General features: G+C 70.8%; 36 protein-coding genes, 1 rRNA gene, 5 pseudogenes and 1 riboswitch. Of the genes and pseudogenes, 27 read left to right on the top strand and 15 right to left on the bottom strand.

Annotated elements, in window-relative coordinates; genetic code table 11:
• The 11 genes from rrf to AB0L59_RS40690 all read left to right on the top strand — a co-directional run.
• Positions 1-95, top strand: a 5S ribosomal RNA gene (rrf, locus tag AB0L59_RS40740); the annotation flags it as partial.
• Positions 96-202: 107 nt separating this feature from the next.
• Positions 203-811 (top strand): CDP-alcohol phosphatidyltransferase family protein, encoded by a 609-nt coding sequence (locus tag AB0L59_RS40735; protein WP_365592838.1) that lies wholly within the window; start codon positions 203-205, stop codon positions 809-811.
• A gap of 116 nt (positions 812-927) precedes the next feature.
• The gene (locus AB0L59_RS40730) at positions 928-3,423 is read left to right on the top strand and encodes a mannose-1-phosphate guanyltransferase (protein WP_365592835.1); all 2,496 of its coding nucleotides are present in this window, start codon (positions 928-930) and stop codon (positions 3,421-3,423) included.
• Positions 3,424-3,545: 122 nt separating this feature from the next.
• Complete coding sequence (locus AB0L59_RS40725; RefSeq protein ID WP_365592832.1) at positions 3,546-4,466, top strand: DUF881 domain-containing protein; 921 nt, start codon at positions 3,546-3,548, stop codon at positions 4,464-4,466.
• The gene (locus AB0L59_RS40720; RefSeq protein WP_003988855.1) at positions 4,463-4,795 is read left to right on the top strand and encodes a small basic family protein; all 333 of its coding nucleotides are present in this window, start codon (positions 4,463-4,465) and stop codon (positions 4,793-4,795) included. Before AB0L59_RS40725 ends, AB0L59_RS40720 begins: the two co-directional genes overlap by 4 nt.
• A 5-nt stretch (positions 4,796-4,800) precedes the next feature.
• Entirely contained in the window at positions 4,801-5,631 is an 831-nt protein-coding gene (locus AB0L59_RS40715) for a DUF881 domain-containing protein (RefSeq protein ID WP_365592829.1), read from the top strand.
• Positions 5,632-5,821: 190 nt separating this feature from the next.
• Complete coding sequence (locus AB0L59_RS40710) at positions 5,822-6,652, top strand: FHA domain-containing protein (RefSeq protein WP_365592826.1); 831 nt, start codon at positions 5,822-5,824, stop codon at positions 6,650-6,652.
• A 42-nt stretch (positions 6,653-6,694) separates the two neighbouring features.
• Positions 6,695-7,432: a MerR family transcriptional regulator gene (locus AB0L59_RS40705; protein WP_365592823.1), complete on the top strand. Its 738-nt coding sequence runs from the start codon at positions 6,695-6,697 to the stop codon at positions 7,430-7,432.
• Positions 7,433-7,518: 86 nt separating this feature from the next.
• The gene (locus AB0L59_RS40700) at positions 7,519-7,992 is read left to right on the top strand and encodes a bifunctional nuclease family protein (protein ID WP_004934251.1); all 474 of its coding nucleotides are present in this window, start codon (positions 7,519-7,521) and stop codon (positions 7,990-7,992) included.
• 228 nt (positions 7,993-8,220) lie between these two features.
• Entirely contained in the window at positions 8,221-8,904 is a 684-nt protein-coding gene (locus tag AB0L59_RS40695) for a MerR family transcriptional regulator (RefSeq protein WP_365592820.1), read from the top strand.
• A 71-nt stretch (positions 8,905-8,975) separates the two neighbouring features.
• Positions 8,976-10,466 carry a DNA polymerase IV gene (locus AB0L59_RS40690; protein WP_365592817.1) on the top strand — a complete coding sequence of 497 codons (1,491 nt, stop codon included), beginning with the start codon at positions 8,976-8,978 and terminating at the stop codon, positions 10,464-10,466.
• On the opposite strand, the gene AB0L59_RS40685 is transcribed toward AB0L59_RS40690, so the two are convergent.
• The gene (locus tag AB0L59_RS40685; protein WP_365592814.1) at positions 10,388-10,759 is read right to left on the bottom strand and encodes a PRC-barrel domain-containing protein; all 372 of its coding nucleotides are present in this window, start codon (positions 10,757-10,759) and stop codon (positions 10,388-10,390) included. The genes AB0L59_RS40690 and AB0L59_RS40685 overlap by 79 nt on opposite strands.
• Before the next feature lie 119 nt (positions 10,760-10,878).
• A riboswitch (glycine riboswitch) is annotated at positions 10,879-10,973 on the top strand.
• A gap of 173 nt (positions 10,974-11,146) precedes the next feature.
• Here AB0L59_RS40685 and gcvP point away from each other — a divergent pair.
• Positions 11,147-14,032, top strand: a complete 2,886-nt coding sequence (gcvP, locus tag AB0L59_RS40680) for an aminomethyl-transferring glycine dehydrogenase (protein ID WP_365592811.1) — start codon at positions 11,147-11,149, stop codon at positions 14,030-14,032.
• A 53-nt stretch (positions 14,033-14,085) separates the two neighbouring features.
• Here gcvP and AB0L59_RS40675 read toward each other — a convergent pair whose 3' ends face one another.
• From AB0L59_RS40675 to modA, 4 genes are read right to left on the bottom strand one after another with little or no spacing between them, the layout of a single operon-like run.
• Positions 14,086-14,505: a TOBE domain-containing protein gene (locus AB0L59_RS40675; protein WP_365592808.1), complete on the bottom strand. Its 420-nt coding sequence runs from the start codon at positions 14,503-14,505 to the stop codon at positions 14,086-14,088.
• A 28-nt stretch (positions 14,506-14,533) separates the two neighbouring features.
• Positions 14,534-15,619, bottom strand: a complete 1,086-nt coding sequence (locus tag AB0L59_RS40670) for an ABC transporter ATP-binding protein (protein ID WP_365592805.1) — start codon at positions 15,617-15,619, stop codon at positions 14,534-14,536.
• A 41-nt stretch (positions 15,620-15,660) separates the two neighbouring features.
• Positions 15,661-16,521, bottom strand: coding sequence for a molybdate ABC transporter permease subunit (modB, locus tag AB0L59_RS40665; protein WP_365592802.1), 861 nt, complete (start codon positions 16,519-16,521; stop codon positions 15,661-15,663).
• On the bottom strand, positions 16,518-17,348 hold the full coding sequence (gene modA / locus AB0L59_RS40660; RefSeq protein ID WP_365592799.1) for a molybdate ABC transporter substrate-binding protein: 831 nt from the start codon (positions 17,346-17,348) through the stop codon (positions 16,518-16,520). Before modA ends, modB begins: the two co-directional genes overlap by 4 nt.
• Before the next feature lie 206 nt (positions 17,349-17,554).
• On the opposite strand from modA, the gene AB0L59_RS40655 reads away from it, so the two are divergent.
• The gene (locus AB0L59_RS40655) at positions 17,555-18,043 is read left to right on the top strand and encodes a molybdopterin-dependent oxidoreductase (RefSeq protein ID WP_365592796.1); all 489 of its coding nucleotides are present in this window, start codon (positions 17,555-17,557) and stop codon (positions 18,041-18,043) included.
• Here AB0L59_RS40655 and AB0L59_RS40650 read toward each other — a convergent pair.
• On the bottom strand, positions 17,958-20,696 hold the full coding sequence (locus tag AB0L59_RS40650) for a molybdopterin-dependent oxidoreductase (RefSeq protein WP_365592793.1): 2,739 nt from the start codon (positions 20,694-20,696) through the stop codon (positions 17,958-17,960). The two genes, AB0L59_RS40655 and AB0L59_RS40650, sit on opposite strands and share 86 nt — an antisense overlap.
• Positions 20,693-21,517, bottom strand: a complete 825-nt coding sequence (locus AB0L59_RS40645; RefSeq protein WP_365592790.1) for an FAD binding domain-containing protein — start codon at positions 21,515-21,517, stop codon at positions 20,693-20,695. The genes AB0L59_RS40650 and AB0L59_RS40645 overlap by 4 nt, the downstream gene beginning before the upstream one ends.
• Positions 21,518-21,728: 211 nt before the next feature.
• On the opposite strand from AB0L59_RS40645, the gene AB0L59_RS40640 reads away from it, so the two are divergent.
• Positions 21,729-23,279, top strand: coding sequence for a helix-turn-helix domain-containing protein (locus AB0L59_RS40640; RefSeq protein ID WP_365592788.1), 1,551 nt, complete (start codon positions 21,729-21,731; stop codon positions 23,277-23,279).
• 18 nt (positions 23,280-23,297) lie between these two features.
• Here the strand turns inward: AB0L59_RS40640 and AB0L59_RS40635 are convergent, their stop codons facing one another.
• The gene (locus AB0L59_RS40635; protein ID WP_365592785.1) at positions 23,298-23,693 is read right to left on the bottom strand and encodes a helix-turn-helix transcriptional regulator; all 396 of its coding nucleotides are present in this window, start codon (positions 23,691-23,693) and stop codon (positions 23,298-23,300) included.
• 123 nt (positions 23,694-23,816) lie between these two features.
• Between AB0L59_RS40635 and AB0L59_RS40630 the strand changes: the two genes are divergently transcribed.
• The gene (locus AB0L59_RS40630; RefSeq protein ID WP_365592782.1) at positions 23,817-24,398 is read left to right on the top strand and encodes a DUF1707 domain-containing protein; all 582 of its coding nucleotides are present in this window, start codon (positions 23,817-23,819) and stop codon (positions 24,396-24,398) included.
• Positions 24,399-24,442: 44 nt separating this feature from the next.
• On the opposite strand, the gene AB0L59_RS40625 is transcribed toward AB0L59_RS40630, so the two are convergent.
• The 3 genes from AB0L59_RS40625 to AB0L59_RS40615 form a co-directional block, all read right to left on the bottom strand.
• On the bottom strand, positions 24,443-26,398 hold the full coding sequence (locus tag AB0L59_RS40625; protein ID WP_365592780.1) for an amino acid transporter: 1,956 nt from the start codon (positions 26,396-26,398) through the stop codon (positions 24,443-24,445).
• A gap of 269 nt (positions 26,399-26,667) precedes the next feature.
• Positions 26,668-27,225, bottom strand: coding sequence for a hypothetical protein (locus AB0L59_RS40620; RefSeq protein WP_365592777.1), 558 nt, complete (start codon positions 27,223-27,225; stop codon positions 26,668-26,670).
• 255 nt (positions 27,226-27,480) lie between these two features.
• Positions 27,481-28,011, bottom strand: coding sequence for a universal stress protein (locus AB0L59_RS40615; RefSeq protein WP_365592774.1), 531 nt, complete (start codon positions 28,009-28,011; stop codon positions 27,481-27,483).
• Between the two features lie 361 nt (positions 28,012-28,372).
• Between AB0L59_RS40615 and AB0L59_RS40610 the strand changes: the two are divergent.
• The 9 genes and pseudogenes from AB0L59_RS40610 to AB0L59_RS40570 form a co-directional block, all read left to right on the top strand.
• Positions 28,373-28,950 (top strand): annotated as a pseudogene (locus tag AB0L59_RS40610) (family 43 glycosylhydrolase); the annotation flags it as partial.
• A 36-nt stretch (positions 28,951-28,986) separates the two neighbouring features.
• Positions 28,987-29,691 carry a hypothetical protein gene (locus tag AB0L59_RS40605; RefSeq protein ID WP_365592847.1) on the top strand — a complete coding sequence of 235 codons (705 nt, stop codon included), beginning with the start codon at positions 28,987-28,989 and terminating at the stop codon, positions 29,689-29,691.
• Between the two features lie 90 nt (positions 29,692-29,781).
• Complete coding sequence (locus AB0L59_RS40600) at positions 29,782-31,077, top strand: extracellular solute-binding protein (RefSeq protein WP_365592771.1); 1,296 nt, start codon at positions 29,782-29,784, stop codon at positions 31,075-31,077.
• Positions 31,078-31,084: 7 nt separating this feature from the next.
• Positions 31,085-32,092, top strand: coding sequence for a sugar ABC transporter permease (locus AB0L59_RS40595; protein ID WP_365592768.1), 1,008 nt, complete (start codon positions 31,085-31,087; stop codon positions 32,090-32,092).
• Entirely contained in the window at positions 32,089-32,919 is an 831-nt protein-coding gene (locus AB0L59_RS40590) for a carbohydrate ABC transporter permease (protein WP_365592765.1), read from the top strand. Before AB0L59_RS40595 ends, AB0L59_RS40590 begins: the two co-directional genes overlap by 4 nt.
• A gap of 69 nt (positions 32,920-32,988) precedes the next feature.
• Positions 32,989-33,366, top strand: a pseudogene (locus AB0L59_RS40585) (site-specific integrase); the annotation flags it as partial.
• Positions 33,367-33,776: 410 nt separating this feature from the next.
• A complete protein-coding gene (locus AB0L59_RS40580; RefSeq protein ID WP_365592844.1) occupies positions 33,777-35,228 on the top strand; it encodes an amidase in 1,452 nt (483 codons plus the stop codon).
• Positions 35,229-35,266: 38 nt separating this feature from the next.
• Positions 35,267-35,604: pseudogene (locus AB0L59_RS40575) on the top strand (XRE family transcriptional regulator).
• Between the two features lie 347 nt (positions 35,605-35,951).
• A pseudogene (locus tag AB0L59_RS40570) lies at positions 35,952-36,189 on the top strand (1,4-beta-xylanase); the annotation flags it as partial.
• Between the two features lie 93 nt (positions 36,190-36,282).
• Here the strand turns inward: AB0L59_RS40570 and AB0L59_RS40565 are convergent.
• Together AB0L59_RS40565 and AB0L59_RS40560 are read right to left on the bottom strand one after the other, a co-directional pair.
• Entirely contained in the window at positions 36,283-36,489 is a 207-nt protein-coding gene (locus tag AB0L59_RS40565; protein WP_030603474.1) for a DUF5999 family protein, read from the bottom strand.
• A 287-nt stretch (positions 36,490-36,776) separates the two neighbouring features.
• Entirely contained in the window at positions 36,777-37,376 is a 600-nt protein-coding gene (locus tag AB0L59_RS40560) for a hypothetical protein (RefSeq protein WP_365592762.1), read from the bottom strand.
• A 569-nt stretch (positions 37,377-37,945) separates the two neighbouring features.
• Between AB0L59_RS40560 and AB0L59_RS40555 the strand changes: the two genes are divergently transcribed.
• Together AB0L59_RS40555 and AB0L59_RS40550 are read left to right on the top strand one after the other, a co-directional pair.
• Positions 37,946-39,463 carry a glutamate--cysteine ligase gene (locus AB0L59_RS40555; protein WP_365592760.1) on the top strand — a complete coding sequence of 506 codons (1,518 nt, stop codon included), beginning with the start codon at positions 37,946-37,948 and terminating at the stop codon, positions 39,461-39,463.
• 554 nt (positions 39,464-40,017) lie between these two features.
• Entirely contained in the window at positions 40,018-40,782 is a 765-nt protein-coding gene (locus tag AB0L59_RS40550; RefSeq protein ID WP_365592841.1) for a type II CAAX endopeptidase family protein, read from the top strand.
• An 18-nt stretch (positions 40,783-40,800) separates the two neighbouring features.
• On the opposite strand, the gene AB0L59_RS40545 is transcribed toward AB0L59_RS40550, so the two are convergent.
• A complete protein-coding gene (locus AB0L59_RS40545) occupies positions 40,801-41,613 on the bottom strand; it encodes a PhzF family phenazine biosynthesis protein (protein WP_365592757.1) in 813 nt (270 codons plus the stop codon).
• A 45-nt stretch (positions 41,614-41,658) separates the two neighbouring features.
• Positions 41,659-41,871, bottom strand: a complete 213-nt coding sequence (locus AB0L59_RS40540; protein WP_365592849.1) for a hypothetical protein — start codon at positions 41,869-41,871, stop codon at positions 41,659-41,661.
• Between AB0L59_RS40540 and AB0L59_RS40535 the strand changes: the two are divergent.
• A pseudogene (locus AB0L59_RS40535) lies at positions 41,861-42,225 on the top strand (MerR family DNA-binding protein); the annotation flags it as partial. The gene AB0L59_RS40540 and the pseudogene AB0L59_RS40535 sit on opposite strands and share 11 nt — an antisense overlap.
• Between the last annotated feature and the right edge of the window lie 133 nt (positions 42,226-42,358).

The following is a 42,358-nucleotide window of genomic DNA, read 5'->3' as shown; positions in this document are numbered from 1 at the left end:
AAACGCCCGGTTACATTCCGAACCCGGAAGCTAAGCCTCACAGCGCCGATGGTACTGCAGGGGGGACCCTGTGGGAGAGTAGGACGCCGCCGAACTCCTTTTACAGCTCCGGCTCTTGGGCACTGCCCAAGAGCCGGAGCTTTTTTGCGTTGAGGTAAGGTCAGGAGGCATCGTTGGCTCGTTTCGCACAGGAGGCCCCCGGGTGGAGGTCCAGGAGACCCGCGTCCAGACAGACCGGGTCCTCACCATCCCCAACATCCTCAGCATGGCACGGCTCGTCGGCGTCCCCGTCTTCCTGTGGTTGATCCTCAGGCCTGAGTTCGGGGGCCCCAAGAGTGACGGCTGGGCTCTCCTCGTGCTGGCCTTCAGCGGGGTCAGCGACTATCTCGACGGCAAGCTCGCCCGGCGCTGGAACCAGATCAGCAACCTCGGCCGGCTCCTCGACCCCGCCGCCGACCGGCTCTATGTCCTTTCCACGCTGGTCGGTCTCACCTGGCGGGAGATCCTGCCGCTCTGGCTGACCGCTCTCCTGCTCGCGCGAGAGCTGATGCTTCTGGTGATGGTGGGCATCCTCCGCCGGCACGGGTATCCGCCGCCGCAGGTGAACTTCCTCGGGAAGGCGGCCACCTTCAACCTGATGTACGCCTTCCCGCTGCTGCTCCTTAGCGACGGGAGCGGTTGGATCGCGTCACTCGCTGCAATTTTCGGATGGGCGTTCGCCGGATGGGGTACAACGCTCTACTGGTGGGCAGGAGTGCTCTACGTGGTACAAGTCCGCCGTCTCGTCAGTGCGGACGCCACGGCCGATTGAGCTCGGCGATTGTCCGGACGTTTACGCCACGATGGCCCGCGGTGGAAAAGTGCGGGACAATCTGGACGGGTGAAGTCGGCTAGACCGTCGTCTCTTGTGAGGAGGACGCTTCCGACATGAAGGCCGTCGTGATGGCCGGGGGCGAAGGCACCCGCCTGCGCCCCATGACCTCGAGCATGCCCAAGCCGCTCCTGCCCGTGGCCAACCGCCCGATCATGGAGCACGTGCTACGGCTGCTCAAAAGGCACGGGCTCACCGAGACCGTTGTCACCGTCCAGTTCCTGGCATCGCTCGTCAAGAACTACTTCGGCGACGGTGAAGAGCTCGGAATGGAGCTCACCTATGCCAATGAGGAGAAGCCACTCGGTACCGCCGGAAGCGTCAAGAACGCCGAAGAGGCGTTGAAGGACGATGCCTTCCTCGTCATCTCCGGTGATGCCCTGACCGACTTCGACCTCACGGAGCTGATCAATTTTCACAAGGAGAAGGGCGCACTGGTCACGGTCTGTCTGACGCGCGTGCCCAATCCGCTGGAGTTCGGCATCACCATCGTGGACGAGGAAGGCAAGGTCGAGCGGTTCCTCGAGAAGCCGACCTGGGGGCAGGTCTTCTCCGACACGGTCAACACGGGCATCTACGTCATGGAGCCCGAGGTATTCAACTACGTCGAACCCGATGTTCCGGTCGACTGGTCCGGTGACGTCTTCCCGCAGCTGATGAAGGAGGGCAAGCCGATCTACGGCTATGTCGCCGAGGGCTACTGGGAGGACGTCGGCACCCACGAGAGCTATGTGAAGGCGCAGGCCGACGTGCTCGAGGGCAAGGTCAACGTCGACATCGACGGCTTCGAGATCTCGCCTGGTGTGTGGGTGGCGGAAGGCGCCGAGGTGCATCCCGACGCCGTACTGCGAGGGCCGTTGTACATCGGCGACTACGCGAAGGTGGAGGCCGGCGCGGAGATCCGCGAGCACACGGTTGTCGGCTCGAACGTCGTCGTGAAGAGCGGTGCCTTTCTGCACAAGGCCGTCGTGCACGACAACGTGTACGTCGGGCAGCACAGCAATCTGCGCGGCTGTGTCGTCGGCAAGAACACCGACATCATGCGCGCCGCGCGGATCGAGGACGGCGCGGTCATCGGCGACGAGTGCCTGATCGGTGAGGAATCGATCGTTCAGGGCAATGTCCGGGTCTATCCGTTCAAGACCATCGAGGCCGGTGCCTTCGTCAACACCTCCGTCATCTGGGAGTCGCGGGGGCAGGCCCATCTCTTCGGTGCCCGTGGTGTGTCCGGCATCCTGAATGTGGAGATCACGCCGGAGCTGGCCGTGCGGCTGGCCGGTGCCTACGCGACGACGCTCAAGAAGGGCTCGACCGTCACCACGGCCCGCGACCACTCCCGAGGCGCCCGTGCGCTGAAGCGGGCGGTCATCTCGGCGTTGCAGGCCAGCGCGATCGACGTACGCGACCTGGAGAACGTACCGCTGCCCGTGGCCCGGCAGCAGACCGCGCGCGGCAGTGCCGGCGGCATCATGATCCGGACCTCGCCGGGGGTGCCGGACTCGGTCGACATCATGTTCTTCGACGGCAACGGCGCCGACCTGTCGCAGGGCAGCCAGCGCAAGCTGGACCGGGTGTTCGCGCGGCAGGAGTACCGGCGGGCGTTCCCCGGCGAGATCGGCGACCTGTACTTCCCGGCGAGCGTGTTCGACTCGTACACCGGGTCGCTGCTGCGGAATGTCGACACGACCGGGATCGCCGAATCCGGTCTCAAGGTCGTCGTCGACGCCTCCAACGGCAGTGCCGGGCTCGTGCTGCCCAGCCTGCTCGGGAAGCTGGGCGTGGACTCCCTGACCATCAATCCCGGTCTCGACGAGTCCCGGCCCACCGAGACGGGCGAGATGCGGCGCAACGGTCTGGTGCGGCTGGGCGAGATAGTGGCCTCCTCGGGGGCGGCGTTCGGTGTCCGGTTCGACCCCGTCGGCGAGCGGCTTTCGCTCGTGGACGAGAAGGGCCGGATCATCGAGGACGACCGCGCCCTGCTGGTGATGCTGGACCTGGTGGCGGCGGAGCGGCGCAGCGGCCGGGTGGCGCTGCCCGTGACCACGACCCGGATCGCCGAGCAGGTGGCCGCCTACCACGGCACCCAGGTCGAGTGGACGACGACCTCGCCGGACGACCTCACGCGCGTGGGCGGCGAGGAGGGCACCATCTTCGGCGGTGACGGCAAGGGCGGGTTCATCGTGCCCGAGTTCAGCAGCGTGTACGACGGCACCGCGGCCTTCGTACGGCTGATCGGGCTGGTGGCGCGTACCCAGCTCACGCTGAGCCAGATCGACGCGAGGATTCCGCGGGCGCACGTCCTCAAGCGGGACCTGGCCACGCCGTGGGCCGTCAAGGGCCTGGTCATGCGGCGGGTCGTCGAGGCCGCCGGGGATCGCTTCGTCGACACGACCGACGGTGTGCGGGTCGTGGAGACGGACGGGCGCTGGGTGATGGTGCTGCCCGACCCGGCCGAGGCCGTCACCCATCTGTGGGCCGAGGGACCGGACGACGCCTCGGCGCAGGCCCTGCTGGACGAGTGGTCGGCCGTCGTGGACAGTGCCGGGCGGTAAGAGAGGACACCCGACCGCACGGTAGAACCCGTGCACGCGCGCGTGCCGGACAAGTGTCCCCGAGGGGGCCTGTCCGGCACGCCGGTGGGGCCGTTCGGAGTAATCGGTCGCGACATGCGACGATGTGCGGCATGCCGCAGCAACCCCCCGTTCGGAGCAGCCCCGCGCGGCCGCAGCGCCCGGACGCCTCCATGTCGTTGATCACCAACGTCATGGACCACAGCCTCGACGACGGATACGCCGAGGCCGCCGCCCGGAAGAAGTCCGAGGGCGGCGAGGGCGGGCTGCCCAAGACGGTGAGGGCGAAGCTGGGCCTGGCGGCCGGTCTCGTCCTCGCGGCACTGGTCGTCACGGTCGGGGCGGCCCAGACGCGGGCGGCGGCGCCGGTGGTGGCCAAGGAGCACCAGGAGCTGATCGACCGCATCGACAGCGAGACCGCGAGCGCGGACAAGCTGGAGGGCTCGGTCGACAAGCTCAGGGACGACGTCAGCGCGCGTCAGCGGGCGGCGCTGAAGTCGAGCGGCGGCAGCGCGCAGGCGGATCTGGTGGGCGTTCTGTCGGGGGCCACCGCGGTCCACGGTCCGGGCGTCAAGCTCGTCGTGAACGACGCCAAGGAGGCCAGTTCCGGGGGCGACGGCACCAATCCGCGGGAGACCTCGGGGTTCTCCGACACGGGCCGGGTGCGTGACCGGGACATGCAGCGCGTGGTCAACGGGCTGTGGGAGTCCGGTGCGGAGGCGATCTCCGTCAACGGGGAGCGGCTGACCTCCTTGTCCGCGATCAGGGCCGCGGGAGACGCGATACTGGTCGACAACAGGCCGCTGGTACCGCCGTACACAGTGCTGGCGGTGGGGGACGGGGAACGGTTGAGCACCGGGTTCCAGAACAGTGCCGACGGCCTGTATCTGCATGCCCTGGAGCAGAACTTCGGTATCCGCGCCACCATCTCCACCGAGGGCGACGTACGGTTGCCCGCCGCACCGAGTGTGATCGTACGTACAGCACAGCCGAGCACCGAGAAGATGGAGAAGGGCACATCGTGATCGCCGTACTGGGCCTCGTCGTGGGAGTCGTGGCCGGCCTGTTGGTCCGGCCCGAGGTTCCGGCGGTCGTGGAGCCTTATCTGCCGATCGCCGTCGTCGCGGCGCTGGACGCCGTCTTCGGCGGCCTTCGGGCCATGCTCGACGGGATCTTCGACGACAAGGTCTTCGTGGTGTCGTTCCTGTCGAACGTGGTCGTCGCCGCCCTGATCGTGTTCCTGGGTGACAAGTTGGGCGTGGGCGCGCAGCTGTCCACGGGTGTCGTGGTGGTCCTCGGCATCCGGATCTTCTCCAACGCCGCTGCGATCCGGCGGCACGTGTTCCGGGCGTGACACTGATGAGCGAGCAGAACGAGCAGCCCGAGAACCGGCTGCGCAAGGAACTCCCCGAGGAGGTGCCCGCGCGGGCACCGGAGCCGGCGCCGCAGGAGAAGACGGACGCGCCGCTGACCGGGCGGCAGCGGCTGTTCCAGGGGCTGTGGCCGCCGCGGCTCACCCGGGCCCAACTCATCGTCGCCCTGTTGCTGTTCGGCCTCGGCTTCGGTCTGGCGGTGCAGGTGGCGTCCAACAGCGACAGCGACAGCGCGCTGCGGGGCGCACGACAGGAAGATCTTGTTCGCATCCTCGATGAACTGGATTCGCGTACCCAGCGTCTTGAGGACGAGAAGCAGGGACTCGAAAAGCAGCGCCAGGAACTGCAGAGCAGTTCCGACCAGGCGGCGGAGGCTCGCAGGCAGACGGCCGAGAAGGAGAGGCAACTCGGCATTCTGGCGGGCACCGTGGCGGCGCAGGGGCCCGGCATCACGATGACGGTCGAGGACACGAAGGGGACGGTCAAGGCGGACATGCTGCTCGACGCGATCCAGGAGTTGCGCGCGGCCGGTGCCGAGGCGATCCAGGTCAACGGGGTGCGGGTGGTCGCGGGCACCTACTTCGCCGATTCCGGGAACGGAGTCAGCGTCGACGGGAACAAGATCAACGCCCCCTATCGTTTCAAGGTCATCGGCAAGCCGCAGGACCTGGAGCCGGCCCTTAACATCCCGGGAGGCGTGGTGCAGACGCTGGAGAAGGAGCAGGCCACGGTGACGGTCGACCAGTCGGACAAGATCGTCGTGGACGCCTTGCGACAGGCGAAGCGGCCTGACTACGCTCGGTCGTCCTCCCAGTGAACCGGCGGTGCATGGGGGACGTCCGGCAGGGGCATGAGGTTGCGGGGGGTCGACGCACCGAAGGGGTGGTGCGTGGTGGAAACTGTCTGATGGATACGGACGTTGTGAGAATGTCCGGCTCGGCCGGTGTAGGCAATCAGGGTTCGTCCTGCCCCACGGGCGGGTCTGTTTCGGTCAAGGGGAATCGCCCGTGAAGTTGTTTGCGAAGTTGTTCGGCAAGAGCGCGCGAGAGGGCAGCGACAACGCGACCGCTCGGCACCGCGCGCAGCCCGACGCGGAGGGCCGGCGCCCGCTGTTCCGGGATCAGGTCGCTGGTCCGGGCGGTGACATTTCCGGAGGTCAGGGCGGGGCGTCGGTTGACCCTGCCCAGGCCGGCGGCATAGGTTTCGGGCAACCGTCGACCTCAGGTGCGGGAGGAGGGTTCGCCTCCGGCCCGTACGCGTCCAACGCCCCGGCGGGGCAGCCGCAGCAGGAGGGTCCGTCCATGTCGGTCCTGGTGTGTACGAGGTGCGGTAACCGCAACGCGGAGAACGCCCGCTTCTGCTCCAACTGTGGCGCGCCGCTGCGCCCCGGAGTGACGCCGGAGCGTGCCGCGGAGACGACGTCCACGATCTCGATCTCCGGGCTCGAGGCCTACGACGCCGAGGTCACCGGTCAGACCCAGATGCCGATGCTGTCTCCGGAGGCGCAGGCCGCGGTGGACGCGCTGCCGATGGGATCGGCGCTGCTGGTGGTGCGCCGGGGACCGAACTCGGGCAGCCGCTTCCTCCTCGACAGCGACCTGACCACGGCCGGCCGTCACCCGCAGAGCGACATCTTCCTGGACGACGTCACGGTCTCGCGTCGCCACGTGGAGTTCCGGCGCTCTCCTGACGGGTCGTTCACGGTGGCCGACGTCGGCAGTCTGAACGGCACGTACGTCAACCGCGAGCGGATCGACCAGGTGGCTCTGTCGAACGGCGACGAGGTGCAGATCGGCAAGTACCGGCTGGTGTTCTACGCGAGCCGGCAGGGCATCTGACCCGCACCCGGACCGGTGTCCGGGGGACCCCAGGGAAGGTCCATGCTTCAAACACCGAGCGGCGGTGCCGGAAGCGGTACCGCCGCCAGGGACAGCGGGCTGATGAGCATCGGCTCGGTGCTGAACGCGCTGCGTGAGGAATTCCCCGAAGTCACCATCTCCAAGATCCGTTTCCTGGAGTCCGAGGGGCTGATCGAACCGCAGCGGACCCCGTCGGGGTACCGCAAGTTCAGCGCGGGAGATGTCGAGCGCCTGGCCCAGGTGCTGAGAATGCAGCGGGACCACTATCTGCCGCTCAAGGTGATCCGTGAGCATCTGGACGCCATGGAGCGGGGTGAGGCCGTCCAGCTGCCCGTCGTGGGCCGCCAGCGCACCGCTGAGGACGCTCCGGAGCAGCCCCTGGCGCCCATGGTGGCCCGGGTCGGCAGGGCCGAGCTGCTGGCGGCCGCGGAGATCGAAGAGGGCGAGCTCAAGGAGTGGGAGTCGTACGGGCTCATCGCTCCCCTGGAGGACGGGGCGTACGACGCCGAGGCGGTCACCGTGGCCTCGCTCGTGGCAGAGCTGGGCCGGTTCGGGATCGAGCCACGCCACCTTCGGGTGATGAAGGCCGCCGCCGACCGCGAGGCGGGACTCGTCGACCAGGTGGTGGCCCCGCTCAGGCTCCACCGCAACCCGCAGACCAGGGCGCATGCCGAGGCCCGTACGAAGGAGCTGGCGGGGCTCACGGTGAAGTTGCACGCGGCACTGGTGCAGACCGCTCTCGGCGTACGGCTGCCGTGACCTCCGAGGGGCCGCAGGCGGCCGGATCGGGCACCTGTTCCCGGCCCGACTACCCAAACGTCCCGGGCACGGCCTAGGGTTGCTGTGTGAACGAGCTCGATGTCGTAGGTGTCCGGGTCGAAATGCCCTCCAACCAACCGATCGTGCTCCTGCGCGAAGTGGGAGGCGACCGTTACCTCCCCATCTGGATCGGGCCGGGGGAGGCGACAGCGATCGCATTCGCCCAGCAGGGCATGGCCCCCGCCAGGCCGCTGACCCACGACCTGTTCAAGGACGTGCTGGAGGCCGTAGGCCAGGAGCTGACCGAAGTACGCATCACCGATCTGCGGGAAGGCGTCTTCTACGCGGAGCTGGTCTTCGCCAGCGGGGTCGAGGTCAGCGCTCGTCCCTCCGATGCCATAGCGCTGGCCCTGCGCACGGGGACGCCGATCTACGGCAGCGACACGGTGCTGGACGACGCCGGCATCGCCATCCCGGACGAGCAGGAGGACGAGGTGGAGAAGTTCCGCGAGTTCCTCGACCAGATCTCGCCCGAGGACTTCGGTACCAGCAACCAGTGACGGCGGACGGCCGGTGGGTCTCCGCGCCCGGCGTACGGGCAATTGCCACCGGTCTGTGAGAGCGTCCTACGGCTTCCCGTCAGAGCATTCGGCTAGCCTTTCCCCGCGGTGGGGCACGGGAAACCACTCCTAGGGTGATTATCACTCGGCGTGCCGAGTGTGGCGATCGTTGACGCACCCCTGGTGACTGCCTACCGTCGTGAAGGCAGGTCAAGGACGGAGGTCGGCGTGAGAACCAGCGGCGACGGTACGGCTGGGGGTGCCCCCGGACGCGGGTTCGGGGAGAGCGGTCCGTACCCTCCCCCGAGTTCTCAGCCGCGTTCGAACAGGGCGTACCCCCAATCGAGCAGCGCGGTCGATCACGCTCCGCAGCGGCCGACGGTGGTGCCGAACGGCGGAGGGGCGGCGTCCATGGCGTCGGAAGAGATCGGCTATCGCGGGCCGACGGCCTGCGCGGCCGCGGGCATCACCTACCGGCAGCTCGACTACTGGGCGCGCACCGGGCTGGTGGAGCCGAGTGTGCGGCCCGCCTACGGGTCGGGCACACAACGGCTGTACAGCTTCCGGGACGTGGTCGTCCTGAAGATCGTGAAGCGGTTCCTGGACACCGGGGTCTCGCTGCAGAACATCCGCACGGCCGTGCAGCACCTCAGGGAACGCGGTTTCCGCGACCTGGAGCGCATGACCCTGATGAGCGACGGCGCCACGGTGTACGAGTGCACCTCGCCGGACGAGGTCCACGCCCTGCTCCAGGGGGGCCAGGGCATTTTCGGGATCGCCGTCGGCGTTGTGTGGCGGGACGTGGAGAGCGCCCTCTCCCAGCTCCACGGGGAGCGCATCGACACGGGCGAGACCCTGGTCGGGCACAACCCGGCGGACGAGCTGGCGCGGCGGCGCAACCGGGCGGTCTGACGGTCCCTGCCGTCTGACCCCGGCCCGTCGGGGGCCGGGCATTGTCAGTGCCGTGGTGCAGCATCGGAGATGTGAGAAACGCGCCCACGATCCTGCATCTCGACATGGATGCCTTCTACGCCTCGGTGGAGCAGGCATCCAAGCCGAGCCTGCGCGGGAAAGCGGTCGTCGTGGGCGGTCTCGGACCGCGCGGGGTGGTGGCCACGGCGTCGTACGAGGCGAGGGTCTTCGGGGTGCACTCGGCGATGCCCATGGCCCAGGCGCGCCGGCTGGCGCCCAATGCCGCGTATCTGGTGCCGCGCTTCCCGCTGTACCGGGACATCAGCGAACAGGTGATGGCGCTGCTGCGGGAGTTGTCGCCGCTGGTGGAGCCGCTCAGCCTGGACGAGGCGTTCGTGGACCTGGAGGCCGGCGGTACGGCCTGGGACGAGGACTCGGCGCGGCTGGCAGGGACCAGGCTGCGCGCGGACATCCGGGCGGCCACGGGGCTCACCGGATCGGTCGGACTCGCCGCGTCCAAGATGCTCGCCAAGATCGCCTCGGAGGAGGCCAAGCCCGACGGCCTGGTGGTCATCGAGCCGGGGACCGAGCGGGCGCTGCTGGGGCCGATGCCGGTGCGGACGCTGCCGGGGGTGGGGCCGGCCACCGGGGACCATCTGCGCAGAGCCGGGATCACCACCGTCGAGGAGTTGGCGGAGGCGGGTGAGGACGAGCTGGTGCGGCTGCTCGGAAAGGCCCACGGGCACGCGCTGTACGCCATGGCCCTGGCCCAGGACGAGCGGCCCGTGGTGGCCGAGCGCGAGGCGAAGTCGGTGTCGGTCGAGGACACCTACGACGTGGACATACACGACCGGCCGCGGATCGGACTGGAGGTGCAGCGGCTCGCCGATCGGTGCGTGGGGCGGCTGCGCGGGGCCGGGCTGTCGGGGCGGACCATCGTGCTGAAGGTACGCAGGTACGACTTCTCGACCCTGACCCGCTCCGAGACGCTCAGAGGACCCACCGACGATCCGGCGGTCGTACGGGAGGCGGCCGCGCGGCTGCTGGACTCGGTGGACACCACGGGCGGGGTACGGCTGCTCGGGGTCGGTGTCTCCGGGCTCGCCGACTACACACAGGAGGACCTCTTCGCGCAGGCCATGCCCTCGCAGGCGGCGGAGACGTCGGAGGAGTCCGTGTCCGAGCCCGTCGTCGAGCGGCCGCAGCTCGTCGAACGCCACTGGCGAGCAGGACAGGATGTACGGCACTCGGAGTACGGGCACGGGTGGGTCCAGGGGAGTGGGCTGGGGCGGGTCACCGTGCGGTTCGAGACACCGCAGTCCCTGCCGGGGAGGGTACGGACGTTTTCCGTCGCCGATCCTGCGCTGGAGGCCGCCGACCCGTTGCCGTTGGTTTCGATTCCCACCCACCCACCCGACCGACTCGGTCCGCCGAGCAGCGGCCGACGCGGGGCCCCGCCCCCGACCCCGAAAGGGATCCGGGATCAGGCCTCTTCCGAGCCCGCCAGCTTCCCGAAGTCGTGGTCCGGTACGGACGGAGGTGGGGCCACGTCCAGGCCGTAGTGGTGGTAGAGCTGGAGTTCCTGTTCGGGGGAGAGATGGCGGCCCACGCCGAAGTCGGGGGCGTCCTTGATCAGGGCGCGGTCGAAGGGGACGTGGAGGGCGCCCTCGACGAGCTCGCTCGGCTCCAGGGGGACGAAGGCGTCGCGGGAGAAGAGGCCGGTGCGTATCGCGGCCCACTCGGGCACGCCGGTCGCGTCGTCGAGGTAGACCTCGTCGATGGTGCCGATCTTGGTGCCGTTGCGGTCGAACGCCTTGCGGCCGATCAGGTTGCGCGGATCGATCTCGGTCTGCACGGTCCCTCTCCCTCCACGTGGTCGCGACTCATCCGTAAGCACTACAAAAGAGCACATTCAGTGCGGCGGCCACTCGAAAGTTCGGGCGTTGACCTCGCTGGTAGGCTGACAGCGGCTGCTGACCCCGTGCGGGAGAGTCCTCCGACCACCTCGGAGGCGCCGAAGGAGCAAATCCTCCCCGGAATCTCTCAGGCTCACGTACCGCACGGACGAGGTCACTCTGGAAAGCAGGGCGGGCGTCGACGGCTCCCGCTCTCACCGACGGTGAAAGCCGGGCCTTCGGGAACCCGGTGAAGCTCTCAGGTTGAGATGACAGAGGGGGAGGCCGTCGGGGCACCCGTGCCGTGGTGCCCTTCGAAGGTCGCGTCAGACCAGGAGGCCTCCGCAATGACCGCCCACCGCATGCCGCTCTCGGAGCTCGAAGCGGGCATCCCCTTCGAGCAGCGCCACATCGGGCCCGACCAGGAGGCGCGGGCCAAGATGCTCGCGCAGGTCGGCTACGGCTCGCTGGACGAGCTGACCGCCGCCGCGGTCCCGGATGTGATCAAGAACGCCGACGCCCTCGACCTGCCGGGCGCCCGCACCGAGTCGGAGGTGCTCGCCGAGCTGCGCTCGCTCGCCGACCGCAACCAGGTCCTCGACTCCATGATCGGTCTGGGGTACTACGGGACCTTCACGCCGCCCGTCATTCTGCGGAACGTCATGGAGAACCCGGCCTGGTACACGGCGTACACGCCGTACCAGCCGGAGATCTCGCAGGGCCGGCTCGAGGCGCTGCTGAACTTCCAGACCGTCGTCGCGGACCTCACCGGTCTGCCCACCTCCGGCGCCTCCCTGCTGGACGAGGGCACGGCCGCCGCCGAGGCCATGGCGCTGTCGCGGCGCATGGGCAAGAACAAGAAGGGCCTGTTCCTGATCGACGCGGACGCGCTGCCGCAGACCATCGCCGTCATCCAGACCCGCGCCGAGCCGACCGGCGTCGAGGTCGTCGTCGCCGATCTCAGCGAGGGCATTCCGGCCGAGATCGCCGAGCGCGAGATCAACGGCGTGCTGATCCAGTACCCGGGCGCCTCCGGTGCCGTACGGGACATCAAGCCGGTCATCGACCGGGCGCACGAGCTGGGAGCCCTGGTCACCGTCGCCGCCGACCTGCTGGCGCTGACCCTGCTGACCTCGCCGGGCGAGCTGGGCGCGGACATCGCGGTCGGCACCACCCAGCGCTTCGGCGTGCCGATGGGCTTCGGTGGTCCGCACGCCGGCTACATGGCCGTACACGAGAAGTTCGCCCGCAGCCTGCCCGGCCGGCTGGTCGGTGTCTCCGTCGACGCGGACGGGAACAAGGCCTACCGGCTCGCGCTGCAGACCCGTGAGCAGCACATCCGCCGGGAGAAGGCGACCAGCAACATCTGCACCGCGCAGGTTCTGCTCGCCGTGATGGCCGGCATGTACGCGGTCTACCACGGTCCCGAGGGGCTCCAGACCATCGCCCGGCGCACCCACCGCTACGCCACGATCATCGCCGCGGGCCTGAAGGCCGGCGGTGTCGAGATCGTCCACGGCGCCTACTTCGACACCCTCACCGCGCGGGTGCCCGGCAAGGCCGCCGAGGTCGTCGCGGCCGCCCGGCAGAACGGGGTGAACCTCCACCTGGTGGACGCCGACCAGGTCTCCCTGGCCTGCGACGAGACCACCAAGCGGGCCCAGGTCGCCGCAGTGTGGTCCGCGTTCGGTGTCGAGGGCGACATCGAGGCGCTGGACGCGACGGCCGAGGACACCCTCCCCGAGTCGCTGCTGCGCACCGACGCCTACCTCACCCACCCGGTCTTCCACCAGCACCGCTCCGAGACCGCGATGCTGCGCTACCTGCGCAAGCTGGCCGACCGCGACTACGCGCTCGACCGCGGCATGATCCCGCTGGGCTCCTGCACCATGAAGCTCAACGCGACCACGGAGATGGAGCCGGTCACCTGGCCGGAGTTCGGCCAGCTGCACCCCTTCGTGCCGGCCGAGCAGGCGCAGGGCTACCTCACGCTCATCCGCGAGCTGGAGGAACGTCTCGCCGAGGTCACCGGCTACGACAGGGTCTCCCTCCAGCCGAACGCCGGATCGCAGGGCGAGCTGGCCGGTCTGCTGGCCGTGCGCGGCTACCACCGCGCCAACGGCGACGAGCAGCGCACCGTCTGCCTGATCCCGTCCTCCGCGCACGGCACCAACGCGGCCAGCGCCGTGATGGCCGGCATGAAGGTCGTCGTCGTCAAGACCGCCGGGGACGGCGAGATCGACGTCGAGGACCTGCGGGCGAAGATCGAGCAGTACCGCGACGAGCTGGCCGTGCTGATGATCACCTACCCGTCGACGCACGGTGTGTTCGAGGAGCACGTCGCCGACATCTGCGCGCAGGTGCACGAGGCGGGCGGCCAGGTGTACGTCGACGGCGCCAACCTCAACGCCCTGGTCGGTCTCGCCAAGCCGGGCCACTTCGGCGGTGACGTCTCGCACCTGAACCTGCACAAGACCTTCTGCATCCCGCACGGTGGCGGTGGCCCCGGCGTCGGCCCCGTGGCGGTCCGCGAGCACCTCGCGCCGCACCTGCCGAACCACCCGCTGCAGCCGGCCGCGGGCCCGGAGACCGGCGTCGGTCCGATCTCGGCCGCTCCCTGGGGCTCCGCGGGCATTCTGCCGATCTCCTGGGCGTACGTCCGTCTGATGGGCGGCGAGGGCCTGAAGCGGGCCACCCAGGTGGCCGTGCTCTCCGCGAACTACGTCGCCAAGCGCCTGGAACCGCACTACCCGGTGCTCTACACCGGCCCCGGCGGCCTGGTCGCGCACGAGTGCATCATCGACCTGCGCCCGCTGACCAAGGCGACCGGCGTGAGCGTGGACGACGTGGCCAAGCGCCTGATCGACCACGGCTTCCACGCGCCGACGATGTCCTTCCCGGTGGCCGGCACGCTGATGATCGAGCCGACCGAGTCGGAGGACCTCACCGAGCTGGACCGGTTCTGCGACGCGATGATCGCCATCCGTGCGGAGATCGAGAAGGTCGCCACGGGCGAGTGGCCGGCGGAGGACAACCCGCTGCGGGGCGCCCCGCACACCGCGGCCGCCCTCGGCGGTGAGTGGAAGCACGCCTACAGCCGCGAGGAGGCCGTCTTCCCGGCCGGTGTCTCGGCCGCCGACAAGTACTGGCCGCCGGTGCGCCGTATCGACCAGGCCTTCGGCGACCGCAACCTGGTGTGCTCCTGCCCGCCGCTGGACGCGTACGAGGTCTGAGCGAGCGGCGGCTCTCAGGGCCCCGTCCGGTTTCCGGGCGGGGCCTCGCCGTGTCACGTCGTCGCCAGGGACACCTCGGTCGCCTTGATGAGGGCGACCACGTCGGAGCCCACGAAGAGGCCGAGGTCGGCGACCGCGTCCTTGGTGATCGCCGCGGTCAGTTCGCCGCCGTCGACAGAGATCTTGACGGAGGCCATGACGGCGCCTGTCGTGAGGCCGGTGATCGCGCCGGGGATCTGATTGCGGATCGACAGGCCCTCGACCCGTCGGGCGGCCAGGGAGACCTCGGTCGACTTCACCAGGGCGCGAACGACCGAGCCGGGGGCGAGGGCCAGGTCCTCGGCGGACTCCTTGGTGATGGCCGCCATGAGGTCTTGGCCGCCGTCCAGACGGAGCCTGACGGTGGCCATCGCCTCGCCCTGGTGGACTTCGGTGACCGTGCCGGGAAGCTGGTTGCGGATGCTCAGGGTCATGGGCACCCACGGTAGGGCGCCCACCCGGTCAGGCCGGGTATGCATGTGTCTGCGTCGCTTTGACCGTCGCCCAGACGGCAGCGCCCGGGTGCAGATCGAGGTCGGCGGCGGCGACCGTGGTGAGGTCGGCGGCGAGGGGGAGCTCGCCGCCGAGGTCGGCGCGGATCTGGTCGCCGTGCGTCTCCAGGCCCACCACTTCGCAGCGCCAGAGGTTTCGGGCGCTGGCACCGGTGGGCCGGTCCCGGAACAGAGTGACGGCGCCGGGCGGGAACGCCACGAAGACCGGCCCCGTCAGGTCCTCCGTGGTGGTGATCGAGGGTCCCGCGTCGAGTCGCACCGTATGCCCCTGCGCCCGGCCGCGGTAGAGGTTGAGCCCGACGAGCTGGGCGATGTAGTCGGTGCGTGGGTGGCGGGCGATGTCGGCGGGGCCGCCCTCCTGGACGACCTGCCCGTGCTCTACGACGACCAGCCGGTCCGCGAGCACCATCGCGTCCAGCGGGTCGTGCGTGACCAGGACGGCGACCGCCTCGAACTCGGCCAGATGGCGGCGCAGTTGGGCGCGGACCTCCAGGCGGGTGCGGGCGTCCAGCGCGGCCAGTGGCTCGTCGAGGAGCAGCAGCCGGGGGTGGGTGGCCAGGGCGCGGGCGAGGGCCACGCGCTGCGCCTGCCCTCCGGACAGGCGGCGGGGCTTCGCGCTCGCGTGGCCGGCGACGCCCATCCGGTCCAGCCACTCGGCGGCCTGGGCACGCGCCTCGGCCTTGGACACGCCCTGGCAGCGCGGCCCGAAGGCCACGTTGTCCAGCGCGGACAGATGGGGGAAGAGCAGGTAGTCCTGGAAGACCACGCCGACCGGACGGGACTCCGGGGGAGTGCGCTCCAGCGCGGCGCCGTCCAGGCGCAGATGACCGTCGGTGAGCGGGGCGAGTCCGGCCAGGGCGCGCAGGGCGGTGGTCTTGCCGGCGCCGTTGGGACCGAGCAGGGCGACGACGTCTCCGGGGGCCGCGGTCAGGGCCACGTCGAGCCGGAAGGAGCCGCGGTCGACGACGAGGTGGGCGTCGAGCCCCTCGTCGCCCACCCTCCTGAGGCCGGCTTCGGGGGCGTCGATGTCGGTCATGGGTCCGTACGTTCGCACATGCCCGGGGTCGGCTGCCATGGTCACGCCCCCGTCATCCAGCGGTCGCGCAACCCGGCCAGCACCGCGATCGACACCGCCAGCAGCACCAGGCTGAGGGAGATCGCCGCGTCGGGGTCGTTCTGCAGGGCCAGGTAGACCGCGAGGGGCATGGTCTGGGTGCGGCCGGGGAAGTTGCCCGCGAACGTGATCGTCGCCCCGAACTCGCCGAGCGCACGCGCCCAGGCCAGGATCGCGCCCGCGGCGATGCCGGGTGCGATCAGCGGCAGGGTGACCCGGCGGAACGCGGTGAAGCGGGAGGCGCCGAGCGTGGTCGCAGCCTCCTCGTAGCGCGGGTCGGCCGCGCGCAGCGTGCCCTCGACGCTGATGACCAGGAACGGCATCGCGACGAACGCCTCCGCGATCACGACTGCGGTGGTGGTGAACGGCAGGGTGATCCCGAACCAGGCGTCCAGCCACTTGCCGATCACCCCGTTGCGGCCGAGGGCGAGCAGCAGCGCCACACCGCCGACCACCGGCGGCAGCACGAGCGGCAGCGTCACCAGGGCCCGGACGAATCCCCGCCCGGGAAACTCGGTACGGGCCAGCAGCCAGGCCAGCGGCACACCCAGGACGAGGCTGACGGCCGTCGCCGCGGTGGCGCTGACCAGCGACAGCTGCAGCGCCTGCCACACCTCGGTGCTGGACAGCTGGCCCGGCAGGGTGCGCCAGGGTGCGCGGACGAGCAGCGCGAGCAGCGGCAGCAGCAGGAACGCCAGCGCCAGCAGGCCCGGCAGCAGCAGCGGCAACGGCACCCCGCGCCGGCCCCCCGCGCCGACGCGGCGGCGCCGCGGCCGATCCGTGCGTGGACCGGTCGCGGCGCCGGGCTCGAGATGCGAGGTCACGGCTTGAGGAACCCGGCCTCGCTCAGCACCTTCTGGCCCTCGGCCGACTGCACGAGGGCGACGAACGCCCTGGCGGCCTGGGCGTTCGGGGCGTTCTTGAGCAGGACGATCGGGTAGGCGTTGATCGCCTCGGCGGACTCGGGGAACTCCACGCCCTCCACCTTGCCACCGGCGGACTTCACATCGGTCTTGTAGACGACGGCGGCGTCCGCCTCCTTCAGTTCGACCTTGTTCAGGGCGGCCTTGACGTCCTGCTCGTAGGAGACCGGGGTGAGCTTGAGCCTGCTGGCGTCCAGGGCCTTCTGCGCGGCGGCGCCGCACGGAACCGTCTTGTCGCACAGGACGACCTTCAGGCCGGACTTGGTGAGGTCCTTCAAGGAGGACACCTTGTCGGGGTTGCCCGGGAGGGTGGCGATCTCCAGCTGGTTGCGGACGAAGGTGGCCGGGGTGCCGACCGCGTCCTTCTTGTCCGTCACGATCGCCATGGTCTTGGGGCTGGCGGCGGCGAAGACGTCCGCCGGGGCACCGCCGGTGATGCTGGCGGCCAGGGTGTCGCTGCCGCCGAAGTTGAAGTTGACCTTGGTGCCCGGGTGCTGCTGCTCGAACTCCTTGCCCAGGGTCGTGAAGCTCTCCTTCAGGGAGGCGGCGGCGAAAACGGTGACGTCGCCGGACAGCTTCGGCGAGGCCGACGACCCCGAGGAGGCCGAGGTGTCCTTGGACTTGGACGAGTCCGACGAGGAGGAGCAGGCGCTGAGTGCCATCAGGGCGGCGGCTCCCGCACCGGCCAGCTGCAGCATCCGCCGGGTCCGGCGCACGGAACGGGTCATCACGGTTCTACTCCTCGGGTTCTGTGGAACAACTGTCGCGCCCTGTCACGGCCGGCGAACCCGGCCGTGCGGCGATGATACTGCCGCATCTGCCAGCTGTAAGTCTCCTGTCGCATCGCATGAGCTGCGAACTCGTGACTTGTAGCTTGCATGTGCGTTTGCACGGAGCGTCGCGGGGGGTACGGTGCTGCGGGAGGTGGTCGCAGGTGACGCTCGCGGAACTCGCTCTGACCGGCGATCTGGCCCGGCCCGCCCGGCTGACCGTGCCGGACCTGCTCCGCTGGCCGCAGCACCGGGCGGACGTCAGCTTCGAGTGCGCGACCAGCGGCGTCCAGCACCACCGGTTCGCCGGCCCGCGCCTGTACGACGTCCTCACCGACGCGGGGCCGGGCTTCGACCCGGCGCGGCGCAAGGACCGGCTGCGCTTCCTCATCGCCGTCACCGGCACCGACGGCCACCACGCCGTGCTGTCCTGGGCCGAGATCGACCCCGACTTCGCGGCCGCGCCGGTCCTGCTGGGCGTGTGCATCGACGACACCCCGCTGGACGCGGCCGGGCCCCAGCTGGTCCTGCCTCAGGACCGGTGCGGGGCCCGGCACATCAGCGGGATCACGGCGATCCGGGTGGACGGCCGCTACCGCTGTGGCGCTCCAGCTCCCGCCACACCCGGTCACGCAGCAGCGGCACCTCGGTGAACCGCACGCCCGTCGCGTCCCGCAGCGCGTTGGCCAGGGCCGGGGCGACCGGGTTGAAGGGGCTCTCGCTCATCGACTTGGCGCCCAGCGGGCCGATCGCGTCGGCCGTCTCCATGAAGTGCACCTCGGTGCGCGGCACGTCGGCGTACTGCGGGAGCCGGTAGCGGCGGAAGGCGGCCGTGTCGACCGCGCCCCGCTCGTCCAGCAGGACCCGCTCGAAGAGCGTGGCGCCGAGCGCCTGGGCGACCCCGCCCTCGACCTGGCCGCGGCACTGCATCGGGTTCATCACCTTGCCGGCGTCGGCCGCGTGCACGCTGCGCAGGATGCGGATCTCGCCGGTGCCGGGATCGACCGCCACACGAAACCAGTGCGCGTTGAAGGCGACCGAGCGGGGGGTGCCACCGAAGTGCCCGTCGGCGGAGAGCTCCAGGCCGACCGCGCGGGAGGCCGCGTGCAGCTCCTTGAGCAGCAGGCGTCCGCCGGGGTGCAGCACGGCCTCCTCGGCGAGCCTGCAGTCGGCGCGAGGCATGCCCAGATGAGCGGCGGCGAAGTCCAGCAGCTGGTCGGCGAGGGCGCGGGCGGCGCGCAAGGTGGCCTTGCCGGCGACGACCGTGCCGGTGGAGGCGAACGCGCCGGTGTCGTGCCGTACGACGTCCGTGTCGGACTGGCGGATGGCGATCCGGTCGACGGTGGTGGCGAGTTCGCCGGCGGCGATCTGCCTGTGCACGGTGGTGGTGCCGTTGCCGAACTCGGCGGTGCCGACCGCCAGATCGAAGGTGCCGTCGGGCAGCAGGGCGGCCTTGGCGTCGGCGATGTGGCCGCCGGGCGGCCCGGTCGCGATCATCGCAAGGGCCGCGCCCTCACCGACCAGCCAGCCCTCGGGGGCTGGTTCGGCGGGCTGGGACTGCGCCCTGCGCACGATCGACAGGCACTGGTCGAGGCCGTAGCTCGCGATGTGCAGGTCCTCCTCGTGCCCGGCGGGCGTGAGCATCCGCTCGCCGGGACCGATGATGTTGCGGGCCTTGAACTCCAGCGGGTCCAGGCCGAGCCGGCGGGCCAGTTCGTCCAGCGCGGACTCCACCGCGAACAGCACCTGGCCGAGGCCGTAGCCGCGGAAGGCGCCCGCCGGGACGGTGTGCGTGTACACCGAGTAGGCGTCGACCTTCTTGTGCGCGGCGCGGTAGACGGCCATGGACTCGCCGACGCTGTGGAACATCACGGCCGGTCCGTGGTTGCCGTAGGCGCCGGTGTTCGCGACGACGTGCAGCTGGAGGGCGGTGAGGGTGCCGTCGCGCCGGGCGCCCGCCATCACCCGGATCGTGAAGGGGTGCCGGGTGGTGGCACCGTAGAACTGCTCCGCGCGTGTGTACTCCAGTTTCACCGGGCGGCGCAACTTCAGGACGGCGAGCGCCACGACGTCCTCGACCAGCATCTCCTGCTTGCCGCCGAATCCGCCCCCGACCCGGCCCGCCACCACCCGGACCCGCTCCTCGGGCAGGTCGTACAGCGCGCACAGGGCACGGCGGGTGAGGAACGGCGTCTGGGAGCTCGTGCGGACGGTGAGCCGGCCGTCCTCGTCGATCCAGGCGAGAGCCCCGTGCGTCTCCAGACTCGCGTGCTGCACACGCTGGGTGCGGAAGGTCTCCTCGTAGACGACGTCCGCCTCGGCCAAGCCGGCCGCCACGTCCCCGATCTCACCGTGCGCCTCGTCGACCACGTTGGCCTCGGGGCGGGAGATCCGGGCGGTCGCGGCGTCCTTGTCGTGGACCACGGGCGCCCCCGGACGCATGGCCTCCTCCGGGTCGAGGACGGCCGGCAGCACCTCGTACGTCACCTCGATCCGCCGGCAGCCCTCCTCGGCGGCGGCCTCGCTGTCCGCGACGACGGCCGCGACGCGCTGGCCGATGTAGCGGACGGTGTCGTCGAGGACGCGCGTGTCGGCCGGGTCCTCCTCGGGGTGCTCGTGGCGGGCGGTGGAGAAGTGCCGCTTTGGGGCGTCGTGGTGGGTGAAGACGGCGTGGACGCCGGGGACGCGCAGGGCGGCGGAGGTGTCGATGGCTCGGATGCGGGCGTGGGCGTGCGGGGAGCGCAGCAGCTTCATGTGCAGCAGGCCCGGCACGTCGATGTCGAAGGTGTAGCGGGCGGTACCGGTGACGACCTGCGGCCCGGCCGGTGCGGGCAGACTCCGGCCGACGGATTCGCCCGGCGCGGGCGCCTCCACGTTCCTCACCCCGCGTACGGCGTCCTCGATGGCCCGGTAGCCGGTGCAGCGGCACAGGTTGCCCTTGAACGCCCGCGGCAGGTCGGCCAGTTCGTCCTCGTCGAGGGCGGCCGTGGTCATCAGGAAGCCCGCCGTGCAGAAGCCGCACTGGAACCCCTGGGCGTCGAGGAACTTCTGCTGGACGGGGTGGAGTTCGCCGTCCGGCGAGGCCAGGCCCTCGACCGTGGTGACGCGGTGTCCGTCGGCCCGGAAGGCCGGGTACAGACAGCTGTGCACGGGCCTGCCGTCGACATGGACCGTGCAGGCGCCGCAGTCGCCGGCGTCGCAGCCCTTCTTCACGCCGAACCAGCCGCGTTCGCGCAGGTAGGTGCGCAGACACTGGCCGGGCCGTGGCTCCTCCTCGAAGGACCTTCCGTTGACCTCCACCTTCATCGCCGCTCTCCCTCCGCGAGCTCCCGGCGGATCTCCTCCGCCATCCGGAACGTCATGTGCCGCCGCCACTCGGGCAGTCCGTGGATGTCGTCGAACCACTCGTCGTCCGCGACGGCCCCCTCGATCGCCGTCCGCAGCGTGTCGGCCGTCGGTGCCAGCGGGAACCACAGCCGCACCGGGCGGACCGTGGCCGCGGTGACGGTGATCGCCACGGAGTGGTCGACCGGGTCGAGCGTGCCGACGAGCAGGGCGGCCGAGCGGCCGAGGCCGTAGAGAGAGGTCTGCCGGAACGCCGTACGGCAGGCCAGGGCGCGGGCGGGGAGGGTGACCGAGCGCAGCAGCTCGCCCTCCGCGAGATCCTTGCGGCCCGCGCCGGTGACGAATTCGGTGACCCTGAGCCGGCGCCGGGTGCCGTCCTGGGCGATGAGAAGGCACTCCCCGTCGAGGGCCGCCGTGAGGGAGATCATCGGGCCGGCCGGCAGGCCGTTGCACAGGTTCCCGCCGACCGTGGCCATGTTCCAGATCTTGAAGGAGGCGAGGAACGCCCGGCAGCACTGTTCGAAGAGGGGAGCCGCAGGGGCGGGCAAGTCCCGGGCGTGACGGGACAGTTCGGCGATGGTGCAGGTGGCGGCGAGCTCCAGTGAGCCGTCCGCGTGGCGTTTCACGGGTGTCCAGCCCATCCGGCTCAGGTCCACCAGGCGCCGCAGATGCGGTTGGTGCTCGGAGAACAGGTACGTTCCGCCGCCGAGCCAGGCGTCCCCCGGCCGCCAGGGCGCGGGCCGCCTGGCGTCTCGTATCTCGGCCACCGTGTTCAGGTCCATGGCTGAAAGTGAAGCAACGGGATGCGGCTCGGACGACTGGTGCGGAGCACGGAAACGCCGACGGCGAAGCCGCTCCGACTGGAGGATCCACCAAGAGGCATTCCGCTCGCGAAAGCTTGCATCTACGATGCTTCATCTCGCACTCGCCTGGTGAATGCGAGGGGTCCGGGGGTTCAGCTCGCCACCCGGCGGCCGTACGAGGAGCCAGCACATGCACGTCGAACACCTCCTGGGGGACGCCTCCCTCGGCCTGCGCCTGCTCTGGGCGGAGGACGCGCTGTTGAGGCGTGAAATCAGCGGTGTCACCGTCACCGACCTGGAGGACCCGGCCCGCTTCGTGCGGCCCGGCGAGGTGGTGCTCAGCGGACTGGTGTGGTGGTCGCCCGACGGCGGTCCCGGCAAGGCGGAGCGGTTCGTCTCGGCGCTGCGGGACGCGGGGGCCGCCGCGCTGCTCGCAGGGGAGGAGACCCACGGGAGCGTGCCCGACGACCTGGTCGAGGCCTGCGTACGCCACCGGGTGCCGGTCGCCGGAGTGCCGGCGCACATCATGTTCCGGTCGATCACGGACACCGTGTACCTGCGCCAGTGGGGCGGGCTGAGCCGGCATCACGCACTGCCGGAGAACACGCGCGTACGGCTGAGCCGGCTGCTCGCCCAGGAGGCCGGCCCGGCCGCCGTGCTCGACGCGGCCTTCGCCCATCTCGGCGGGACGGCCGCGTACGTCTTCACGCCGTCGGGGCGGACGGTCGCGGCCACGGCGGGCGCACCGGCCGTGTCCGCGCGGGAGGCGGTCACGCTCGTCGCCGACGGGTCCGGGGTGACCGCCTCCGTCGCCACCGGCGGTGTGTCCGCCTACGAGCGCTGGCTGCTGTACCTGCCCGACCCCGACGGGGCTCCGCCGCGCATGCTGCACGAGGCCGCCGCCGTGCTGGCGCACTGTCAGGAGGCAGGCGCCCGGCGTCCGGCGGCCGGGTCGCGGGCGGCGGACGAACTCGGTGCGCTGCTGACCGCTCCGGGCGGGCCGGAGGGCACCGCGGTGGAGGGGGTGCTGCGCCGGTGCGGGCTGCCGGGGGCGGGGCGGTATCAGGTGATCGTGGCGGACGTGACGGCGCGGCAGCCGGGAGAGGGCGAAGCGCTGCTCGCGGAGGGCGCGTTGAGCGAGGTGGCCGGGCATCTGGCAGGTGCGCCGGGCGAGGGCGGCGAGGGGGACCCCGCCGTGGCGGCAGCCGTGGGGCGGTTGCCGGACGGCAGCTCCTTCGCGGTGCTGTCCGGCGTGCCGGACGGCTGGGCGGACGAGGTGTGGCCGCTGGTCGCCGGCTGCGCGCCCGGTGTCGTGCTGCACGGCGGCATCGGCGCGCCCGTCGCGGGACCCGAGGCGCTGGGCGGTGCGTTGGCGCAGGCCTGTTACGCCCTCGCCTCGGCCCGCGCCACGGCGCCCGACGCGTCCCGCCTCACCGACGCCGGCTCCCTCACCACCCTGGACGCGTTGCTCACCGGGGTGCCGTCCGGGGTGCGTGCCGCCTTCAGCCGTACCGTCCTCGGTCCGTTGCTGGACACCGGCCGGCCCGCCACCGCCGTGCTGCTGAGCACCCTGGAGACCTTCCTGGCCTGCGACGGCTCATGGGCGCGCACGGCGCAGGCGCTGCATCTGCACGTCAACACCGTGCACTACCGGGTGGAGCGGATCGAGCGGCTCACCGGGCGCGACCTGTCCCGGCTACGGGACCGGCTCGACCTGTGGGCGGCGCTGTTGTGCCGGTGAGAACGGCAGCGTGACGGGTCAGACGCGGTCGATGTGCACGTTGGTGGACTTCACACGCGCGGTGGCCTCCATGCCGACCTCCAGGCCCAGTTCCTCGACGGCCTCCCGGGTCAGCAGCGACACCAGCCGGTGCGGGCCCGCCTGGATCTCCACCTGGGCGGCGACGTCACCGAGTTTGATCGCCGTGACGATGCCGGGGAAGGCGTTGCGGACGGAGGTGTAGGAGGCGTCCTCCTCGCCGCCGCCCGCCCTGGCCAGTTCGACCGAGAACGCGGCGAGGTCCCGGCCGTCGATGAGCCGCCGCCCGGCCTCGTCGCGATGGGTCGCCACCCGGCCCGCGTCGGCCCACCGTCGTGCGGTGTCCGGGCTCACGCCGAGCAGCCGCGCCGCCTGGCCGATCGTGTAGGACTGCATGCCGGTCACGATAGGGCCACCGGCCGGGAACCGTGGACGTGGGGTTGGCCGTTGGGTATAACGCGATATAGCGTTAGTGCGTGATGGGCTCCCTGCGGGGACGAGCTGAATCGGGGTGAGGGTATGGCGGCCGAGCTGCTGCCCACGGAGGTGTCGTCCGGGCTGCGCGCCTCGCACGCGGACCGGGACCGGGTGGTGGACGTCCTGACGGGCGCCGCCGGAGACGGCCGGATCATGCCCGAGGAACTGGACGAGCGCGTGGCGGCGGCGCTGACCGCGCGCACGCTCGGCGAGCTCGCGGCGCTCACCGCCGACCTGCCCGGGGAGGCGGGCGTGGCGCCGGCGAAGGACGTCGTCCGGATCCGGCAGCGGGGCGCCTCGACCGTGCGTGCGGACGGCTGGGCGGTGCCGCGCCGGATGGAGATCTCCTCTGCCTGGGGGCATGTGACCCTCGACTTCTCCAGCGCGGTGATCACGCACCACACCCTCCGCATCGACCTCGACATGTGCGGCGGCGCCCTGCGGCTGATCACCCGGCCCGGTGTGTTCGTGGACGCCGACGCGCTGGTGATGGGCTACGGCAGGACCAAGGTGCGGCCGGACCGCGATCCCGGTGCGCCGACCGTGCTCCGGGTGGAGATACACGGCCGGCTCAGCATGGGGCGACTGGAGGTACGGCCGCCCCGGCGGTGGCTCGGCAGGTAGGCCGCGCACACCGCCGCCGGGCGGTCCGGGTCGAGCGGTCGGTCTCAGCCTGTGTGCACCCGCGGCCGGCGCACCCGGTCCGGTTCCGCCTCGCGCAGCACCTCTCGGGTGACCGGGGCGACCTCGCCCTGACCGAAGAGGAAGAAGCGCAGGAAGTTGGCGAAGGGGCTGCCCTCGGTCCACTCGAAGTAGATGTGCGGGGTGCAGCCGGTGATGTCCCGGACGTGGAGCAGCAGGGCGGCCAAGGCGTTGGGGATGGAGGCGGATTCCAGGGTCAGCACGCGGTAGCGGCCGTGCAGGACCTCGCCGCGCACGCTCAGGCTCGCCTCGAACTCGGAGGGGTCCGTGACCGTGACCTCGACGAAGACGAAGTCCTCCTGCTGGGGCATGTCGTTGTCGGCCTTGATCTGCTCGATCTTGTCCCGGTACTCGGCCTTGTCCCGGTGGCCCGGCTCGTTGGCGATGAACCGCATCTTGCGACTGGCCATGTCGCGGATGAATCGTTCCGCAAGAGGGTCGAGCGTCACGCTGGTCACGCGCAGCTCGAAGGCACGGGCCAGCCGGGAGGCCAGCGAGACGAGGATGATGCCGGCGATGAAGCAGGCACCGATCTTCACGCCGTCCGGGCGCTCGATGACGTTGACCACGGTCGTGTAGAGGAACACCGTGGCGATCACGCCGAACCCGATGGTCCACTTGCGCTGCCCGGCCTTGCGCGCGGCGATGGTCACCGCGATGGCGGCCGAGCTGATCAGCACGAGCACACCGGTGGCGTAGGCGCCGCCCTGCTTGTCCACGTTGGCGTCGAAGATCCAGGTCACCAGGAACGCGATCAGCGTGAAGACGATGACCATCGGACGCACGGCGCGCGCCCAGTGCGGGGCCATGCCGTAACGGGGCAGGTAGCGCGGCATGAGATTGAGCAGGCCCGCCATCGCGGAGGCACCGGCGAACCACAGGATGGCGATCGTCGAGATGTCGTAGACCGTGCCGAAGGCGCCACCCAGGTACTGGTGCGCGAGGTAGGCGAGGGCACGGCCGTTTGCCGGGCCGCCCGTCTTGAAGTCGTTCTCCGGGATGAGCAGCGTGGTGATGAAGCTGGTGGTGATCAGGAAGCCGCTCATGATGAGGGCGGCGGTGGTGAGCAGCTTCTTGGCGTCCCGGATTCGGCCGGTCGGCTTCTCCTCGGTGTCCCCGGCGTCGCCCTGGACGTGCGGCATGACGGCGACGCCGGTCTCGAAGCCGGACAGGCCGAGGGCGAGCTTCGGGAAGACGATCAGCGCCACACCGACCATGACGAACACGTTGCCGTGCTCCGCTGTCAGGGCGGTGCCCCAGTCGGTGATCACGTGCTCGGCGGTGACGACGTGCCAGAGGCCGACGACCACCACGACCACGTTGAGCGCGAGGTAGATGCCGACCAGGGCGAACGCGACACCGATCGCCTCCAGGAAGCCCTTGAGGAACACCGCGCCGAGCAGCGCCACCAGGAACAGCGTGATCACCATCTGGTGGCCGTGCAGAGCGCTGGTCAGATGCGGGTTCTCCACGAGGTGGGTGGAGGCGTCGGCGGCCGACAGGGTGATCGTGATGAGGAAGTCGGTGGCCGCGAAGCCCAGCAGGGTGAGGACGAACAGCTTGCCCTGCCAGAACGACAGCAGCCGCTCCAGCATGGCGATGGAGCCCTCGCCGTGCGGGCTCTCCTCGGCCACCCGACGGTAGACCGGCAAGGCGCCTGCCAGGGTGACGATGACCAGCACGATCGTCGCGATCGGGGACAGCAGACCGGCCGCCAGCGCCGCGATGCCCGGCTGATAGCCGAGGGTCGAGAAGTAGTCGACACCGGTCAGGCACATCACGCGCCACCACCGCTGGCCCTTGTGCGGGGGCTCCGGTTCGGCGTAGGGCCCGGTGTGGCCACCGTGCTTGCCCATGTCGGACAGCCCCTCCAGCATCCAGTTGCGCAGGCGACTGGGAGGGGGGTGCTCGGTCGTGGCCATCAGTGGGCTCCTGTATGCGGCTCAGCTCTTATCCGGCCATCACGCGGACGGCGGCACCAGCGTAAGCAGAGAGTGACGCCTGGGCCCATGAATACGGGCGGGGGCGGCGTCAATCTTGCGTTAAGAATGGCGCGGGAGCGGCAGAGTCGCATCAAGAAGCGGAGGCCGGAGAGGTTTCGCGGGAGCACGGCTGATCGGGGCACTGGGCGCCCCGCCGGCCCCTGGACGGCCACCGAGTGTCATGTTTTCAGGGCGTCGATCGCACCACCTCATTCCATTCCGGACGCCCGGAACACGCCCAGGGCCGTCTCGTGGTCGACGCGACGGGCGAGGCGGTGCAGGGCGGTCGTGCCGCACAGCAGGGTCCCGGCGGCCTCGGACGCCCGGGCGCCCTCGTCGAGCAGGTACCAGAGGCCCGGGTTGCGGGGCAGGACCTCGGGGTCGATCTCGACCCGGCTGCCGAGGGCGTCACGCAGGACCAGGCGCTGGGCGACGCCGTCCAGCGGACGTGCCGCGATCAGCAGATCGGTGCGGACCCGGCGGGTGCGCAGCAGACGGCGGGTGGCCAGCCAGCCCGGTCCGGCCGAGACCCGCACCGGGCAGAGCACGAGAAACAGCAGGAGCGCGATGGCCATCCACAGGGCACCGCGCCAGAAGGTGAGGGAGCCGGCCGCCCAGTCGACGGACAACAACAGTCCGAGCAGCACAGCGGCACAGCGGAGCGAGGAGCGCATGCCCGCTTTCCAGTCGCGGTCGTACACCACGTCGGCCGGGCCGCTGGGGTGCGGGCCGGCGAGCCGGGTGTGGGTGCCGTCGGGGTGCCTCATGTCCGATGACGTTAGTCAGGCCCGGGGCCGCCGGAGCGCGGCCGTACCGCACCTTGACGGCGCCCTGACGGCCGGCGGGCCGTTCTTGACGCAAGTCCGACGCGGAAGCCCGGTGGGCAACACCGGCACGGAAGCGCGACCCGGAGCCGGCGCGGAGCCGGGACGGGCAGCCGGACGCGTCCGGGGCACCAGGACCTCGGGGTGCCACGGCGCATCGGCCCCGGAAATCTGATCGTGCTGTCGCCGCAGGCGCCTTCACAGGCCCCGGATGTCCATGCGCAGGTGCCAGGTGTTGCGCCGGTGGACGGAGAGCAGCTCCGACTCCAGGGGGGAGGGGGGTACCGCGAGCACCGGGCAGACCGCGTGCGCCAGGCAGTGCCGGGAGACCCGGCCCGAGAAGGCGCGGTGCAGGCCGCGTCGGCCGGCGCCCACCACCAGGACGTCGTCCTCCCGGTCCGCGGTCGCCACCAGAGCCGGGCCCGGAGCGCCACGGACGACGACGGCGTGCATCGGCACGCCGGGGACGTTACCGCCGAAGATCTCCTCGAGCACCGAGGCCAGCCGCTGTGCGGCGAGCCGCTGCCAGTCCTCGAGCAGCAGCCCGGCGGCGGGGGAGCGGCGCGCCGCCGGATCACCGCCCGGCGGCTCCCAGGCCAGCACCGGCCACAGTTCGGCTCCGAGGCGCCGGGCCAGCGCGGTGGCCCGGCGCAGGGCGGTGACGCTGCCCAGGGAGCCGCTCACACCGACCACCACCCGAGCAGTCGCCGAGGCGTCGTAACGGGACATCACTCCACCGTTCCTCGCGGGCGACGCCGCGACGTCGCGCGCGGACGTGCCCGCCCTGCAAGGCCCTTGCCTCCTTCCATCCCACTCCCGCACCGGCGATTCGACCAGCCGGCCGACAGCGTCTTTTCCGGATGCCCGTCCCTCTCCACGACCGGGGTCGACAAACCCGCCCACCACTAAGATTCGATGCCACAGTCGAAACTTTCGAACAGCTCTGGGGGCGAGTCATGCGGACCTACGGCAATCCCGTCCTGCCCGGCTTCCACCCCGACCCGAGCGTGTGCCGGGCCGGGGACGACCACTACCTGGTGTGCTCCAGCGGCAGATCGGCAACGTCCTCGACAGGCCGGGCCAGTTGACGATGCCCGACGACACACCGGCCTCCGGTGGCGTCTACGCGCCGACGATCCGCCGCCGCGACGGGCTGTTCCACATCGTCACCACCAGCGTCGGAGCCGGAGGCACCTTCCTCGTCACCGCCGAACGCCCGGAGGACCCCTGGTCGGACCCGGTGTGATCGACCTTCCCGGCATCGACCCCGACCTGGCCTGGGACGAGGACGGTTCCTGCTGGTGTGCGATGGCCGGGGTCACCGTGGCCCGGATCGGTCCGCGCACCGGAGAGGTCCTCGAAGGCCCGCTGCCCATCTGGTCCGGCACCGGCCTCAGGGGCCCTGAGGCACCGCATCTGCACCGGATCGGCGACTGGTGGTACCTGCTGCTCGCCGAGGGGGGGACGGCGCTGGGCCACGTCGTCTCGGCCGCCCGCGCCCGCTCGCCGCGCGGCCCGTGGGAACCGGCCCCGGGCAACCCGGTGCTGACCCATCGCGGTACCGGCCTGCTGATCCGGTGCACCGGCCGCGCCGACCTCGTCCGGGCGGCGGACGGCAGTTGGTGGACGGTGCTGCTCGGCACCCGGCCGCGCGGCTTCTTCCCGGAGTTCCACGTCCTGGGACGGGAGACCTTCCTGGCCCCGGTGGAGTGGGCCGACGGATGGCCGCGGGTGGGTCCGGTGCGCGAGCGGCACCCGGCGCCGGCAGCCCGGGCGCCCGTCGGACAGCCGCCGCTGCGGGACGACTTCACCGCTCCGGTGCTCGCGCCGTACTGGATATCCCCGCGCCGCAGGCTCGAGGGGTGCTGGTCGCTCACCGAGCGGCCCGGCCGGCTCACGCTGACCGCCACCGGGGACAGCCTCGACCGGCCCGGGCACACCTTCGTCGGCCGTCGCCAGCAGCACCACGGCTGCCGGGTCGCCGCACGGCTGGAGGCCGGGGCGGGCCGGGCCGGGCTGTCCGTCCGCATCGACGAGGACCATCACTACGACCTGGAGGTGGCCGCGGGGACGGCGGCCGTCATCGCCCGGATCGGCCCGCTGCGCCGGCGCGTCACCGAACTCCCGCTGCCCGTGGGCCCGGTCGCCCCGGCCGTCGACAACCGCGCGACCCGGAACCCCGGCCCGGGGACGGCCCGGACAGCGTCGCCTTCCGGGTCGAAACGTCCGACGGATGTGTCCGACTGGCCGAACTGGACGGCCGCCATCTGTCCACCCAAGTGGCCACGGGAATCACCGGGCGGGTCATCGGCATGTACGTCACCGAGTGCCGCGCCGCCTTCGACTGGTTCGCCTACGCGCCCGCGACCTCCTGCGCGACACCTTGACGCTCCCCACGCGCCTTCCTAGAGTCGCCGTTCGGAACGTTCGGGAATTTCTTCGAATGTTTCGGAATGCCCTCCTCCCCAGCAACTCCGGAATATGTCGAAGGAGCGCACGATGGGCGACCCCGCACTGTCCCGCCGCGGCTTTCTGGCTGCCTCCGTCGCCGCCGGTCTCGGTGTGACCGCACTCAGCGGCTGCGGCGGAGACTCGGACGGAGGGTCGTCCTCGGGGACGACCACGATCGAGTGGTGGAACATCTCGACCACCGAACCCACCAAGACCGTATGGGCCGGTCTCGCCAAGAAGTTCGAGGCCCAGAACCCCAAGGTCAAGCTCAAGATCGTCCAGCTGGAGAACGACGCGTACAAGTCGAAGATGACCGCGCTGATCGCCTCCGGGAAGCTGCCGGACATCTTCCACACCTGGGGCGGCGGCGTACTCAGGCAGCAGGTGGACGCCGGACTGGTCGAGGACCTCACCGACCGCACCAAGCCCTGGGCCGACGGACTGATGTCGGTGGCCAAGCAGCCGTATCTCCTCGACGAGAAGCTGTACGGCGTCCCGTTCGACATCGGCATGGTGGGCTTCTGGTATAACAAGGCGCTCTTCAAGAAGGCCGGGATCAGCGCGCCGCCGACCACCTGGAGCGCCTTCCTGGACGCCGTCGGGAAGCTGAAGTCCGCCGGGATCACCCCGCTCGCGCTGGCCGGCAAGGAAAGCTGGACCGGCATGTACTACTGGGCGTACCTCGCGATGCGCACCGCGGGAGTCGACGCCCTCCAGAAGGCCAACGACAGGAAGGACTTCGGCGACGCCGGCTTCGTCCGGGCCGGGCAGCACCTGAAGGACCTCGTGGACCTCCAGCCGTTCCAGAAGGGCTTCCTCGGCGCCGCATACTCCTCCCCGACCGGGCAGGCCGCGACCGTGGGCAACGGCAAGGCGGCCATGGAGCTCATGGGCCAGTGGGCGCCGGTCGTGGAGGCGGACGCGGGCAAGGGCCTCGGCGCGAACCTCGGCTTCTTCCCGTTCCCCGAGGTCGAGGGTGGCGCCGGGAGGATCACCGAGGTGTTCGGCGGAGGGGGCGGCCACGCTCTGCGCAAGGGCGCCCCGCAGGCGGCCGTGGACTTCCTGAAGTTCTTCGCCTCCGAGACCACCGACCGGGCACTGGTGAAGAAGACGGGCGTCCTGCCGGTCGTACCGGCGGCCGAGAGCGCCCTCACCGATGCCAACGTCAAGGCCGTACAAGCCCAGTTGAAGGGTGCCACCGGCTTCCAGCTCTACCTCGACCAGGCCTACGCCCCCGCTCTCGGCCAGCAGGTCAACGACAGCGTGGCCGGGCTGATCGCGGGGTCCAAGTCCCCGCAGCAGGTCGCCGAGTCGATCACCAAGACCGCGAAGGAAGGGCAGTAGGCCCGCGATGACCTCCACCTTCCTTCCGGACGAACGGGGCAAGCGGAGCGGACCCGATGCCGTCCTGCCGACTCCGGCGGCCGGCCCGCTCCGGCAGCGCTCGCGCCGGCGCACGCTGCACTGGCTCACCGCCATGGGCCTCCAGCTGCCGGCGCTGATCCTGTTCGGCGTCCTGGTCCTACTGCCGATCCTGTTCGCGCTGTACGCGTCCTTCTTCCGCTGGGGCGGCTTCGGGATGCCGTCCGACTACACCGGCACCGACAACTTCAGCCGCCTGCTGCGGGACCCCGTCTTCCTCGGCGACCTGTGGCGCTGTCTCCTGCTGGTCGTGCTCTCGCTGGCGCTGCAACTGCCGTTCGCGCTCGCCATGGCCGTCCTGCTCAACCGGAAGGTCCGCGGCCGGGCCGTGTACCGGATGCTCTTCTTCGCGCCGTACGTGCTCTCCGAGGCCGTCACCGGCGTGCTGTTCAGCATGATCTTCGCCCCGGACGACGGCCTCGCCGACCACGTGCTCGGCGCGATCGGGCTCGACGGGCTCGGCGGCGAGTGGTTCGCCGGCACCTCCACCGTGATGGCCACGCTCTTCCTGGTCATGACGTGGAAGTACTTCGGCTTCCACATGATGCTCTACCTGGCCGGCCTCCAGTCCGTCCCGGCCGAGTTGACCGAGGCGGCGATCGTCGACGGCGCGAACCCCTGGCAGCGCTTCCGGCACGTCACCCTGCCGCTGCTCGCGCCCACGCTGCGGATCAGCGTCTTCCTGTCCGTGATCGGGTCGATCCAGCTGTTCGACCTGGTGTGGGTGGTCACCGCGGGCGGCCCCGACCACCACTCCGAGACGATGGCCGTGACGCTGTTCCAGTACGGCTTCAAGCGCTACCAGGTTGGCTACGCCAGCGCGATCAGCGTGGTCATGTTCGCCATCAGCCTCGTCTTCGCGCTCGCCTACCAGCGGTTCGTCCTGCGCCGCGACCTCGAAGGCGCCACCACCACCATGAGGGGAGCCGGAGCATGAGTGTCCGCCGCAGGGGCCGTACGGTCCCGGTGCACATCGTCCTGGTGGTGGTCGGCGCAGTCATGGCCGTGCCGCTGCTGTACGCGGTGCTGTCCGGCTTCAAGTCCACCGACCAGCTCTCCCGCAACCCGGTCGGGCTGCCCAGGCCCTGGGTGCTCTCCAACTACGGCGACATCCTCGGCTCGGGCTCCTTCTGGCGGCTGGTCGGCAACAGCACGCTGATCGCGGTCGGTACGACGGTGATCGTCGTCGCGGTCTCCGCGCTCGCCGCGTTCTCGTTCGCGCGCTTCGCCTTCCGCGGCCGGGAAGTGCTGTTCACCCTGTTCACGATGGGGTTGATGTTCCCGTTCGCGGTGGCGGCGCTGCCGTTGTTCCTGCTGCTGCGCTCGATGGGCCTGCTGGACAACCCCCTGGGCGTGATCCTGCCGCAGGCGGCGTTCGGGTTGCCGATGACGATCATCATCCTGCGCGGCTTCTTCCGGCACATCCCGGGGGAGCTGGAGGAGGCCGCCACCCTTGACGGCTGCGGACCGCTGGGGTTCTTCTGGCGGGTGCTGCTGCCGATGGCCCGGCCCGCGCTCGGCACGGTCTCCGTCCTCGCCGTCGTCACCAGCTGGAACAACTTCTTCCTGCCGCTGCTGGTGTTCACCGACAACACCTGGTGGACCATCCCGATCGGTGTGCAGCAGTTCCAGGGCCAGTACTCCGCCGACACCGCACGGGTCTTCGCCTACCTCGTCCTCGCCATGGTCCCCGCCCTCGCCTTCTACTCCGTCGCCGAGCGCCAGCTCGTCGGCGGCCTCACCGCCGGGGCCACCAAGGGTTGAACACACCGCTGAGAGGCAGGAGTCGCACCATGCGCGGCAAGAGCGCACGTTTCGACTCGCCGGGGCGCTTCTTTCCTCGACACGCTGTCCGCGTACCAGTGGGCGCGCGACGCGGGAGGTCAGCTGCCACGGAACGGTGCCGTAGAGGTCGACCGATACCTCGCCGGACCGGGCGAGCGGGCCCAGTCGACCCCGCGTGGCAAGATCGACAAGATCGACGCGTACTTCGCGTTCCTCCGTCGAGTCGCCGATCGACCCGACCAACCGGCCACGGCACCGCGGGGCTTCGGGCTGCGCATCCCGCCCTCCCGGACGGCGATCAAGGTCTTCTTCGGCCGGTGGCGCGAGGACCTGCCGAACGCGCGGAAGTACGCGGTCGCCTCCCGGGACTACGTGATGACGAAGGTCGCCTACCTCTCCGGCGTCCGGGCAGCGGAGCGATGCGGGCCTTCGCGGGGCTGCTGACGCCCCAAACCGTGTCACCGCCTCCCTTCACCGCGAACAACCGTCATCGGGTCGTGCAACTGAGATGCACCGTGACCCCCCTCGTGGCTCGGAGCGAGGGAACCAAGGGCGCGATGGCGAACAGGCCGAGGAGCGTGGTGGACAGCTGTCCGACGGGACGCGGCAGCCACGCCGGATTCTCCTGCGGCTGCGGCCGGTTGACGATCCGAGTTCGCGATGACGTCCGGCGTCGTCATACCGCCGGCCACCGGACACCCGCGGACCGAACGAGTCCCACCAGCACTGCGACCATCGGGTCGAGGACCGCCAGGCAGACGAGTACGGAGACCTCCACCCCCGTTGTGCGAAGCGGCATTTCGTGCCCTCTTCCGCAGGCCCATACGGTCGGATTCATGGACTGGAACTTTCCGACAGCCGAACAACTCGCGGCTGCCTTGCGTGCCGGTGAAGTGACCTCGGCGGACCTGACAGACGAGGCGATCGCCCGTATTGAACAGGACGACGATGCGATCAACGCGATCTGTGTGCCGGACTTCGACCGTGCACGGGCCGCCGCGCGCGATGCCGACCAGGCGCGCGCCCGTGGTGAGGACCGGCCGCTGCTGGGCATTCCGGTGACGGTCAAAGAGTCCTACGACATCGCCGGGCTGCCGACGACCTGGGGCACACCGCTGCACCGGGACTACATGCCGGCCGAGGACGCGGTGCAGGTGTCGCGGCTCAAGGCCGCGGGCGCGGTGGTGCTGGGGAAGACCAACGTGCCCTTGGGGCTGCAAGACGTACAGAGCTTCAACGAGATCTACGGCACCACCAACAACCCGTGGGACCACCGTCGTACCCCGGGCGGATCCTCCGGCGGCTCGGCGGCGGCGCTGGCGTCCGGATTCGGCGCGCTGTCCATCGGCTCCGACCTCGCCGGTTCGTTGCGCACCCCCGCGCATTTCTGCGGCATTTACGCGCACAAGCCGACACTCGGGCTGGCGGCGAGCCGCGGCATGGTCCCGCCGCCCGGGCCGGCCCTGCCGGTCGAGCACGACCTCGCCGTCGTCGGTCCGATGGCGCGCACCGCTCGCGACCTCACACTCCTGCTCGACGTCATGGCCGGGCCGGACCCGCTGACGGCCGGTGTGGCGTACCACCTGACGCTGCCGCCCGCGCGCCACGAACGGCTCCGCGACTTCCGGGTCCTGGTCCTCGACGAGCATCCGCTCATTCCGACCGGGTCCGCCGTGCGGGCGGGCGTGAACCGGGTGGCCGACGCGCTTGTCGACGGCGGTGCCCGCGTCGAATGGCACAGTCCGCTGCTGCCCGATCTGACCGAAGCCGCGATGCTCTACAGGCAGTTGCTGTTTTCGGGCTCCGTCGCGCGCTTTCCTGTCGAAGCGTACGAGCAGCTGCAGGCCCGCGCCGCCGCACTGAGCGCGGACGACCGGAGTCTCGATGCGGCGCTGCTGCGCGGCATGGTGTTCAGCCACCGCGACTGGATCGAGGCGAACAGCCGTCGCGAGCTCCACCGCCACGGCTGGCGGCAGCTCTTCGCCGAGTTCGACGCGGTGGTGTGTCCCATCACGCCCACTCCCGCGTTCCCGCACGACCACAACCCCGATCCGAGGGAACGCCGGATCGACATCGACGGCGCCGAGTACCCGTACTTCGACCAGCTGGTCTGGGCCGGTCTGGCCACCATGCCCGGCCTGCCCGCCACCGCCGTACCGGCGGGCCGGTCGCCCGAGGGTCTGCCGGTGGGGGTGCAGCTCATCGGTCCGATGTTCGAGGACCGCACCCCGTTGCGGCTGGCCGAACTGCTGGAGCAGAAGATCGGCGGCTTCCAGGCACCGAAGTAGGGCGTACCACCTGGGTGTCCGCCGAGGGCGAGGTGCGGATCACGACGAGATCCTCCGAATGCGCGCAGTCGCTCCCGGGAGCGCGACCGGGCATCTGGCGGCCGGCTCCCGGGCGGCCCGGCGACTGGTTGGACGAGGGGAACCTTCGGTGAGGTGGAATCCGCGGAGGGGGGCCGCCGATGACCCGGACAAGAGGTGTGCCACGCTGAGCTGCACGGTCGCCGACCTTCTCCAGGCCGAGCCGCTCGCGGCGGCCCAGGGCGCCGGAATCCGGACAGCACGCGGTCGGCGCCGAGGAACAGCCGGGGGAGGGCCCGGTGCGGCCGGTGCCGCGCACCCGTCGTGGTGCCGGCCACGCACGCTCCCGCCGAGCTGAGGGGCCGGCCGGTGACGGCGGGTCGTGGTCAGGGGCTGGCGGAGCTGCCCAGTGTGCCTGGGGTGGCTGCTGGTGGCAGTGGTACCGGGTGCCCGACGGGTGCCGGCCCTGGGCAAGGAAGCGCCCCTTGAGCGCGGGATGTGCCCGCGGTGTCGGCACGAGGCACACCTCGGGGGACGAGGCGCGGCCGCGACCGGTCCGGCTCATGGTCGGTGGTACGTACGGCGACCGGTCGGCGTCGGCCAGGCCGCTGCGCCGGGCCGACTGCCCGACTGGCTCACCTCGAAGCAGTGGACCGCGAGCGAGTTTACGGGCCGTGTTGCAGGCGTGCGCCGGTCAAGGACCGGGACAACCTGCGCCGCTTCTCGGGCCTCGGCCTGGACACCGCCCTCACCGAGGGCGACGCCTGCCCGGCCGTGCGCCGCTGTGTGGGCGTGAGTGACCCGCTGGGACCGCAGCGACGCATACTCCTGAATTCCGGCCTTCTTCCCGGGCGAGGGCGCGGTGCAGCCGTGGGACGAACAGCTCCGGCCCAAGCCGGCGCGCAGGCGCAGGGTCCGGGCGCGGGAGGCACTGCGTCAGTGACCGGCCACCGACCGTGACCGCCCCCGGACACGCGTCGGGGCCGGTGCGCACCGGGTGGGTGCGGCCGGCCCCTCGGGATCGGTCGTGCTCTGCTCAGGCGGCGGTCATCACCTGCTCCGCACCCAGCGGGCGGTGCGGAGCGATGATCCGGCCGTCGGGCAGCAGCTCACCGGTGTCCTCGAAGAGCAGGACGCCGTTGCACAGCAGACTCCATCCCTGCTCCGGGTGGTGCGCCACGAGACGGGCGGACTCCCGGTCGGCGGACTCGGCTGGCGGACACGGCGGCTGGTGCTGGCACATGGGTGGGATCTCTCGCTCTGTCGTGGTCATGGCCGTCCCCCGTGGTGATAAGTCGGTCGGAACCCAGTGTTGCCCTCTGGGCGTCATTCCGCAGGGATTTCGCAGCTCCGCTTCTCACAGGTTCATGACGCGTCACCCGGGCGGACGGTTCAGTCCAAGTGCACTGTCCCTTTGGGTGGTTCGCCGTGGCCTGATCGGGCTAGTCCTCGCAGGCCAGGTCCCTGACATGGTCGTACCCCGCCTCCCTTGCGGGTAAGCGGGGTACGCGGGCGTGCGTTGGGCGGGCGTCAGGCGGGCGAGCCCAGCACGGGCGGCCCGAGCAGGGGCAGGGGCGTCGCTCGAGAGGTCAGCACCGGAAGCAATTCGCCGACCCGGAAGGGGCGGTGCGCCGGTATGCCGGGCGGGGCAGGCGCCAGTGGCACGAGCAGATCGGTGTCGGCCGGGTGTCCCTCGGCCCCGTCGGCGGCGAGGTCGTCGTGCAGCCACAGGGTGAGCATGTACAGACCCGGCACCGACAGCAGTCGTGCCTGGTACGGCTGTTGCAGTGCCTCTGCCTGGTGCAGGGCGCGCTCGGTCGAGGCGACGTAGGGGCCCTCGAAGAAGTGGGAGAAGGCCCAGCCGTCGGGGGTGAGCATGGTGTCGGCCGCGGCCACCGCACGGTCGCCGCAGCGGATCAGAAAGCGCCAGCCGGCCAGCCGGGTCGCGGACAGGCCGGGTGCGGTGATGCGGTCCAGCACATGGACGGGCAGTGGAAGTTCGGGTGTGGCCGGGCCCTGCGCGGCGCGCAGGGAAGGGGTGCGGGCCTCACGGACGGCGGTGGGGGAACCGAGGGCGGTGAGGACGGAGCGCAGGGCAGGCGCGGGGGCAGGGGGCAACTGCAGCGGCATGTGGGTCGCCTCTCTCGTACGACAGGCGCGGCGGCGCGAGGAGGGGTGGGGCGGACGGCGCTGTCTGCTCACGCAAGGCCGTAAGGGTGTGGGCCCGGGTCGGTGAACATGGGTACGGCTCGGCCTGCCGCCCGTCACCGGGACGGCCTGAACACGGCAGGAACCAGGACCGAGGGCGTCAACCTTCTGCCTTGTGGGCGAAGTTTATACGACGCGTGTTCGGCCGATGTTTCGTCTATCCCCATTCGGGAAGTCGCGCAAGTCGGTAATACGCCATCGATTTGCGGGAGTCCTCCCGATTTCCTGACCGCTCCTCCTGCGCTGACCTCGTACTACGCGCCAGTAGCGGTCGGCCGAATGTCGTCGGCGTTTTTCACGAGGCGTTCGGGGCACCCGAAGGTGCGCAGTGCGGCATGCCCCGTGAATGTGCCGCGGGGAACATTCGACAGAGTAGCGGGCGCCGGGGCAGCGGGGGACGTTATCGATCGCTTCCGTTGGGCATCATCCCCACTGATCCGGGAGCCAGGCGGCGGGACCGTCGGCCCGCCCATCCGAGGAGGGACACTTCGATGGGGGAGAAGGTCGTGGCGGGGCAGTTCGACCTGTCCGATCGCCAGCGCTACCGCGAAAAGCTCCAGAAGTGCCTCACGGGACTGGAGCGGCTGCTGCGTGAGAAGCGATTCGACCGTCCCAAGAACCTCATGGGCGTCGAGATCGAATTGAATCTCGCGGGGCTCGACGGTATGCCGAAAATGTTGAACGGCCAGGTACTGGAGCGCATCGCGAGCCGTGACTTCCAAACAGAACTCGCCATGTTCAACCTGGAAGTCAACATCGCCCCACACCGACTGGGCGGCCGAGTATTCGACCGGCTCGCCGAGGAACTGCGCACCTCCCTCGCGTACGCCGACCGCAAGGCCGGCGAGCTGGACGCGGGCATCGTCATGATCGGCATCCTGCCCACGCTCGACCGCGACGACCTGGTCTCCTCCAACCTCTCCGAGGTCGACCGCTACACCCTGCTCAACGATCAGATCGTGGCCGCGCGCGGCGAGGACTTCCGGCTCGACATCGAGGGCGTGGAGCACCTCGTCTGCACCTCCAAGTCGATCGTCCCCGAGGCCGCGTGCACCTCCGTTCAGCTGCACCTGCAGGTCACCCCGGCCCGCTTCGCGGACGTGTGGAACGCGGCGCAGGTGGCGACCGCCGCGCAGATCGCCGTCGGCGCCAACTCACCGTTCCTGTTCGGTCACGAACTGTGGCGCGAGTCCCGGCCACCGCTGTTCCTGCAGTCCACCGACACCCGCCCGCCCGAACTGCAGGTTCAGGGCGTACGGCCGCGCACGTGGTTCGGCGAGCGATGGATCACCTCCGCCCATGACCTCTTCGAGGAGAACCTGCGCTACTTCCCGGCCCTGCTGCCGATCTGCGACGACGAGGAGCCGCTGGAGGTCATCGCGGCGGGCGGCACGCCCAGGCTCGCCGAGCTGGTGCTGCACAACGGCACGATCTACCGCTGGAACCGGCCGGTGTACGGCATCGCGGACGGCGTCCCGCACCTCAGGGTGGAGAACCGGGTGCTGCCGGCCGGTCCGACCATCACCGACGTGATCGCCAACGCGGCCTTCTACTACGGCCTGGTCCGTGCCCTGGCCGAGGAGTCCCGCCCGGTGTGGACCCGGCTGCCCTTCGCGGCGGCCGAGACCAACTTCGACGCCGCGTGCCGGTACGGCATCGACGCGCGGCTCGTGTGGCCACGCAGGGGACGCTACGGCGGCACGGGCGAGGTCGACGCCGTCACCCTGGTCCGCGACGAGCTGCTGCCGCTGGCGTCGGCCGGGCTGGACGCGTGGGGCGTGGAGCCGGCCGACCGCGACCTGTACCTGGGCGTCATCGAGGAGCGCTGCCGGCGCCGGGTGAACGGGGCGGCCTGGCAGGCGGCCACCTTCCACCGGGCCCTGGAGCAGGGCCTCACCCGCGAAGCGGCCCTGGCCGCGACGACCCGCCGCTATGCCGAGCTGATGCATGTGGGGGAGCCGGTGCACACATGGCCGGTGGGGTTGCCGGAGGCGGTTCCTCTCGGCTGAGGCCTGACTACGGGCGGGCCGAGCCCGTGCGGGCCGCCGCGCTGCGTCGTCGGGGTGGACCGGGGCGTGGGCGGCCGGGATGAGCCGTCGCGGTGGCTGGGCGTCGAGTGTCCGTGGGCTGGGCCGGGGTGTGGGGCGCCGGGGTGCGGGCCGGGCATGGGCGGCTGGGGTGCGTCGTTGGGGTGGTTGGGCGTCGGGTGGGGCTGTTGGTGTGTTCGTCGAGGTGCGGTTGCTGGGGTGCGTCGTCGGGGTGGACCGGGGCGTGGGCGGCCGGGGTGCGTCGTTGGGTCTGGGACCGGTGGGGCCCTGGTCGCTGGGCGCTGTGTGTGGTGCTGGTGTGGCTGAGCGCCGTGCGGGCCGTCGGGGGTGCCGGAGTGGCTCGCGGCGGCGAGGTGTTCATGGGGTGGCGAGGGAGCCGGGTGGTGCGTAGGGCGCCCTGTACGCCGTCCTGACATCTCCTTCTGCGATCCTTGCGGGCAGAGGTGGGCCAGGGGCCCATGAGCCGGCTGGAGGCGGGAGTGCGGGTGGAGGCTGACTCGGTGGCCGATTCCGGGATGCGCGAGCGCGACCCGCGGCGGATCCTGCGGGACGAGACACTGCTCGTCCTGGGCCTCTCCCTGGGAGCGAGCGGGGTCTCCGCGCTGATCAGCTTCATCGGCTCGGTGACCAAGCCGGGCGGGCTGAAGGACCAGGCAGCCACCCTCAACGCCTCGGCCGCCCCCGGCCGGCCCTGGCTCGACCTGGCCTGGCAGCTGTTCGGCATCGCCACCGCACTGGTCCCCGTCGCCCTGGTCGCCCACCTGCTCATGCGCGAGGGCGGCAGCCTGCGGACGCTGGGCTTCGACCGCACCCGTCCCTGGCCCGACCTGGTCCGCGGCGCCGGCATCGCGGCCGTGATCGGCAGCACCGGCATCGCCTTCTACCTGGCCGCCCGCGGCCTCGGCTTCAACCTCACGGTCGTACCCGAGGCCCTGCCGGGCGTGTGGTGGAAGTACCCGGTGCTGATCCTGTCCGCCCTGCAGAACGCGGTTCTCGAAGAGGTCATCGTCGTCGGCTATCTGCTGCGCAGACTGGGCCAGTTGGGCTGGACGCCGGGGACCGCCCTGGTGGCCAGCGCGGTCCTGCGCGGCTCGTACCACCTCTACCAGGGCGTCGGCGGCTTCGTCGGCAACATGGTCATGGGCGTGGTCTTCGTGTACCTGTACCGCCGCTGGGGCCGGGTCGGTCCGCTGGTCGTCGCGCATTCCCTGCTCGACATCGGCGCGTTCGTCGGCTACGCCCTCCTCGCGGGCAAGGTGGGCTGGCTGCCGACGGCCTGAGACCGGCGGACTACCCGCTCAGGCGCGCAGCTCGCCCTCGATGACCGTGACCGCGCGGCCGGTGAGCAGGGTGCGCTCGCCACGCAAGCCGGTGCGGACCAGCCCGGTACGGCGGGAGGCCTGCAGGCCGGTGAGGTCCTCGCGGCCCAGGCGCGCCGACCAGTGCGGGGCGAGCGCGGTGTGCGCGCTGCCGGTGACGGGGTCCTCGTCGATACCGACGTTCGGGAAGAAGCAGCGGGAGACGAAGTCGTAGCCCCGGGACGGGTCGTCGGCGCGGGCGGTGGCGATGATGCCGCGCGCGGGGTAGGCGCCGAGGGACTTGAGGTCCGGGGAGAGACCGAGGACCGTCTTCTCGTCCGCCAGCTCCACCAGCAGGTCACCGACGTTCGTGCCGGTGTCGAAGACGGCGACCGGCTCCGCGCCCAGCGCAGCGGCGACCCCGGCCGGAACCTCCACCGGGGTGAGCGGGGCCGTCGGAAAGTCGAGGGTGATCGAGCCGTCCTCGGCGGGCGTGGCGATGAGCACGCCGCTGCGGGTGGCGAATCGCACCGGGCCCTCGTGGACGCCGGTGGTGTGCAGGACGTGGGCCGTGGCGAGCGTGGCGTGCCCGCACATGGCGACCTCGGCGACGGGCGTGAACCAGCGCAGCGCCCAGTCCGCCTCACCGCCCTCGGACAGCCGGTGCGCGAACGCCGTCTCGGCGTGGTTGACCTCCATGGCGACGTTCTGCAGCCAGTCGTCGTCCGGGAAGACGTCGTCCAGGAGGAGGACTCCGGCCGGGTTGCCGGCGAAGGGACGGTCGGTGAATGCGTCCACGATTCGAATGCGCATGGTGCCGACGCTAGTGGCTGCGACCGGCGCCGGCCCAAGGCCAATTCACGAGTCCTGGCACGTTTCCCGCAGGTTGGCCGAACGCATCCGCGTCCACGGGGCGAGCCGGACGACACCGAACGACAACTCCAGCACGAGGAACGGCCACAGGATCCCGGGACCGCCATGGGCCGGCGCATACGCCTGCCACAGGGAGAACAGGACGCGTGCGGTGCCGTCGAGCAGCCGGTGCAGGGGAGGGGTCGTACGAAGGGTCACCGGTGGGTACCGCGACTTCCCGCCGGAGACGGTGATCTGGCCGCGTCACGTCCGCACCGCTCAGGCGCTCGGCTTCACCCCGGCCGAGATCGCCCGGCACGGCGAGGACCTGAGGGAGCCCCGGACAGCGCCGAGGCCCTGTCCGCCCTGTTCGCGGACAAGATCCGCGTCATCGACGAGCGCATGGCCCAACTGGCCGCCGTGCGCGCGGACCTGACCTCCCGCGCCGGCACCGGATGCCCTCTGCGACCGGCCGACCGGGCATACCGCCCGCGTCGCATCTGTCCCGTCTCGATTGATCTGGTTCGGAGTCAGGGCTGTGACCTGTGGGGACCAGATCACTTGAGATGGTGAGCTCCCTCGAATCTCAAGTGATCTGGTCCGCCGCCCGCAGATGGTGTCCGTCGTCTCGATCGTTGTGGTCCGCCGGCGGCGTTTCGAAGTGACTGCAAGACTGCATGTCGAGCCAGGTCTGGCTACCCGCCCG

Source organism: Streptomyces sp. NPDC052109, from assembly GCF_040680195.1.
GTDB lineage: Bacteria > Actinomycetota > Actinomycetes > Streptomycetales > Streptomycetaceae > Streptomyces.
The sequence above is the reverse complement of the archived record's forward strand: the minus strand, read 5'-3'. Positions and strand labels throughout refer to the sequence as shown.

Excerpts from the sequence above, each read along its gene's own strand:
- AB0L59_RS40725 (WP_365592832.1), top strand. The coding sequence starts at position 3,546 with ATGTGCGGCATGCCGCAGCAACCCCCCGTTCGGAGCAGCCCCGCGCGG.
- AB0L59_RS40560 (WP_365592762.1), bottom strand. The coding sequence starts at position 37,376 with ATGCCGCTGCAGTTGCCCCCTGCCCCCGCGCCTGCCCTGCGCTCCGTC.
- AB0L59_RS40615 (WP_365592774.1), bottom strand. The coding sequence starts at position 28,011 with ATGTCCCGTTACGACGCCTCGGCGACTGCTCGGGTGGTGGTCGGTGTG.
- AB0L59_RS40630 (WP_365592782.1), top strand. The coding sequence starts at position 23,817 with ATGGCGGCCGAGCTGCTGCCCACGGAGGTGTCGTCCGGGCTGCGCGCC.
- AB0L59_RS40705 (WP_365592823.1), top strand. The coding sequence starts at position 6,695 with ATGCTTCAAACACCGAGCGGCGGTGCCGGAAGCGGTACCGCCGCCAGG.
- AB0L59_RS40600 (WP_365592771.1), top strand. The coding sequence starts at position 29,782 with ATGGGCGACCCCGCACTGTCCCGCCGCGGCTTTCTGGCTGCCTCCGTC.
- gcvP (WP_365592811.1), top strand. The coding sequence starts at position 11,147 with ATGACCGCCCACCGCATGCCGCTCTCGGAGCTCGAAGCGGGCATCCCC.
- AB0L59_RS40730 (WP_365592835.1), top strand. The coding sequence starts at position 928 with ATGAAGGCCGTCGTGATGGCCGGGGGCGAAGGCACCCGCCTGCGCCCC.
- AB0L59_RS40625 (WP_365592780.1), bottom strand. The coding sequence starts at position 26,398 with ATGGCCACGACCGAGCACCCCCCTCCCAGTCGCCTGCGCAACTGGATG.
- AB0L59_RS40545 (WP_365592757.1), bottom strand. The coding sequence starts at position 41,613 with ATGCGCATTCGAATCGTGGACGCATTCACCGACCGTCCCTTCGCCGGC.
- AB0L59_RS40635 (WP_365592785.1), bottom strand. The coding sequence starts at position 23,693 with ATGCAGTCCTACACGATCGGCCAGGCGGCGCGGCTGCTCGGCGTGAGC.
- AB0L59_RS40715 (WP_365592829.1), top strand. The coding sequence starts at position 4,801 with ATGAGCGAGCAGAACGAGCAGCCCGAGAACCGGCTGCGCAAGGAACTC.
- AB0L59_RS40590 (WP_365592765.1), top strand. The coding sequence starts at position 32,089 with ATGAGTGTCCGCCGCAGGGGCCGTACGGTCCCGGTGCACATCGTCCTG.
- AB0L59_RS40555 (WP_365592760.1), top strand. The coding sequence starts at position 37,946 with ATGGGGGAGAAGGTCGTGGCGGGGCAGTTCGACCTGTCCGATCGCCAG.
- AB0L59_RS40645 (WP_365592790.1), bottom strand. The coding sequence starts at position 21,517 with ATGGACCTGAACACGGTGGCCGAGATACGAGACGCCAGGCGGCCCGCG.
- AB0L59_RS40580 (WP_365592844.1), top strand. The coding sequence starts at position 33,777 with ATGGACTGGAACTTTCCGACAGCCGAACAACTCGCGGCTGCCTTGCGT.
- AB0L59_RS40565 (WP_030603474.1), bottom strand. The coding sequence starts at position 36,489 with ATGTGCCAGCACCAGCCGCCGTGTCCGCCAGCCGAGTCCGCCGACCGG.
- AB0L59_RS40650 (WP_365592793.1), bottom strand. The coding sequence starts at position 20,696 with ATGAAGGTGGAGGTCAACGGAAGGTCCTTCGAGGAGGAGCCACGGCCC.
- AB0L59_RS40550 (WP_365592841.1), top strand. The coding sequence starts at position 40,018 with ATGCGCGAGCGCGACCCGCGGCGGATCCTGCGGGACGAGACACTGCTC.
- AB0L59_RS40670 (WP_365592805.1), bottom strand. The coding sequence starts at position 15,619 with ATGACCGACATCGACGCCCCCGAAGCCGGCCTCAGGAGGGTGGGCGAC.
- AB0L59_RS40595 (WP_365592768.1), top strand. The coding sequence starts at position 31,085 with ATGACCTCCACCTTCCTTCCGGACGAACGGGGCAAGCGGAGCGGACCC.
- AB0L59_RS40640 (WP_365592788.1), top strand. The coding sequence starts at position 21,729 with ATGCACGTCGAACACCTCCTGGGGGACGCCTCCCTCGGCCTGCGCCTG.
- AB0L59_RS40675 (WP_365592808.1), bottom strand. The coding sequence starts at position 14,505 with ATGACCCTGAGCATCCGCAACCAGCTTCCCGGCACGGTCACCGAAGTC.
- AB0L59_RS40620 (WP_365592777.1), bottom strand. The coding sequence starts at position 27,225 with ATGAGGCACCCCGACGGCACCCACACCCGGCTCGCCGGCCCGCACCCC.
- modA (WP_365592799.1), bottom strand. The coding sequence starts at position 17,348 with ATGACCCGTTCCGTGCGCCGGACCCGGCGGATGCTGCAGCTGGCCGGT.